Source organism: Anabaena sp. CCY 9613 (assembly GCF_963920895.1).
Classification (GTDB): Bacteria; Cyanobacteriota; Cyanobacteriia; order Cyanobacteriales; family Nostocaceae; genus Cyanocohniella.
The window spans coordinates 1-57,671 of record NZ_CAWUDE010000019.1 but is presented as its reverse complement, the minus strand read 5'-3'; the positions used below and the strand labels follow the sequence as shown (position 1 = coordinate 57,671).

The following is a 57,671-nucleotide window of genomic DNA, read 5'->3' as shown; positions in this document are numbered from 1 at the left end:
TGGTAAAACATGGCATGGGGGACGTTGGGAACATTATAGTTTCTGCCCCGCATTCTGGTAGATTTGTGCTTCGATTGAATCTTAAAAGCACCAACACGGGTTGGGGTAGATTTTTTACCGGAAGAAATAATCACCGCATATACAGGTTTTCCTCCTTCCCAAGCTATTAAGCGTTGAGTTGAGAGATTAACTTGAATCCAGCGTTGATCAGATTTTTCTAGTGTCTGGATGGTTTGTTTAATTGTCTGGTTTTGAGAAGTTGCCCAGGTTTCATTGGCAGCAGCACCAATCACACTCAAGGATAGTGCTGTACCAACGACACATATTTTTAAGTGACGCACCCAGTCAGAAGTAATTAGGCTGTTCATAGATACACTCAAATGATGAAGTTTCAGAAAATCTTCTGCTTTGTATGTATACTTTTTAGCCTAAATTTTTTCTAAGTGCGGATTTTGTATCATTTTATTTGCAAGTTGTTTAACTCTTGGATGAGTTGATTGGCTTGCCAAGCGATCGCCTGCCAATTTCCTTGTGTCACCAGCCGTTGAGGAAATAATTGACCACTCAAACCCACAGCGATCGCCCCGGCTTGAATAAATTGGTGGGCATTTTCTAAGGTGACTCCCCCAGTAGGAATCAAGGGAATCTCACCTAGTGGCCCTTGTAAACTTTTAATATAGTTGGCTCCTCCTACCGCTTGCACAGGAAATACCTTCACACAGCTAGCACCATGATGCCAAGCTGTAACAATTTCTGTGGGAGTCAATGCGCCAGGGATAATGGGTACATCTTGAGCAACTGCGGCTTGAATCATAGCGGTATCCACATGGGGAGTGAAGAGGAACTGCGCTCCACAAGCGATGGCATCTTGTAACTGCTGCACATTAAACAGCGTACCCGTACCAATGAGACAACCTGGTAACTCAGCACGTAATTGAGAAATTAATTCCCCAGCACCATCGCTATTCCAGGTAATTTCAATCAGCTGCATTCCCCCAGAAGCCACAGCTATGGCCATTTGTTGAGCCAACTTCATCTTTGAGGCGCGAATCACTGCGATCGCTCGGTGTGTTTGCAACTGTGATAACCAAACTTGATTAGGCATTTTAACTTGGACTGACAACCAAAAGCAGATTTATCCCATACACAATAGAAGAGTTACGAATTATCTCACTATTTCTTGGGGGATATCAACACATCTAGCATCATGCAACTTTAGCTAGATGGAATTAGAGTTGGAGATTCTTAATCTGAATTTAGCTTGAGTCGAAATTTTATAAGTATAAAACCGGATCAGTTAGTAATTATTTAACACTAGTAACCAACTCCAACTATGAGACAAAACATTGACCCCTTGAGAATGGGAAGCCGCCTAGCTAAAAATTGGTGGACAGTTGCATTACGGGGAGTACTTGCCATTATTTTTGGTTTAGTAGCACTATTCTGGCCAACAATTACCCTCACAGCACTAGTACTTGTGTTTGCTGCATTTGTATTAATCAGTGGTGTGTTATTAGCCATCGCCGCCTTTAAAGATGGTTTGAATCATACCCACAGTTGGCTATTGTTGCTAGAAGGTGCCATCGGCATTGTCATTGGAGTACTGGCTTTTGTCTGGCCTGGTATCACTGCATTAGTCTTACTTTACCTAATTGCCGCTTGGGCGATCGTTACTGGCGTTTTAGAAATCATTGCCGCTATTCAGATACGCAAAGAAATTGAGAATGAGTGGCTGTTAGCCATAGCTGGTATTGCGTCGGTACTGTTCGGTGTATTGCTACTTATTTGGCCTGTGGCTGGAGCATTAGCAATTTTGTGGATCATTGCTGCTTACGCCATTATTTTTGGTGTGTTGCTGTTAATTCTGGCTTTTCGCTTACGGACTTGGAGAAGCGATGGCGTCAGCGCCCACCGTAGGTGATCACCGAACAATTCGCAATTCGCAGTAGAGCCTACGGATGCCGTTAGGCTGTACGCAATTCGCAATTGCGGACATAATTGGTAATTGATTCATCCTTGGTGTCAAAGCCGCTTTCTGTGGAGGAAGTCTACAGTGTACGCTTTATTGTCTGACAACGGAACTGGGGAAATTTACCAAAGAAGGACTAATCCATAGATATAAATCTATGGTTAAAATCAGAATTAGTAAATATAAGAATTAATTAGAGTAGACATCATCGATTTAGTTTGTTAAACAATTCCTTTTTGGCGAATATAACGGTAAGCTGAAAAGAATATTAAGCAAAAATAAATTTCCCTTATCTACAATAATTAGCTAACTGGAAGCAAAGTTAAATTTGCTACTAAGTGGCTAATTTTTGCTAACAATCCAGAGGTTAATTTCATGGCTCAGTTTCTCTTAGAGACTGTTTGGCTAGTTCCTTTATATGCCTTAATAGGTGGACTTTTAGCGATTCCTTGGTCACCTGGCATCATTCGCAAAACAGGGCCTAGACCAGCAGGGTATGTCAATTTAATCATGACATTTCTGGCACTAGTTCACAGTGTCTTGGCTTTTCCATTAACTTGGAATCAACCACCCCAAGAAATATTAATACCTTGGTTATCTACCGCAGGTTTAAACCTCACCATTGCTTTAGAAATTTCTGCCATAAGTGTGGGTGCAATGGCGGTCATAACTGGCTTAAATTTTTTAGCACAAATTTATGCCATTGGTTACATGGAGATGGATTGGGGTTGGGGGCGCTTCTATTCTTTATTGGGATTATTTGAAGCGGGATTATGTGCTTTAGCATTATGCAATAATCTGTTTTTCAGCTATGTAATTTTGGAAATCCTGACCTTAGGAACTTATTTATTAGTAGGTTTATGGTTTAGTCAGCCGTTGGTAATCACTGGCGCTAGAGATGCTTTCTTAACCAAGCGGGTAGGTGACTTATTTTTGCTGATGGGAGTCTTGGGGTTATGGACTTTATCCGGAACTTGGGACTACACAGAGTTAGCGGTATGGGCTGATAATACTCAAGTTGATCAGACAATAATTACATTAGTAGGTTTAGCATTAGTTGCTGGGCCAATGGGTAAATGCGCTCAATTTCCTTTGCATTTGTGGTTAGATGAAGCAATGGAAGGCCCTATTCCCAGTACAATTTTGCGGAACTCGGTAGTAGTTGCTAGTGGTGCATGGGTACTAATTAAACTACAACCTGTATTAACTTTATCGCCTGTAGTTTCATCATTTATTGTCGCCATTGGTGCAGTGACGGCTATCGGTGGATCTTTAATTGCGATCGCCCAAATTGATGTGAAGCGCTGTTTATCTTATTCTGTAAGTGCTTACATGGGCTTAGTGTTTATTGCTGTAGGCACACAACAAGACGATGCAGCTTTATTGTTGGTACTCACTCATGCTTTAGCATCGGCATTATTAGTCATGAGTAGCGGCGGTATTATCTGGAATGGCATTACCCAAGATGTGACTCAACTTGGCGGCTTGTGGACACGTCGCCCTATATCTGGTTTGGCCTTTATAGTCGGCACATTGGGGTTAATTGCCTTTCCCCCTTTAGGTAGCTTTTGGGCTTTGCTGAAATTAGCTGATGGACTGTGGGGAACTTACCCTTGGTTAGTGGTAATTATTATTACCGTCAACGCCTTAACAGCCATAAGTTTAGTCAGAGAATTCGGCTTAATTTTCGGTGGTCAAACAAAACAAATGAGTGAGCGATCGCCTGAAGTACATTGGCCCATGATCCTACCCATGATGATTTTATTTGGCTTTGTATTGCATTTGCCTTTAGTATTACAAAGCTTATCAATATTACCTGATTGGGCTAGCTTAAATAAAGATGTGGCACTATTACTCATTTGGTCAAGTATTTTTGGTTGTAGCGTTAGCGGTGTCATTTATTTAGGCAATATTCCCAAGCCCATCCGCCTACCTTGGAAACCGTTACAAGATTTGTTGGCATACGACTTTTACACCCCCAAACTTTATCGCATGACAATTATTTTCAGCGTTGCCCAACTTTCCAAGTTTGCTGATATGATTGACCGCTTTGTAGTTGATGGCATTGTGAATTTCGTGGGTTTATTTTCACTATTAGGTGGCGAAGGTTTGAAATACAGCAACACCGGACAGACCCAATTTTATGCTTTCACCGTACTTTTAGGAGTAGGCGTTTTATGTGCCTGGGTGACTTGGCCATTCTGGAGAATACAGTTTTTAGATTTGATGTTTTAGTGCTGAAAATCAAAACACACAAGGGTTTTTTCCACTCTCTATTCCCTACTCCCCACCCAAACTAATAAACTCATACACCAAACCAGATTTATATGTTGAGTGTTCTCATTTGGATACCAATTCTCAGTGCCATAATTATCGGTTTCTTGCCCGGTAAAATGGTTCCAGCAAGCCGCATTCGCTTAGTCTCGTTAACTCTCGCAGGTATAGTTTTACTCTGGAATTTATTTATTTTGCTGAAATTCGACATCAGCAATCCAGGGATGCAATTTCCAGAATATTTGCCTTGGAACGAAACCTTAGGATTGAGTTATCAACTAGGTGTTGATGGCTTATCGATCTTAATGTTGCTTCTTAATAGCTTACTTACTTGGATTGCGATTTATACCAGTGACAAAGAAACCGAACGTCCACGACTATTTTATTCGCTCATTTTATTCATTAGTGGTGGCGTTGCCGGAGCATTCCTAGCAGAAAACCTACTGTTATTTTTCTTATTTTACGAACTAGAATTAATCCCCTTTTATTTATTAATTTGTATTTGGGGAGGAGAAAAAAGAGCTTATGCCGGCATCAAATTCTTAATTTACACTGCGGTTTCTGGTGCTTTAATTTTGGCAACCTTCTTAGGAATGGTGTTCCTCACAGGTTCTACTAGTTTTGCTTTTGATGCCATATCTACCCAAACCTTATCCGCAGGGTTGCAATTTGTTCTCCTTGTCGGAATTATCTTAGGCTTTGGTATTAAAATCCCCTTGGTTCCCTTCCATACTTGGCTACCTGATGCTTATGTGGAAGCTTCTGCACCCATTGCCATTTTGTTGGGTGGCGTGTTGGCAAAGTTGGGAACTTATGGACTGTTGCGGTTTGGTATGGGGATGTTTCCCCAAGCTTGGAGTGTGGTGGCACCAACCTTAGCTATTTGGGGGGCGATAAGTGCAATTTATGGGGCAGTAATTGCGATCGCTCAACAAGATATCAAGCGCATGGTAGCATACAGTTCTATTGGTCATATGGGTTATGTATTGCTGGCTAGCGCCTCTAGTACATCTTTAGCGTTGGTGGGTGCAGTGGCTCAAATGTTTAGCCACGGTTTGATTCTGGCAATTCTCTTTCATTTAGTCGGGGTAATAGAAGCAAAAGTTGGTACACGCGAATTAGCCAAACTCAATGGCTTAATGAGTCCGATTCGTGGTTTACCTTTTATTAGCGCCTTACTAGTTCTCAGTGGGATGGCTAGCGCCGGGATTCCCGGTTTAACGGGATTTGTGGCAGAATTTATTGTGTTTCAAGGTAGTTTCTCGGTTTTCCCCTTGCCAACATTGTTATGTGTCGCCTCTAGCGGCTTAACAGCAGTGTATTTCGTCATCCTCCTCAACCGCACCTGTTTTGGTAAGTTGGATAGTAATTTAGCTTACTACCCCAAAGTTTTCTGGTCTGAAAAAATCCCTGCTATAGTCTTGGCATTTCTGATTATCTTTTTGGGCATCCAACCTAATTGGTTAGTGCGTTGGAGTGAAACCACAACTACAGCAATGATAGCGACGATTCCCCCCACAGAAAAAACCATAGTTGCTCAAGTAGCGCTCAAGTAATTCACATCATTTAATAAACCAGATTTAAGAGGCGATCGCAATGGTACAAACCCCAGAAAAACCTACTAAATTACCTTCTTCTCAGCATGAATTTGCTGATGTAATTCATCGGCTAGAAGCTGGCGGTTCTATGTTGCCAGATACGCCAGAAAATTTAATGCAAATTATCGGCATTTACAAAGCTTACGCTGTACCGATGGATTTCTATTGGCGTAATTTGTTGTATATTGCTGAACGAGTATTTTTAAATCCCTTGCCCTTATTTAAATACTTCCTACCCCAAGAGTATTTAGAACGGCACAATCATTATGCGGGTGATGATGCCGAGTTGAGAGTTTGGCGTGGTGAAGCCACAGCCCATCCTGAACTCTTAGCATTTATGGAAAAGGGTGAAACCTTAAAAATGCCCAAAATATTACATCACTTATTCCATGATCGCATCAATATGGAATTTGCCGAAGCTTGTATGCGGGCAATGTTTTGGCATAGAGGCATGGGTGGAAAATTTGACCCTTACTTAGACAGCGAAGAATATAAAGCCAATGCTGATAAAGCCATCAAAGCTTATTTTCAAGGTAACCCAGTGATGTTGGGGCTTTACAAACTGTTCCCAGATATGTTTCTCGAACAGTGCCGCCAAATGTCTTACTACGCAAATTTGGGGCTATTTTGGGAAGTCATGGCACCTGTATTTTTTGAAATGTCAGATTTGTATGACGAAGGGAAAATTACCACTGTCCCGGAAGCAATGAATTTTCTTGTCAATGGCATTTTTGCAGTTGCCAATCGCCCAATTTATCATCATGTATATATTCGTGGTGAATGCTACGAAATAATTCCTAAATCTCAAGGTTTTGTTTGGCTGTATGAAGCTGCATTACCTTATGTAGAAGCTGTGTTTTATCGGACATCACCCTTCCGGGGGACAAAATCCTACAACGCCCAAGCTAGACAAGTACCAACAGACCAAAAAGACTTTCATTATGGCATTCTTTATGCAGATGTGTTTCCCGTCGGGACTGCGGGTATTCCCCCGACATTATTAATGCAAGATATGTTGCACTTCTTGCCAGAATATCTTGTTGATTACTACAAAAAACATTGTCGCGGCGAAGAAGACATATTGATTCAGTTGGGAATTACTTTCCAACGGTCAATGTATAATGTCACCTCTGCGGTAATTCAAGCATTACGCACTGCTTTGCATCATCCTTTAGATGACCCCAACCCTGAACATTTACAAGCTAATAGAGACTTTTTTGAAGCCCAGTTAAATCGCTTTACTCGTTCTGAATATAATATTCGGGATGCTGCCCGTTTACGTGATATTCAAAGACAAGATTATCGATAAGTTTGTAGTAAGGGCTTAAGCCCTTTTTTGTCAAGCCCTGCGGGCATAGCTGCGCTTACCGCAAAGCGTCTCTGACAGGAGATAGAGAAGAGGACTAAAGTCCTGACTACAAACTTAAGAAACTGCACCAAATCCTCCTCCTCCTGGAGTTGCAATCACAAACACATCCCCTGGTTGCATCTCTACAGTTGCAGTACTACTTAATTCCTCCTGGGTTCCGTCTTGACGTTCTACGCCATTGCGTCCTACCTCTCCTGGTTCCCCTCCATTTAACCCAAAAGGCGGAACCACACGATGACTAGAAAGAATATTTGCGGTCATCGGTTCTAAAAACTTGATACGGCGGATAACTCCATTACCACCGCTATATTTACCTTTACCTCCACTTTCAGGACGCAGACTAAAACTTTCCACCAATACAGGATAACGGGTTTCTAAAACTTCTGGATCAGTTAACAGAGAATTAGTCATGTGGGTATGCACAGCATCAGTACCGTCAAAGTCAGCCCCGGCACCAGAACCACCGCAGATAGTTTCATAATATTGATAACGTTGATTCCCAAAAGTAAAATTATTCATGGTTCCCTGCGAACCAGCCATAACACCCAACGCGCCATATAAAGTATCGACAATGGTTTGGGAAGTTTCCACGTTACCTGCTACCACTGCGGCTGGATAAGTCGGGTTCAGCATACAGCCCACAGGTACAATGATTTCTAATGGGTTCAGACATCCAGCATTTAGGGGAATATTATCATCAACCAAAGTCCGAAAGACATATAAAACTGCTGCTTGAGTTACAGCTTTGGGAGCATTAAAATTGCTATTTAATTGTCCAGATGTGCCAGTAAAATCAATAATAGCACTACGATTTTCTTTGTTAATTGTGACTTTAACTTGAATTTTTGCTCCATTATCCATTTCATAAGTAAATGAGCCATCCTTAAGCAGATTTATGGCTCGTCTCACTGACTCTTCAGCATTGACTTGGACAAAGTTCATGTAAGCTTGGACTGTTTCTAATCCATATTGAGCTACCATTTTGCAGAGTTCTTGTACTCCTCTTTCATTGGCAGCAATTTGAGCTTTAAAATCGGCAATATTTTGTTCAGGATTACGCACCGGATAAGGATGATTTAAAAGTACATTTCGTAATTGAGTTTCTTGAAAATTTCCCTGTTCAACCAAGAGAAAATTATCAAATAAAATGCCTTCCTCTTCTACTGTAGTGCTGTGGGGAGGCATGGAACCGGGTGTAATACCACCGATATCAGATTGGTGTCCACGAGAAGCAACGTAAAAAATTGGAGTGGGGGTGTTTTCTAGGAAGACGGGGGTAATAGCTGTAACATCTGGGAGGTGGGTTCCGCCGTTATAAGGATTATTTGATAGATATACGTTTCCTGGTTGGATGGTGTCGCCTTTATCGTTAATTAAGCTGCGGACACTTTCACTCATTGAGCCTAAATGTACGGGAATGTGGGGAGCGTTGGCAACTAATAATCCAGAAGTGTCAAAAATAGCGCAGGAGAAATCTAAGCGTTCTTTAATGTTTACTGATGCAGCGGTGTTTTGCAGAACTATCCCCATTTGTTCGGCAATGAATTGGTAGAGGTTTTTGAAGATTTCTAAGCGAACGGGGTCGGGTTGAGATGTGGTGTACATTGTTAAATATTTATTATTGATAACATGGTTGGTCTTTCGTAGTAAGCATTATGAGAATTGGACTCTGTACGCTTTACATAAGCTTCTGCAAATGCTTCGTAGTCATTAAAATTCATAATTTCCTACTGCTATAAATTTATAAAGTAGAAAGTGGTAATTTAGATTTTAGTATAAGCGATCGCCTAAATCTTCAACACAGATAATACAGCAGTCTTTTCCCCCCTTCCCTCGTAGGGAAGGGGGTTAGGGGGTTAGGTCTCTTTACAACAAACTTGAGATATCAACAGCAAAACCTGAGCAAGTTCCTGTTGCACTAATTCATTCTTAATTCTTAAAAAACGTAGTCCTCTAGCTGACAAAACTTTATCACGTTCTGCATCGTATTCAGCTTGTTGTTCATGAATTTTTCCATCTAATTCTATTACTAATTTAGCAGCGTGACAGTAAAAATCTGCAATAAAACCATCAATAATTTGCTGACGACGAAAGTGTAAACCATTGAGGCGATTACCGCGAAGATATTGCCAAAGAATTTTTTCTGCTGGTGTCATTTGGCGACGCAGTTCTTTCGCACGTTGCATTTTATCTGGATGTATCTTTTGTCCGATGACTATGTTGTGAGTGTTGTCTTGTGTTGGTGGCGATGGGTGCGATGGTGTGGGATTATTCATGTATGAAATATAAAGACTGGTGTTGATTCATACATTATGGCTGACCTCTCCCCCAACCCCTCTCCGACGCGGAGAGGGGAGCTAGATTTATACATTTCCCTTTGTATTCAGGGGAAATATGTTGGGTTTGTGTGTGATCTAGGAAGTGCGATAGCAATTCAATTTTAAGAAATATTGATGTATTAAATACGACTTGTTTTTATCGTATAATTATTCGTTGTACATCTAATTTATACAATAGTTATTATGAGTATTACGCCTCGTGGAATGAGTGTTACAGAAGCTTATCGGCTCTATCGTTCCGGAAGTTTATTAGTGAATAGAAAGTATCAAAGAAAGCTTGTTTGGACAGTTTCAGAAAAAGAGAAATTAATTGGCAGTATTTTAAAAGGATATCCTATACCATTGATTCTACTAGCAGAACGCCCTCAGATATACGGTAGTAGCAAATATGAAATTATTGATGGAATGCAACGTCTTAATGCAATTTTTAGTTTTATTGAAAATTCTTTTAGTTTTGATGATAAATATTTTGATATTGATGAATTTTCTTATGCTAAACAATTGGCAATTGATGGTATTCTTAAAACTGAAAATAAAACAATAGATAATAAAAAGCTACAGACTAGTTGGCTCTCAGGTAAAGAATGTGCTGATGTTTTAGATTATCAACTTGCAGTGACAATATATACTGCAATGGCAGAAGAAGATATCACAGAAGTCTTTGGTCGTATTAATTCTAGTGGTAAACACTTAAGCAGCCAAGAAAGAAGACAAGCAGGTGTAACAACTGCATTTGCAGAATTAGTAAGAACCATCTCTATGGAGTTACGTGGAGATGTTTCAGATAAAGTATTACGTCTTACTGATATGCCAGAAATAAGTATTGACTCACAAAAAAGTAATCAAGGTTATAAAATTAAAGCTGAAGACACAATATGGTGTAAGCAAGGAGGCTTAACTGTAAAACAGCTTCGTGAAAGCGAAGACGAACAAATGATAGCTGATATTCTAGCTTCTATTTTGCTCAATGAACCTTTACCAGTAAGCACTGAACGTTTAGATAGTTTATATGATTTGAGTAGTAAATCTTCTCAATTTTTAGATAGTGCTTTAGCAACATATGGCTTTAAAAAATTAACCCAGGATATAATTACAACATTTGCAGTAATGAGAGAGACAATAGAAGCCTATAGCTCAGAACCTAAGTGTTTACTGCGTGTTGTCAATCCAAAAAGTAATAATCCTATCAGAACAGCATTTTACACTATTTTTATGGCTTTTTTCGAGCTAATTATTCGTAGAGAACTTTCTCCTGTTGATCCCGAAGGTATAATGAATGGTCTACGAGGACTTCAAAAAAAATTAGATTTGAGCAGTCACTATACAACAACAGAAGAGCGTAAGAGTAATATTAAGCAAACTATAGGTTTAATTCAAGATTGTTTCGCTAAAAAAGAACCATCTGCTTTAGGACATGGCGTTGAACTTGTACTTGATCTTGAAAACTCTTTGCGTCGTTCTCGCATAGAAACTTCTAGGTATGAATGTAAACAGGGGTTACTCGATTTATCCCCAAAAAGAAAACCCAATAAAAATTTACTAGAAAGAATTGTTGAAACTATCTGTGGTATTGCAAACTTAGGCTCAGACACCGATGGATATATTCACATTGGTATTACAGACTGTGAAACAGATGCTCAAAAAATAGAGGCGTTGGACAACATAAAACCCATTGAGATTAATGGAAGATATGTTGTAGGAATTGATAGAGAAGCAAGGCTACAAAATCAGACTGTAGAGCAATATGTGAGAGTATTAACTAATGCGATCCACAATTCTTCGCTAACTGACCCTTTAAAAACACAAGTATTAACAAAGTTTGATACAATATCATATAAGGGATTTTCTGTAATTAGAATTACCATCCCAATTCAAACTGATGTTTCATTTCTTGGGGAAAAAGTTTTCTCTAGAAAAGATTCCTCTACCATAGAAGTAAAGGGACGTGAGTTACTAGCTATTTCTAAGCTTTTTCAAAAATGAAAATTTGAAAAGGTGGGCATTGCCCACCCTACTATTATCTACTTCGCCGCTGTAGGCATACCCAAAATATCTTCAATTCTGGGCATATCTTCTAAAGCAATCACTCGCCCTTCATCCTCAAAACCGGCAATTTGATTAAAGTTCAAATACCGATATAAATCATCAGCAAAAGGATGAATTTTCTGCGCCACAATATCCATATATTCTTGGACTGTGGGTATGCGTCCTAGTAAAGCGCAAACTGCGGCTAATTCGGCGGAACCAAGATATACTCGCGCATCTTTACCCATGCGATTGTTGAAGTTACGGGTTGAGGTAGAAAACACAGTTGTGCCGTCAGCAACTCGCGCTTGATTTCCCATGCACAAACTACATCCAGGCATTTCTGTGCGCGCATTTGCAGCTTCAAAAATGTGATATATACCTTCTTCTTTGAGTTGGTGTTCATCCATGCGGGTGGGGGGACAAATCCACAGACGAGTTTTGACTTCACCTGCACCTTCTAATACTTTACCAGTTGCCCGATAATGACCGATATTGGTCATACAAGAACCTACAAATACTTCTTGTACTGGGTCATTGGCAACTTCCGATAATAATTTTATATTATCAGGATCGTTAGGTGCAGCCACAATTGGTTCTGTGATTTCGTTCAAATCAATTTCAATGATTTCTGCATATTCCGCATCTGCGTCGGCTGACATTAACACGGGATTTGCTAACCATTCTTCCATTTTGGCTACCCGGCGCATGATGGTACGCTCATCGTGGTAGCCCCTTGCTACCATGTTCTTTAACAGCGATACATTGGAACGCAGATATTCGGCAACTGTCTCGACACTCAGTTTAATTGTACAACCTGCACAAGAACGTTCAGCGGAAGCATCAGTGAGTTCAAAGGCTTGTTCTACTTTTAAATCTGGTAAGCCTTCCATTTCCAGAATCTTGCCAGAGAAGATGTTTTTCTTGTTTTGCTTCTCGACTGTCAGCAAACCTTTCTGAATGGCGACGTAAGGAATGGCGTTGACGATATCCCGCAAAGTAATACCGGGTTGTAATTCACCTTTGAAGCGTACCAAAACTGATTCTGGCATATCCAAGGGCATGACACCCAATGCACCAGCAAAGGCGACTAACCCAGAACCTGCGGGGAAAGAAATTCCCAAGGGAAAACGAGTATGGGAGTCACCACCTGTTCCTACGGTGTCGGGTAACAACATCCGGTTTAACCAAGAGTGAATAATCCCATCACCAGGACGTAAGGCGACACCACCCCGTTGGGCAAAGAAATCTGGTAGTTCTTGGTGAGTTTTGATGTCTACTGGTTTGGGATATGCTGCTGTGTGACAGAAACTCTGCATTACTAAGTCTGCACTGAAACCTAAACAAGCGAGTTCTTTTAATTCGTCGCGGGTCATGGGGCCTGTGGTATCCTGAGAACCAACGGTAGTCATAATGGGTTCGCAAGATGTCCCCGGACGCACACCAGGTAAACCACAAGCTTTACCCACCATTTTCTGAGCCAGGGTGTAGCCTTTACCTGTATCATTGGGCTGGTGAGGACGAATAAATACGGTACTTGGTGCTAAATTTAGGGCTTCGCGGGTTTTGTCGGTGAGGGTACGTCCAATGAGTAGGGGGATGCGTCCCCCAGCGCGGACTTCATCAAAGATGGTTTCGGGTTTGAGGGTGAAGGTGGAAATAACTTCGCCGGCTTCGTTTGTGATTTCGCCTTTGTAGGGATGAATGGTAATCACCATACCAGTTTCTAAGTTGGTGACATCGCATTCAATAGGCAAAGCACCGGCATCTTCAGCTGTGTTGAAAAAGATGGGAGCGATCGCACTACCTAAAATATACCCCCCAGCGCGTTTGTTGGGTACATAAGGGATGTCATCTCCTAAATGCCACAATACTGAGTTGATGGCAGATTTCCGCGAGGAACCAGTACCCACAACATCGCCTACATAAGCTACGGGATATCCTTTTTGCTTTAACTCGGCAATGGTTTCTAAGCTTCCTGGTTGCCGTGACTCTAGCATAGCTAAAGCATGTAAAGGAATATCCGGGCGTGTAGTGGCGTGGGTGGCGGGGGATAAATCATCGGTGTTGGTTTCCCCAGGGACTTTAAACACGGTGACGGTGACAGCTTCTGGTAATGTGGGACGACTGGTAAACCATTCTGCTTTTGCCCACGAGTCAATTACCTGCTTGGCAAAAAGATTAGTTTGGGATAATTCCAAAACATCATGAAAGGCATCATACACCAAGAGAATTTTACTCAAGGCTTCAGCAGCATGAGCCGCGATGGGTTCTCTACCTTCCCCCCGCATGACTAAACCTGCTTCCTCTGATTCACCGGAGGAAAATTGTAACAAGTCAATTAAAGACTGCACATTGTAACCGCCTACCATTGTTCCCAGCAATTCTACGGCGGCGATGGGAGAAACTAAAGGACTAGAAATTTCGCCTTTAGCAATCGCAGTCAGGAATCCAGCTTTGACATAAGCTGCTTCATCTACACCAGGGGGTATGCGTTCACAAAGTGTGGGCAAAGCCCAATCGCGCAATAAATGTAATAATGTATCTTCTTCACCCTCTGGTGGATTCTTCAGTAATTCACATAATTCTGAGGTTTGCTTCGCATCCAATGGTAAGGGGGGAATACCGAGTTGGGCGCGTTCCGCAACATGCTGACGGTATTGTTCTAGCATTTTTGTGTTCTCCATTGGGATGTTCTCCCTTTAATTATGAAATATTTTTAGGCAAGACTTGGCTATAAAAGTTTACCTGATTTTTATATCTGGAAGCCTCATGAGTAATTGGTTATTAGCAATTTGGTTTTATACTTCAAGTATAGTTTTCGTCAACCAAATATTTTGCAATTTTTTATGGTGGGGATAAAAGCACTCAAGATAAAGATATTGCTAAAGCCAAGGAATATTGGAAAGACTATAGGAGTAGAGAGGATGCCTAGAAGTACAAGCTATCACGAAAAACTGATACAAGACTTAAAAAATCCACTAGAAGCAGCATCTTATATCGAAGTTGTTTTAGAAGAAGGCAACCCAAAAATGTTAACTAAAGCACTCCAAAATGTCATAGAAGCACAGGGGAGAATTAATCAATCTTCTGCACAAGTCAAGGAACTCTACAATAAACTTGACCAAATGCTATTAGAGAAAGGCGAAATTGAGTTTTACAGTCTAAATTCTTTGTTAGATGCTTTAGGGTTACATTTGGCAGTAACAGTAAAACTATAATTCTAGTGTTTATATTATTGAGTAACAAAGATTGCTTTCTTGCTTTACCAATTGGCATTTGATTGCATTTAACATCTGTGATTGTGATATATTAAGACCATATACTGCCCATATTTTCATCAGTATGACAGCTACAACAAACTCTCGTTATGTCACTCGACAACCGGAAATTTTATCAGGTGAACCGATTATTCAAGGAACTAGAACACCTGTGAGAGCGATTGTTGAAAATTGGCGTTTAGGAATTAGACCAGAGGAAATACCATTACATTTACCTCATTTAACTTTAGCTCAAGTCTTTGATGCTTTGAGTTTTTACTTAGATAATCAATCAGAAATTAATGAATATATTGAATGCAATCATGTCCCTGATGAATTAGTTCATCCTGCTATTAAAGCTAGATTGAATCAACAATGACAATTTTTGCAATGGGTGGGTTGGGAAGCCACAGCCGTGGACGGGTTTCCCGGCTTGGGGCGAGTGGCGTTTGACGTAAAAAAACCCAACACCAATATCTATTTACAAGTCTCGATGCGAGAGAAGAGAGTGGTTTCAAACGACCCCACGAACCCCAAAACCCCACCCCCAAACCAGAAATAAGGGAGGTGTCCCGTTGGGGAAGAGGTATCAAAAGTAACTAATGAGTAATCGATCCAACTACTTTCCACTCTCCATCCTACGCGATCGCCAAACTTTAACCAGGCTTCTTTGTAATACGTGCCGTCAGCTTTACCGTTAAAGTCCAAGTAAATTTTCTTCTGGACGCTCAAGCCAAAGTGTCCATTGCTATATTTTTCCCATAAGCGGTCAATTGTGCGTAAGTCAGTGCAAGGAAAATTTAAGAGTTCGTCTGGGGTGAACCAGTCGCCAGCTTTTTTACCTACAGCCTGAATCATCACCTGATAGGTTTCTTGGTCGGCTTCTTTCCAGTTTTGTGCTTTTAGGAGGTCGTCCAGCGTGGTATAGTCAATGCCTTTCTCTGATTCAAGTGGGTTGCGTTTTCCCTGCTGCTCCCTTGGAGAAATGCTGTTAGTAGGCTTTGTTTCTGGTGTTGTAGTCTGAGATGCTTCAGTCTTTGTAGGTTCATTTTTTGTTACAACGGGCTGATCTCCTCGTTGACTCCAAATCCCTCCACCCACGACTGACGTTGTTACTAAGCCTAGGCTTCCCCAACCCACCCATTGCAAAAATTGTTTTCTGTTTAATAATTGTATTACTTTTGGTACTCGAACGGGTGGATGTTCTGGACTTTCCCCTCTTATACCATGCTCTAACAGGGACAACGCGTGTTCATCAGCTATTCCATTAGTAAAGCTCACCCAATGATGCTGTGCAAGAAAAAGCAAATCTTGTGGTATTTTGTCAACACCTGGTAACAGTACAGGAATTACAATAGTGATATTCTTTGCTTGCACAAATTGACCGTAGAGTGCTGGTAACTCTTTTTCTTGCCATCTACCTAAGCCTTTTTTACCAATAAAAATAACGGCAGTTTTACTATTTTGAATTGCCTTTTGAATCTCAACTTGAAATATTTGTCCAGGACGAATTTGCTCCTCATCTAACCACGGCTTGAGATTTCGCAGCTTGAGTTCTTGAGCAATTTTTCTAACTTGAGGTTTATCCTCAGTATTGTGAGCAAGAAACACATCAAACATAGGGTATTGCATTTATCACTCCTCCACGCCGGCAATTTTTGCCAACGCCTTCGCGTAATCTTCCAACCCACCGCGCAAAGTCTCTAACTCTCGTCGCGCCGTCGCTTCCTCAGACCAACTCTGCTCATGTTCCTTGGGACTCACCCCCACAGGTCGCCTTGCTTCCCATGCTTGCAATAACGGATGCCATTTCGATAAAAACGGTCTTAACCCATTATTTAATACAGCAATGGCAATTCCCCCCACTGAATCACGCGCAGCGCCCACATCAGGCCCGGCGGCTTTGAGAATTTCGCGGGTTGTACCAAATAAACTATAAAGAGAGTTCAATGCTTCCCTGACTAAACCCTGGTCAACCGCCAATGGTTGTACAGCAATGCGCGTTACCAATTCTACATACAGCGACCAAGTGGCTTTCCGTTCTGTGGGGTCAGTGTTCCAGGTCATGGAACCAATGCCAAAAGGCAGGCTGACAGATACAGTTTTTAAGACGACGCGATCGCGCATGATTATAATTACGCAAATTTAACTAATTTCTTTGTGTTTATTATAGAACTCTGCTGTTATCCCTTGAATAATATTGATTTGTCTCGCGCAAAGGCAAGCCAGTGCGTTGGGCGGGTTCCCCGACTTGTAGCAACTGGCGCGCAAAGGCGCAAAGATACAAAGAATATTTTAGGTTATGGGGTAGTTGCGATCGCTCCCTCATGGAAAGTCAAAAGTTAAAGGTTTATTGAATATTTGCAATATTTTCAGCTAATTCAGATATGATAATAAATTTGTCTGTTGCATCCGGCTTTTTAGTATTATGTCTAAGACTTACACCGTTGAAATTAACCACCAAGGTAAAATTCATACTTTGCAAGTTCCTGAAAATGAAACGATATTATCGGTGGCTGATGCTGCTGGTCTAGATTTACCGAGTTCTTGTCATGCAGGTGTTTGTACAACTTGTGCTGGTCAAATTACTGAGGGAACTGTAGACCAAGCTGATGGGATGGGGGTTAGTTTAGAACTGCAACAACAAGGTTATGCTTTGCTGTGTGTTGCTTATCCCCGTTCTGATTTGAAGGTGGAAACGGAAAAGGAAGAAATTGTTTATCAGTTGCAATTTGGTAAAGACCAGTAATCCGTGAACAGCCGCGACTTCTAGTTGCCCTAACTTTTCATGGTATCTGGAAAACCTCTCTCTAAATCTCTCTCCTACAAGGAGAGAGACTTTAAATTCCTGATTTGGAAGTGAGATTTTCCACATGAAGTGAAAAGTCAGCTAGTCGCCAGGACTAAAAATAAATGAGAGTTTACAAACATTCTCTTGGCGAATGACTATATTAAGATATTCTAGAAACTGGTAAGCAAAAGGATTTACGGCGATGACAACTCATTTTATTACCGCAGAAGTTGATTTACAAGAAACTCCTTCTGAGTTGCAACAGGTGATTGAAGCGGAATTGCAAAAACAAGGTGAACCTCTGCGTTGGGCAATTACTTCTGTGGATGAAGCACAAGAAAAAGCTACTGTGGAAGCTGTTGTGACTTTGGCATCTTCTGTAGCTGAGTGAATCAACGTCCGTACACTGCGATTTTAATTGTACCTACTGGTGTAGGGGCAGCCATTGGCGGTTATGCTGGTGATGCTTTGCCAGTAGCAAGAGTTATATCACAGGTTTGCGATCGCCTGATTACTCACCCCAATGTCCTCAATGGTGCAAGTTTGTACTGGAATATCCCTAACGCTTTATATGTGGAGGGTTACGGGTTGGACAAGTTTGCAGCTGGATGCTGGGGTTTACGTCCGGTGCGTTGTAATAAAATAGGTTTGCTTTTAGACCAGGGTATTGAACCAGAATTGCGGCTACGACACCTCCAAGCAGCGGATGCAGCCAGAGCTACCCTCGGTTTAACTTTGACAGATTATGTAATTACTGATGCACCTTTAAATGTAGAATTACGTACCTCGGCATCAGGGGCGAGTTGGGGGACAATTGGCAACCTTGATAGTTTACTGAGGGCTGCTGAAATATTAATTAACAAAGGTGGGGCAGAAGCGATCGCAGTTGTGGCCCGCTTCCCTGATGATATGGATGAGGAAGCAGTACAAAACTATCGATATGGCCAAGGTGTAGACCCTCTAGCGGGTGCAGAAGCGGTAATTAGTCATTTAATCGTGCGAACCTTCCAAATACCCTGCGCCCATTCTCCCGCTTTAGCCACTGCACCCCCAGACCCGAATTTATCGCCCCGGTCGGCAGCCGAAGAATTAGGTTATACTTTTTTACCGTGTGTACTTGTGGGTTTAAGCCGCGCTCCCCAATTTATTATAGAAAGAGACTATATTACAGCTTTACCAGATGATATTTGGGCAGATCAAGTAGATGCTGCGATCGCACCTGCAAATGCTTGTGGTAGTAGTGCCTTACTCAGCTTAAGTCAAGGACGATGCCAAATCATTACCGTAGAGGAAAATCAAACCCTCATCCAAGTCCCCCCCAAACCTTTAGGCATCAAATCCATACAAGTAAACTCATACTTAGAAGCAATAGGCACACTAGCAGCCCACAAAGCAGGTATAAATCCCGCCGCCCTCCGTCCCCAAATATCCCCCTTACAACCAATTCATAATTCCCCACTCCCTAAATAACCGTGGTTGAACAACAAAATCCAGAACCCGAAATTCCCTATTTGACACGCACCCAAGTATTAGTAGCTATGGGAGTAACTGCGATCCTGTTGTGGATAGTCGCCAGAGTATGGTTAAACTATGGCAACTTTTACTTATTTAGGTGGTACTGGTCAGCACAAGATGTACTCTGGGGCGTGGGCTTAGGGTTAATCATTACAGCCTTGAGTGGTTTAGCTTATCGCCTATGCCCTCCTTACCGTACAAGTGCAGACTATTATTTAGAAATAGTACTCAAGCCTTTAGTTTTACCAGACTTGATTTGGTTAGGTTTGTTACCAGCATTAAGTGAAGAACTGTTATTTAGGGGTGTGATGCTACCAGCCTTGGGCTTAGATTCTGTCGCTGTCATAGTATCTAGTTTGGCATTTGGTGTATTGCATCTCAGCGGCCCTCAACAATGGCCTTATGTGATTTGGGCAACTATCATTGGTTTAATCCTGGGATTTAGTGCTTTAATCAGTGGTAACTTACTAGTACCCATTGTTGCCCACATGATCACAAATTGGATTTCTAGCTTTTTCTGGAAGTGGCGACAGGTGTAATTAGAAAGTTTTTAACATTGCTATAAAACTTAGCTTCTCCATACCTTGTATAAATCCATAATTTTAAATTTTTCCTCAAAAATCAATTGAAAGAATGTGGTTTTAACTACGTTATGACATTGAATGAGTAAGATAAACTTGCCGTATGCATGTCATCAAAATACTTACTTTCAATTAGTAACAAAATAGGAGAAGCCATGAGTAGAGAAGTAGGCAAAGTAATATTATGGGAAGAAAAGCAAAAAGATTATTTAAAAAAGTTATATGACCTACAATTTATTCCCAGAATAGGCGAAGAAATTTATATAAATAAAGAAAATTGGAGAGTCACCAGAATTGAACATGATGTAGAAGTTAATGAAGTTAATGTCTATATGGAATTAATCAAAAAAGTGAAGTTGGAGAAATTATCTAATTCTTGATAATCCCCTCACTCAGCCATACTTCATATGGGAATTGTTGTTTCAGCAAACCCTATTATATTGCTCAAAAATAAGGCGTTATATCTTTGATTTTCGCCTGGGCTAGTCTGGAATTGCTATGTGTTTTTGGTGGGATTTATAGCCAGTTGTAGTGAAGCGGTGACCTGGCGCTGTAGCTACATATCTGAACTATGTAGGGGCGTTCTACAGCACTCAGTCAACAACTGGCAATTGAGTGGGATTTCTGAGACTAGAGGTAATCTGTACCTCAGACAACGAAGGTGATTGTCTCAGTGACCCAGCTGATATCTCAATTAAAACTGCAACAGATAAATTTTGGCTGCCAAATTGCCACAATGTTAGATGATGTCAACTCTAGTAGGCGTAGTTTAGCCTTGCATTCTTTGTAAGACCTGCCTAATAGTATCTGAGGGTACTTCATCTGTCACCGTCACTACACCAATTTGTGTTGGCAAAACAAACCTCACCTTACCGGCTTTGACTTTCTTATCTAGTTGTAGTGCCTCAATAATCGCCTCAATATCAACGCCTGCTGGTAACTTTGTTGGTAAACCAGCTTTTTGAATTAAAGCATCTTGACGATCGCTATCTTCTTTTTGCCACATTCCCAGTTCTACAGCTATTTGTCCAGCCGCTACCATCCCAATAGCCACTCCTTCACCATGTGTCAGTAAACGATAACCAGTCAGGCTTTCCACTGCATGACCAATGGTGTGTCCATAATTAAGAATCGCCCGTAGTCCGGCTTCTTTCTCATCCTTGCTGACTACTTCAGCTTTAGCTTGACAAGAGTGCGTTAATATGTAGTCAATTAGTTCGGGTTTAATATAACGAAGTTGATTGAGATGTTTACTCGCTTCCATTTGGGCAAATAATTCAGCATCCCAATTCACACCATACTTAATTACTTCTGCCATACCTGCGCGAAATTCCCGTATGGGTAGGGTTTTCAAAACCTCTGGGTCAATTAACACCAAACGCGGCTGATGGAAGGCACCAATGAGATTTTTCCCGTGGGGATGATTCACACCAGTTTTGCCGCCAATTGCCGAATCTACCATTGCTAACAGAGTGGTAGGAACTTGCACAACATTAATCCCCCGTAGCCAGGTAGCAGCAGCAAAGCCAGTCATATCACCAATCACACCTCCCCCCAACGCCACCATTGTCGCAGAACGTTCTAGGCGGTTTTCTAAGGCAATATCGTAGAGTTTCTGGATAGAGTTGAGAGTTTTATAGCGTTCCCCAGCCGGTAGACAATAGCTAGCGACAACAAATCCCGCCGATTCCAGCGATACGATCGCTCTTTCTCCATAATGCTTAAAAATAGTGGGGTTAGAAACCACCAATACCTTCTTACCCAGCTGCAAACCAGCCATCTTTTGACCGAGTTGATCTAAATTGCCAGGTGCGATCGCAATCTCATAGGACTGCTGCGGTAGATTTACATTAATTACAGAAGTCATATCCCAAACCCCAACAAGCGCCGTGGGTCGTATTCTATCGCAATCTAGGCAGTGGGAGTTGGGAGTTGGGAGTTGGGTGAAGTTATTTTCTCAATGACTAATTACTAATGACCATGATTCAATATATGTAGTGAAGTATGGAGAACAATCAATGTTCGGAGTAATAGCTTATATTGGCTTCTTGGGTTTGTTTATGGGTGTTGCTGTAGGTCTGCTGTTCGGTCTACGTGCTGTTAAGCTGATTTAATTAGCTTTCTTTGGCTTTCTCAGTTCTGTTTTAAGTAGGGGTGCAAAATATTACACCCCTATCTAACTACTAGCTAGTCTTTTAAGCAACAGTATATTCAATTAATACCTGATCATCAGAAAAATTTCTTTTATTGAGAAATTCTACACTCCCTACTCCCCACTCCCTAACTTTGAGCAAAAGTCTAGAATTTGGATGGTAGCGTCCGCAATTGATCTGTGTAACACTAGGAAGCTACCTCAAGCTATTTTTTCACGGGAGGTCAGGCAATGGCTATCGCCAGTATTAATCCTGCCACTGGGGAGACGCTCAAAATTTTTGAGCCACTTAATGATTCAGAAATTGCGGCTAAACTTGATTTGGCAGGTCGGGTTTTTCCAAATTACCGCAAGACCAGTTTTTCGGAGCGATCGCAATGGCTAAAACAAGCTGCGACTATTTTACAGCAAGAAAAAGCGGACTTTGCTAAGATAATGACCCTAGAAATGGGTAAGCCTTACAAAGCTGCCATAGCCGAAGTCGAAAAATGCGCCTTAGTTTGTAACTACTACGCTGAATACGCACCTAGTTTTTTGGCTGATGTCGATGTAAAAACCGATGCCAGCCATAGTTTTGTGCGCTACCAGCCTTTGGGGGCAATTCTCGCGGTGATGCCGTGGAATTTTCCTTTCTGGCAAGTTTTTCGGTTCGCTGCACCTGCACTCATGGCGGGAAATGTGGGTTTACTCAAACATGCATCTAATGTGCCGCAGTGTGCTTTGGCAATTGAAGATATTCTGCATCGTGCAGGCTTTCCCCAAGGTGCATTTCAAACTCTGTTAATTGGTGCAGCTAAAGTTGCTGATTTAATGGCCGATGACCGAATAAAAGCCGCTACCTTGACTGGAAGCGAACCCGCCGGTGCTTCTCTAGCCGCCGCCGCCGGTAAACAACTCAAAAAAACCGTTTTGGAATTGGGAGGAAGTGACCCGTTTATTGTGTTACCAAGTGCTGATATAGAGACGGCAGTTGTCACTGCTACTACAGCGCGGATGTTAAATAACGGGCAATCATGTATAGCAGCGAAACGCTTTATTATTGCTGAGGCGATCGCAGACAAATTTGAAAAATTGCTTTTAGATAAATTTTTGGCGCTGAAAGTCGGCGATCCTATGCAACCAGACATTGATTTAGGGCCACTGGCAACCTCTGATATTTTGCAAGATTTACACCAACAAGTGCAAACCGCCGTTAATAGTGGCGGTAAAGTTCTCACGGGTGGAAAACCTTTAAGTGATGGCCCAGGAAACTTTTATCCACCGACAATCATCACAGATATACCCTTAGACAAACCAATCGCCCAAGAAGAATTTTTTGGCCCAGTAGCATTATTATTCCGCGTACCGGATATTGATGCAGCTATTGAACTGGCCAATGCTACACCATTTGGTTTAGGTGCTAGTGCTTGGACAACAAATAACCAAGAATGCGATCGCCTAACAACAGAAATCGAAGCCGGTGCTGTATTTATCAACAGCATGGTTAAATCTGACCCCCGCCTACCCTTTGGTGGCATCAAACGTTCTGGATACGGCAGAGAACTGAGTATTCAAGGCATACATGAGTTTGTCAACGTCAAAACTGTTTGGGTGAAGTAATGAATGAGGGAGTGGGGAACTCGGGGCCCCCTCTGGGGATAAGGGGTAATGGGGAGTAGGGAGTAGGGAGATGAAAAACAAAGATGTTGGTAATCACCAAAAGTCTTTCCCTCCTTGCACTTTACCCCCTGCCCCTCTGCCTCTTCAGTCCCCAATATCCATAACAAATGAGGAAATCAAATGAATACTGCTGAATTATTGGTGCAATGCCTAGAAAATGAAGGAGTGCAATATGTTTTTGGTCTTCCTGGTGAGGAGAATTTACACGTTTTAGAAGCCCTTAAACATTCTTCCATTAAATTTATTACTACTCGTCATGAACAAGGTGCGGCATTCATGGCCGATGTCTACGGACGGTTGACGGGAAAAGCTGGGGTATGTCTTTCTACTTTGGGGCCTGGGGCAACTAATTTAATGACTGGGGTGGCAGATGCTAACCTCGATGGTGCGCCTTTAGTGGCCATTACAGGTCAAGTGGGAACCGATAGAATGCATATCGAATCTCATCAATATCTGGATTTGGTGGCGATGTTTGCACCTGTAACCAAGTGGAATAAACAAATAGTGCGACCGAGTATTACACCAGAAGTAGTACGGAAAGCATTCAAGCGATCGCAAACTGAAAAACCGGGTGCCGTTCACATTGATTTGCCAGAAAATATTGCGGCGATGCCAGTGGAAGGCAAACCTTTGAGAAAGGATAATATTGAAAAAACCTATGCTTCTTTTGCTAGTATTCGGGCCGCAGCGGCGGCTATTTCTCAAGCAGTTAATCCCATTATCTTAGTCGGAAATGGAGCAATTCGCGCTCAAGCTAGTGATGCTGTGACGCAATTCGCTACCCAGATGAATATTCCTGTTGTGAATACTTTTATGGGTAAAGGTGTAATTCCTTATACTCATCCTTTGGCTTTGTGGTCGGTAGGATTACAACAGCGAGATTTCATTACCTGTGGTTTTGATAATACAGATTTAGTCATTGCTATTGGCTATGATTTAATCGAATTTTCCCCGAAAAAATGGAATCCTCACGGTGAAATTCCCATTATTCATATTGCCACCACATCTGCGGAAATTGACAGTAGTTATATTCCCCACGTGGAAGTAATAGGAGATATTTCTGATTCTGTTAATGAAATTTTAAAATTGGCAGATAGACAAAGTAAACCCAATCCCTATGCCATTAGTTTACGGGAAAATATTCGTGCTGATTACGAACAGTATGCTAATGATGATGGTTTTCCCATTAAACCGCAAAAACTAATTTACGATTTGCGGCAGGTAATGGGGCCAGATGATATTGTCATCTCTGATGTGGGCGCACATAAAATGTGGATTGCTCGCCATTATCATTGTCATACTCCCAATACTTGCCTGATTTCCAACGGCTTTGCGGCCATGGGTATAGCTATTCCTGGTGCTTTAGCAGCAAAACTAGTTTCTCCTAACCGTAAAGTTGTCGCGGCTACTGGCGATGGCGGTTTTATGATGAATTGTCAGGAATTAGAAACCGCCTTGCGCGTGGGTACTCCTTTTGTCACCTTAATCTTTAATGATGGTGGCTATGGGTTAATTGAATGGAAGCAAGAAAATCAATTTGGCAAAGGTAATTCATCTTTTGTGCATTTTGGTAATCCTGATTTTGTCAAGTTAGCTGAAAGCATGGGTTTAAAAGGTTACAGAGTTGAATCTGCAACTGATTTTATACCTATACTCAAAGAAGCCTTGGCGCAAGATGTACCAGCCGTGATCGATTGTCCTGTAGACTACCGAGAAAATCACCGCTTTAGCCAGAAATCTGGTGAGTTAAATTGTCTAGCTTAAATTGACTCGCGGTTATTTTTATCTGGTAGTGGACATGGTGTGATAGATATAACTCTTGTCGTACAGGCGTCTTACCTGCACCGGACGGGCGAGACGCCCATCCTACAAGATAAATTTAATGCAACATTTTAGCTGAGACAGTCCACTACTAGACTGATACGCTCATTGAGAGTGAGTTTCTCTAACTCACAACCGCAGAAGTTGCCAATTTTTCCGGTCTTTGGTGCGGCGGACGCATTTCTAAACCCAGCAAATTCAGCATTTCTTTGTCAGCGTCATAATCTGGACAGGGAGTAGTCACTGTCAGCATTTGATTATCATCGCTGGAGAAGATGGAATTTGCTCCGGCCATAAAGCATAGCGCTTGTTCCACCTGAGAAAGTCTAGCCCGACCAGCGCTGAGACGCACATCAGAAGCCGGCATAACAATTCTCGCTGTGGCTATCATGCGGACTATTTCCCAAATGGGGACATCTGGTTGGTTTTCTAAAGGTGTCCCAGGGACTTGGGAAAGAATATTAATCGGTACAGATTCTGGGTGAGGATGTAAATTGGCGAGAGTCTCTAACATCCCTACTCGGTCATCAATGCTTTCGCCTAAACCGAGGATGCCGCCAGAACATACAGTCACATTTGTTTGTCGCACATGATCAATTGTATTCAGGCGATCGCCATAAGTTCTGGTGGTAATAATCGTACTATAATAATCTGCCGAAGTATCTAAGTTGTGGTTATAGGCATATAGTCCTGCCGTTTCTAAGCGCTTGGCTTGATCTGTAGTCAGCATTCCTAGAGTGCAGCACACTTCTAAACCCATATCGGTCACTTCCTTGACCATTTCCAAGACCGTCTCGAATTGGGAATTATCTCGGACTTCTCGCCAAGCTGCACCCATACAAACGCGACTCACGCCAGTTGCTTTGGCTTTTTGGGCAATGCTTAAGACTGTTTCCTTTTCTAGCAGTGCTTGGGGCTTGACTTCGGTTTTATAGCGAGAAGATTGGGCACAGTAGCTACAATCTTCTGGGCAAGCCCCTGTTTTAATAGAGATGAGCTTGCAAACTTGTATTTTTGTTGGGTCATGATATTGGCGATGCACGCTAGCAGCTTGATAAATCAGCTCTAGGAATGGCGTGTTGTATATCGCCTGAATCTCTGCTTTTTGCCAATCGTAGCGTATTCCCACCGACATCACTATCCTTCTTACAAACTGGATTGGTCAAGAGCCATTTTTTTGTTGGATCTCTAAAAATACAACCTTTGGATGCAACGAACGAGTTTACATTTAAGTGTTGTAGATATTAGAAATCAGCTTATCAAGATTTTGAAGATGTGGCAGATGCACTGTCAAAATAGTCACTAACTTCACATATCCCAAAAGCTGAAACTTCTCAAGTAGTACGATGATACAGCAAGAATATTTGCTCTTAGATATCAAAAGTGTGGGTAATACTCAATTAAATTCTGTCAAATTTGTCACTTTTTACCTTAAGTTTTGCCAAAAGAATGGATACACAGCATCACGATATCGTTAAATTACCGGAAACTACTACACCGACAAAATCGACTATCTTGAATAGCTACTTTGTACGAACGATAGAAATCTTAAAATCAATTATTATTTCTATTGAAATTCCCCGCGATGCCGTCAAACTGATCATGGGGACTTGTATGGCGATCGCAATTATATTTTTCTTATTTAATTGGGGAAATACGCCTCATGGATTAAACCCATATCGATACCAACTACGCAGACTTGCCGACAATATCGAATTAACTGCTAATGATCGCAGTCAAGCTATCCTTGCTGATTACCAAGAAGCGGAGGGGTAGGGCTTGCTCCCCCTGCTCCCTTGCCTCTTTTGACGAGATGCAGACTTAAAGAGGACAAATCTGATCAATGCTCATCTGACTCACTCTTGTTATAACGACTTCACTATTTTTGATAAAAAAATTAAACCCCATGAGTTAGGTATGAGAGAGATGAAAAATTCTCAAATCTGTGATTAAAATTTATCAAGTAAACTAACTGTTATATGAGATCAGAACTGCCACTCATCACAAGCGATCGCTTGACATTAAGAATTGCGATTAAAAAAGATATACCACAAATCCTCAAGTATTTTCATGAAAATAAAACTTATCTAACTCCCTTCTATCCTCATTGGTTTGATAATTTCTTTACTGAGGAGTATTGGCAATATCAAATTGAAAATAACGTCTTAGAGTTCATCCATGACCAATCTTTAAAGTTGTTTATTTTTCCTAATAAAAAATCCACAAAAGTTATTGGTACTATCAATTTTAGTAATTTTATCCGGGGAGCCGCTCATTTTTGTTACGTAGGCTATAGTCTTGCAGAAGCCGAGCAAGGTAAAGGATACATGACAGAAGGTTTAAGAGCCGCGACTAATTATGTATTTGAAGAATTGAATTTTCACAGGATTATGGCTAATTATATGCCCCATAATCGGCGTAGTGGCAATGTCTTAAAAAAATTAGGTTTTTTAGTTGAAGGATATGCTAGAGACTATTTATTAATTAACGGGAAATGGGAAGATCATATACTCACTAGTTTAGTTAATCCTCACTGGAAACCAGAGAAGTAATTTTCATGCAGTTTTGCTTAGAGAGGAGTGCGATCGCACACTTTGTATTTTTCCAATTATTCAAGTGCGATCGCCAAAAAATGTTGGCTCTTAGTCAGGACTTCAGTCCTGTCTTCAGGGACTGTAGAAGCGTAGAAGCTTCTCGCACAGTAGCCACCATTACAAACTGTAATTTGCATCTTTAACGCAAGGATTCTACGATAATTGTTGTTGTCATGAAACACAACAGTAGAATTCCCAACCTACTAAATACATGTCCTAACAAAGGCAGCAAACTAATCATCATATTCACAGCCCCAAAACTCATTGACAGAATGTAGGCGATAGCCACCCCAAATATTGCCAATAAGAAATATTTGAGGAATTTACCAGCCAATTTCAAAAGATTACTGTACTTATTTGGATTCATCGATTTCAACTCCAATATGAATTTTAGGCAACTTAAATTGTCTTAGTTTGACAAAAACTCAATGGTAAAATTGGAAGATACTTTCTGCTCATCTGGCAGTTGCTGGTCAATTATGCACCCAGGAAAATTACGGTTAACTTGCACTCTTAAGCCTAGCTCTATAATTTGCACAGTAATAGTTCCATCAAAATTTGCTCCTACAGCTAAAAGGGTAATCAGCAAAGTTAATTGAGCAAGATAGTTCAGGTAATTCTTATTTAGTAGATTCATTTTTTGCTCTCCCAGTGATTAATTTGTGCTGTTGGTCATGAGAAACAAAAAACGGATGCGTGAAGCCGAAACTTCAGCAGCATCCGTTGTGGTGATTCCCATCCATGAGCTGTTAGCAGAGATTAATTAAATTATTCCGAATTAGTTCTCACACCAGGTAAAATTCATCTCGAAAAAGTATGAGGTGGAGCTAGCTGTGCTGTCATCACCTCTAAGATTAACTGAGTTTAACTCCGTGGACTAGCGATGGACGAAACTGAAATTCATATTGATTATTCTTTCCACAATGGTAAATTATAATACTTGCATAACCTTGATATTGATGAACAGTTTCAAACAATGCGCTGTTAAGCATTGTCAGAACTTGGGCTTCAGTTTCTAAGTGTTTTCGCAGTTTAGGTAACGAAAATGTCTTCCAGTCAGCTAAGTCTTTTGGTGCAATTAGGAAATTTTGAAAATATCCATATTTGCACTCGATTTTATACTGACCTTGAATCAGGCGAGAGTGGATTTCTATCAATCCAGTCGTATTAGATTGCTGAAGTTTAGCTAAGTGTTGCTTACAAGGGTCAAGGATTAGCTCAAAGGGAAGGTATGAATTATCCATACAGTGTAACTGCCTTATACATGTAAACATTATAAAGATTTATTTAAGTAATTTTGTATTTTAAGATACAAAATTACTTTTTTTGTTGATAAAAACTAATTTATAAGCAAAAAATATTTACATGTAAACAAGGTAGACATAATTAATAAAAATGAAAAACATAAAAAAATTGCAGAAAGTCAAATTTTCCCAAAATTACCAGAAAAAAGAGGATAAAAGTCGCATTTCCAGGTTTGCAAAATAATGTATAAGTAAAATTTTGTATTAAAAACCACAAAAAAATAATCACTATGCCCTTTTACTGTAAAAGTAATTTACAATTGCACTGTCGAGATGCGAAAAATAAAGGCTATGAGTAACGAAAGCACTGAAGACCAAGAAGAACTACGGGAAATGCTCCTCTTCTATCTGGACAAAATGGGAGCAACCCAGGTGGAATTGTCAGCAGGGATGGGTGTTAGCCGACCAGTTGTCATTAATTTTTTGAATAAGGACAAGAAGCAACGGTTACCCGTTGACCGGACAAGCCTGATCAAACTGTGTGAGAGTCTGCAAAAAGGTAAGGCTTCTAAGAAGAAATCAAAAACAGTACCTGACAACAGCTCACCAGAAATTGAATCTCATCCTGACGAATTACGAGAGTTATTAGGAAAGGTTGGAGTGGACGAGCTACTGGAGTCTGCTGGTTTTGTACCAGAAAAAACCAGGATGATTCGGGTAACTCCAGAAAAGTATTTTGAAATTGCTAAAGTAATTGCATTGCTTGAGTTTTTGGAGCTTGAAGATTTACTATCGACAACCCAGGAGTTCTTGGCGATCGCCAGTAACAAAATAGAAACTGCTCTTGAACGACGTTGCAAGTATCAGGCTAATGACTACTTACAATATCTCATTGAGCATCCTGAACTTTACCCCACACTAGGTTTAAAACTCAGACTAGAAGTAATTGACAAGTTACAGCGAACCTGGAGAAGACTCAAAGCAGGAGGGAAGACAAACTTTACCCAGCAAGAAGCAATTAGACTGTTTATGAGCATTGCCATTAAAGAGCAAATGCCTAAAAATGAATCTAACCTTCATATTAGAGTTCAAAAAACAGAATTTCAAACTTTATCTCGGTATATTAATTTAGAAGATAATTATAAAGATTTATACCATAAATTTATTGAGATTGGTTATGAGGCAGAATGTGAACTGAAAACTCCGGGTTCATGCTCAACAATGCAAATCGAGGCCAAGTATCTTGCTTTACTCAATCCAGTGATTATGGCGATAGTGACTTGTAGTTTTAGTCATAATGGCGAATCTCATGAATTGATTGAATGGATTTATACTTCTGGCAATACAATTTTAGAGAATGCTATCGGTGCTTGTAGCTTACACTTGGGCTTACCAAAGGATATAGCTAACATGAACATATCCACAAAAACCTTAGATAGCAGCATTGATTCCTTAGTCGAAACAACTGTAATTCTCGGAAAACAGCAAAAGTATCAGGGAATTTGGGTAGATCGGGACTCAATGATTACCATGCTACAAGCGATTGTTTATGCTACTAAACAATGGGTGGTAGATCAAAATACAAATGGCACACTCGATATAGAAATCTACACCTCAGCGTGCAAAGCTCTTGCTGAGTTGAGGAAGCAATTAACTAGAGTCAGGAAAGCTTTTCAGAATTTTCAGTTCCTTGATCATGAGTGTAAGTCTGGTGAAATTAAGCAAATTGCTGATGTAGCGAGAACTGAATTGAATAAAATTCCCAAAGAAGAGATTTACTTTTCATATCGGCTCAACTTTTATCGCTGTTATTTCTTTGCAAAACGTCTAGAGCTAAGACTAGCTAACACTCAAGGTAATATCAGTAACCTAGAACCACTCATTAAAGAAATTCAACAAGTACTTGAGGAAGATCCGGAAATTAAACAAGAGTTAGTTCCTATACAAGCTCTAATTCAGTCAGAAATTTATTTATATGAACTTTCTTGCGGACATGAACCAAATTTATTTGACTCTAATAAAAGGAACAAGTGGCTGGAATTAAAAGAGTGGGACAATAAAATTAAAGGTGCAATTAAACCAGAATCTTGCTACAAAGACCCAGGCTTGGACATTTATAAAGCCTTGTCTGAAATTTATGGGAATGCTGCGCGAATAGATTTTTACCTTTGCGATGATAAACAGACACTCGAAAAAGCCGCAGAACATTTTCTCAGAGCCGCCCACTACGCATTACGTATTGGTTCAACTCAGCGAGTGACTAGATGGTTAGCTTTAGCAGGACGAGTCTGGGTAAGACTGGGAAAGGGTAATTTGTCAATACAGGCATTTAATTGTGCTGAGAAACTTGCTAATGCTGATTTAACAACTGGTCACAGTGAAAATTTTCGCCAAGCTGTGCTGTCAGCAATTTCTTTGCTACATGGAGAACATTTGCTATTAATTCAAAATGACCCCACCAAGGCTTTAACGTGTTTTTTAAAAGCACTGAAAGGATCTATATATTTAGGATTAAATCGTCGCATTTGTGATGCACTCTTCGATATTTATAGATGTTCTAAAAAGCTGGGCAACGTTAGCACTAGGGAGGGACTTAAGGTCTTTAGGGGAGAGGATCAGTCAACTGAATTAGATAAAAGCGAATTAAATCCCACAAATAACCGCACCTCAGAAAAAGTTTTAGATTTGCTCTGTAATATCGGGAGTAGAGAAGATAATCCTACCTGGTTCCAAGTACGAAATGAGTTTTCTCAACTAGCTGCGGACACTTGGCAAGGATGGCATAGTGATACATCTGAGCCGGAAACTACAACGAAACATCCTATCGCCGAAAAGATTGAAAACGACTCTTGGCTTTGTCAAGTTAAATAAGCTATGTCGTCAAATCTTCTCTGGCTAACAAAGGATTTAACTCTTGAATACCAGGAACTTTAAAGTGAAACGGTATTACCCCAGCATCTCTTTTTGCTGTTGATACATCTTTTTAAACAAAGCTTGTTGCACTTTATGATCCACAATTGGTTCAGGATAGTCAGTACCATGACGCTCCAATGGGGGAATTTTACCGGTTATTAAATATTCTGTATCCATAGACCGCAATTCAGATACCCACCGCCGGATATATTCGCCGTCAGGGTCAAATTTTTGCGCTTGACTAGCTGGGTTGAAAATCCGTAGGGGTTTGGGGTCCATACCACTCGAAGCACTCCATTGCCAGCCACCATTGTTAGCAGATAAATCACCGTCAATGAGTTTCTGCATGAAGTATTTTTCTCCCCATTGGGGATTAATTACTAAGTCTTTGGTTAAGAAACTAGCAACAATCATTCGACAACGATTATGCATCCAACCGATTTCATTTAATTGGCGCATGGCTGCATCAACAATGGGATAACCTGTTTTTCCTTCGCACCAAGCTTGAAAATGTTCTGTATTATTTTGCCAAGGAAAGTTTTTGAAGTTGTCGCGGTAAGCACCCTCGGCTAATTCAGGAAAATGATACATGGCGTGTTGATAAAACTCCCGCCAAGCTAGTTCTTGTTGCCATGTGCGAATACCTGCTTGTGCTTCGTCACTGCGGGTATTTTCTTGGGCTTCTATGGTGGTTTGCCACACGGTACGAATGCCAATGACACCAAATTTTAAAGCTGCGCTTAGTTGTGATGTGCCATCAACGGCGGGAAAGTTACGTTGTTCTTGATATTCTGTAATGGCATTAGCGCTAAATTCTTCTAATCTGGATAATGCGGCTGCTTCTCCTGGTGGCAAAATCAAATCTCCATCCCAAACAAACCCTAAGTCTTTGGCTGAAGGTAAAGTTACAACTCCGGCTTGCTGGGCAATTTCTTGTTCTTTTGCGGTTAAACCCTCAGCATTTGCTAGAGTTTCGGCTGGTTCGGCTTTTGGTTTACCACTCCAGTTTTTCCAAAAGGGGGTGTAAACAGTGTAAGGACTATTGGCACCTGAACGAATTTCATCTGGGGAGTGGAGAATCTGATCCCAATTTTGGTTAAGAAACTCAATGCCTTTTTCTTTTAAAGCATCGATGACATTGCGATCGCGTATTTGAGAATATGGTTCTACATCCCAATTCCAGAATACAGCTTTGGCGTTTAGGGCTGCCGCTAAATTGGGTATGGCTACCACGGGATTGTCATGAAGTATTAACAATTGACTGCCTACTTCGGCATATCGCTGTTGTAGTAACTGTAAGCAGCCAATCATGTATGTGACTCTCGCCGGCGCTACATCATCTCGTTCTAAAATTTGAGGGTCAAGGCAAAATACGCCTACTACTTTTGCTGTTTGCTTTCTCGCTTCTACTAGTCCTGTATTATCAGCAATACGTAAATCACGACGATGCCAAAACAAAATTAAGTCAGACATTCCACACCTAAGTTAGTTCGCTTGTACTAGATTAAAGCCTTGTGGTTCTTTTGAGCATCATTCTGCCGACAAATTTCTGATTGCAGATGGTACAATCGCTTGGTTATTTAAATCTAGTCACTAAAAACAAACTCCGGTATCTCTATAGGGAATAGTGACTTTTGAGTTAAAGTTAAATATAGTATTTTCAATTCACGGTACTGAAGTTAGTCATTTTGTCATGCCCATCCTATTACGAGACGACGGGACAATTGAGAGTAATTTAGATGAAATAATTCGGGAACTCGCCCCTCTCGGTATTTTTCTCAAACACTATGATCCAGGAACATCGCTACTGTTCCCCCATCTGCTAGCACAGGATATGTTGACGGATGCTGAGAAAAACCAAATTGTCGAAACGCACAATAGCGTCTTGGAGTTTCTTCAGCAAGAAAATGGCTATCTGTGGTGTGATTTGCTGAATTTACATCCAGGTTCACCCAATCTCCAGAGTTTAATGGCTACTTACGGCCGTTACCATACTCATACTGCACCTGAACCTCTCTACATATTGGCAGGGGAGATGATTTTTGGCTTTGTTAAACCTGACGGTGGACAGTTACAGCTTTTAGTTCAGTCTCAAGATTATATTTACATTCCCCCATGTTTAGAGCATTGGTGTAGTTTGACTGCTGCTTTACATGTGAAGGCTGTACGCTATTTCACGACTGTAGAAGGGTGGGTTCCTAATTATACGGGAACTTCTATGAGTGATTTTGTGTAAGCAGGATAAAGGAACAACCGCAAAAGACGCAGCAGAATTTAGCGAAAAAAATATACAAAAATACTTGCTAGTTTTCTAGATGCAGAAATTATACTGAATAGGCTGCTAAAAATAAAGCGATCGCTTTAGCTATCTATGATTGTACTGGAAGGGTATAAAGTCCTTAAAGAACTGTACGTTAGCCCCAATTCTCATGTATATCAAGGTTATCGAGAGTCTGATCAGCAACCAGTAGTTTTAAAGTTTTTGCGGGAAGAGTATCCTTCCCCAGAGGCGATCGCTCGGTTTAAACTAGAGTATGATTTGACACACCGTTGTCAAGTACCAGGAATTATCCAAGCTTACAATTTGGAAAGGTATAACAATACTTTGGTGTTGGTGTTGGAGGATTTTGGCGGAAAACCTCTACGTGATTTACTACATCAACCGCCTCTACCGCTACAAACTTTTTTACACCTGGCGATACAAATCGCATCTGCTTTAGGTGCAATTCATCAACAAAATATTATCCATAAAGATATTAATCCGGTGAATATTCTGTTTAATTCTGTGACTCAACAGGTGAAGATTATTGATTTTGGTATTGCGACTTTGTTATCACAAGAAAATGCCACATCACGTCATCTGAATGTCTTAGAAGGAACTTTAACTTATATTTCGCCGGAACAAACCGGTAGAATGAATCGGGTTATCGATTACCGCACGGATTTTTATTCTTTGGGTGTGACTTTTTATGAATTACTCACCCAACAGTTACCGTTTATGAGTGATGATCCGGTAGAGTTAGTCCACTGTCACATTGCTAAACAACCAATTCCCCCACATCAACTGTGTAGCCAAATTCCGTTGCTGCTTTCGCAGTTGGTGATGAAGTTACTAGAAAAGACGGCGGAAACACGCTATCAAAGTGCTTTTGGATTACAAACAGATTTACAACAATGTTTTGATAATTTAACTGATACTGGAGAAATACCAACTTTTTCATTAGGGTTACAAGATAACTCTGGTAAATTTCAAATTCCCCAAAAACTATACGGTAGGGAAACAGAAGTAGCCAATTTACTGTCAGCTTTTGAACGCGCTAGTCAAGGTAAAAGTGAAGTCTTATTGATTGCTGGTTATTCGGGTATTGGTAAATCAGCTTTAGTTCAAGAAATTTATCAACCAATTACCCGACAACGGGGATATTTTATTTCTGGTAAGTTTGATCAACTGCAACGAAATATTCCTTATAGTTCTTTAATTCAAGCATTTAAGGCTTTAATTCGCCAACTTTTAACTAGTAGTGAAACAGAAATTACTATTTGGCGAGATAAATTAATTCATGCCTTGGGTAGTAACGCTCAAGTAATTATTGATGTCATTGCCGAAGTAGAATTAATTATTGGTAAACAGCCACCAGTTGTAGAATTACCATCCCAAGAAGCACAAAACAGATTTAATTTAGTATTCCAAAATTTTATTAATGTTTTTACCCAAAAGCAGCATCCTTTGGTGATTTTTTTGGATGATTTGCAATGGGCTGATAGTGCATCTTTACAGATGTTGGAGTTATTAACCAGTCAACAAGACAGTCAATATTTGTTACTGATTGGGGCTTATAGAGATAACGAAGTTGATGCAACTCATCCTTTACGCAGTGCGATCGCATCTTTAGCCCAAGCAGGGGTGACAATTAATGAACTCATATTAACACCTTTAGCATTGCCACAAATTCAACAACTCCTCGGCGATACCTTCAAAACAAATGATTTAGCGAAAATTACACCGTTAGCGCAATTGTTACAACAAAAAACTAACGGTAATCCGTTTTTCATGAATGAATTTTTAAAATCGTTGTATACAGAAGGATTACTACAATTTGATTTTTTAGCACGACAATGGCAATGGCAATTAGCACAAATTCAAGCATCCCAGATTACTGATAATGTAGTCGAATTGATGGCGTTGAAAATTCAAAAACTACCAGAAACAACCCAACAAGCTTTAAAATTAGCATCTTGTATTGGTAGTCAATTTGATTTAAAAACTTTAGCGATCGTGCAAAAACAAGCTTTACCGGAAGTCGCTACAGAATTATGGGAAGCTGTAAAAACCGGGTTAATTTTACCCCAAGGAAATGATTACCAACTATTACAAGTTGCTGATGAAGAAGTTAAATCTAATCTGACAAATTTAGATATCGTCTACAAATTCTTACACGATCGCGTCCAGCAAGCAGCTTACTTACTCATTCCCGATGACGAAAAACAAACAGTGCATTTGCAAATTGGGCAACTATTATTGCAGAGTATCACCCCAAAGGAGCAAGACGAGAAAATTTTTGATATTGTGCATCACTTGAATGTTGGCTATGAATTGATTACAGACACCCTACAACGACAGCAATTAGCCCAATTAAATTTAACCGCAGGGAACAAAGCCAAAGCCTCTACAGCTTATGATCCTGCTTTAAAGTATCTCATAATGGGGATTAATTGCTTAGAAGCAGCTAGTTGGCAACAGCAATATACTTTGACGTTGGATTTACACACAGCCGCAGTGGAAGCTGCTTATTTGTCTGGGGATTTTACCCGGATGGATGAATTAATTGAAGTGGTACTTAGTCAAACTCAGATTATTATTGATCAAGTACCAGTTTATAGCATCAAAATTCAATCATTACTAGCCCGCGATCAACTTTTAGCAGCCTCACAACTAGGTTTACAAGTTCTCAAACTGCTGAAATTTCCCCTACCCGCCAAACCAGGACAACTACAAATCCTTGTGGGATTATTAACCACAAAACTGGCTATGGCTGGGAGACAAGTACAAACCTTAGCAGAACTACCCCAACTCGCTCAACCCAACAAATTAGCGGCGATTCGTATTCTCTCTAGCATTGCTTCCGCCACTTATTTAGCAGCCCCTAATGTATTTCCCTTGACGGTATTTAAACAAGTAGAAATCTCAGCTAAATATGGCAATGCTGCGGAATCAGCCTTTGCTTACGCCACTTATGGTTTAATTCTTTGTGGTGTCGTGGGGGATTTACAAAAGGGATATGAGTTTGGCGAATTGGCATTACAACTCATAGAACGTTTGAATGCCAAAAACTTAGCAGCCAGAACTTTATTTGTAGTTAATTCCTTTGTGCGTCACTGGCGGGAACCGCTGCAAAATACCATACCCGCCTTACAAACAGCATTTCAAATTGGGCGTGATACAGGTGATACTGAATATGCGTCTTTTTCGGCAAATACATGTTCAATGCACTGCTACTTTAGTGGTGAGGAATTAACAAAATTAGATAGCCTTTTAGAGGTTTACGGCGAAGCAGTTCAACAGTTCCAAAAACAGCCCATTTGGATCTTAATTCAAATGTATCGTCAAGCAGTGGCTAACTTGCGAGGCAATAATACTAATCCCTGCCAATTATTAGGGGAATTTTATGATGTTAATGTGATATTACCGCAGCATCTAGAAAGTAATTATCGCACAGCTATTTTTTATGTGTATGCCCACCAGACAACGCTGAATTATTTATTTGAAGATTACACACAATCTGTGCAGAATGCTGATTTGGCAATTCCTTATTTAGATGCTGTTGTGGCTTTATTTATTGTGGGGTGGTTTTATTTTTATGATTCTTTAGCACGACTGGCGGTGGTTGATCAATTGACTGGTGCGGAACGTCAAGCTCAACTACGCAAAGTAGCGATAAATCAGAAAAAAATCCAAAAATGGTTCCAATATGCACCTAGTAATTACAGTCATAAATTAGCCTTAATAGAAGCAGAATTATATCGAATACAAGGAGATACAGCCCAGGCGATCGCTTGTTATGATAAGGCCATTAATTTAGCACAAAAGCACCAGTATCTGAATGAATTAGCTTTAGCCAATGAATTAACTGCCAAATTTTATTTAGGGCAAAATCAACTAAAAGTAGCACAAGCATATATGCAAGACGCTCGCTATTTTTATTTGCAGTGGGGCGCAATGGCAAAAGTGAAATTTCTGGAAAATAAATACCCCCACCTTTTAGCTTATAAATCAGACACAAACTTTAAATCTCATCTATTAACGACCAAATCGCAATCCAACAGCACTACAAGCAGTAGTGGTTCTGATTCACTGGATCTGATGACAGTTATGAAAGCTTCTCAAGCCTTGTCAGGAAAAATCCAGTTAGATCAATTGTTGGCTAACTTAATGCAGTTATTGATAGAAAATGCCGGGGCCCAACGTGGCTATTTATTATTAGAAACCAAAGGTAAATTTTTAATCGAAGCTCAAGGAACAGTAGAGCAAAATAACATTCAGGTATTGGAATCTTTAACAATAGAAAATAGTCAAATACTTTCTGTAGCCATTGTTAATTATGTGATTCGTACCAAAACTAGTGTAGTACTCAACGATGCTACTCACGAAGGGGAATTTATGCAAGACCCCTATATTCGTCAATTCCAACCGCGATCGCTTTTATGTGCGCCCTTAATTAACCAGGGAAAATTAGCCGGGATTGTGTATTTAGAAAATAACTTGACAACAGGAGCATTTACCCCTGGCCGTTTAGAATTACTCAATTTACTTTCAGCACAAGCAGCAATTTCTATTGAAAATGCCCGATTATATACAGATTTAGCTGCACTCAACCAAGCCTACGAACGTTTTGTACCCCGTCAATTTCTGCAATTTCTCAACAAAGACAGTATTGTAGATGTGCAACTAGGCGACCAAGTACAGCGAGAAATGTCAGTGTTATTTACTGATATTCGTTCCTTTACTACCATTTCAGAAAGCTTAACCCCGGCGGAAAATTTCCAGTTTATTAATTCTTACCTCAGCCGCATGGAACCAATCATTATTGATAACAATGGTTTCATTGACAAATATATTGGTGATGCCATTATGGCCTTATTTACGGGAGATGCTGACGATGCAGTACAAGCCGGAATAGCCATGTTACAAACCTTGATAACTTACAACCAAGACTTGCAAACCCAAGGTTTATTACCAATTCAAATCGGTATAGGGATTAACACCGGGTCATTAATTTTAGGGACAGTCGGCGGTGTCAATCGCATGGATAGCACAGTAATTAGTGATGCAGTCAACTTGGCTTCCCGCATTGAAGGCTTAACCAAAACATTTAATACGCCTTTACTAATTACCGACCAAACATATCAACGTTTACAAAATGGCGATCGCTTTGATATTCGAGTTGTGGGACAAGTGAAAGTTAAAGGTAAAATAACTGCTGTCACTGTGCATGAAGTGTTTACAGCTGATCCTGCGGTTGTGCGTGAGGGTAAATTAATAACAAAAGAATTATTTGCCGAAGCTTTGAAACTTTATGAACAACAACAATTTACTGCTGCGGCTGAAGTTTTCCAAGATTGTTTGCAGCAAAATCCTTTAGATCAAGTCGCGCAGATATACCTGGATAGGTGTCATCCCCAGCAAGAAAATTCTGCAATTTTGACAGAGGGAGTTAAGTTGTAAGTAGAAAGATTTGAAAAAAATAAACTATGTGAAGTAATGTAAAAAAATTGCGCTTTAAGTTTGTATATAAAATTTATAAATTTTCTCAAAGTAGATTTTAGAAATCAAATATATACTTCATACTTTAAGACAGTAATCCTACGTAAAATTTAAGGAAGGGATGGCAATGACATCTCTATTACAGCGACTAAGTGCAGAACGAAATCGCAAATTCGTGGGACGTGAGCGGGAAGTGGAGCTATTTCTAGATGCGATCGCATCTAGAGAATTACCTTTTCACATTTTGCACGTCTTTGGCCCTGGCGGTGTGGGCAAGACAACCCTCATGCAGCAGTTTTTGCGCTTTTGTGAACAGTCAAAAATATCAACTATCTACGTAGAAGGACGTAATATAGAAGCTGCGCCCGAATCCTTTATTAGCACGTTGCGTTCGTTGATGGGATTGAATGAATCAGATTCTCCTTTGGATGTGCTAGCCCAAAGACAAGAACGTAATGTAATTTTAATTGACACTTATGAAGCTATTACCCAACTAGATGAATGGTTGCGGGAAGGATTCTTACCCCATTTATCTGTTGATACCTTAATTGTAATTGCTGGACGCAATCCCCCCTCATCTTCTTGGTGTAGCGATCCAGGTTGGCAAGCTTTGATGCACACCTTGCCCCTACGCAACCTTACCCCAGAAGAAAGTCAAACTTATCTCACCACACGAGATATTCCCACCACACAACACCAGGCGATTCTAGAATTTACCCACGGACATCCTCTAGCATTATCTTTGGTTGCTGAGGTGTTTGCTCAGGGAAAAGAAATCTCTTTTCAAGCAGAATCTGCTCCCAATGTTGTTAAAACACTGTTGTCAAGATTCATAAAAGAAGTACCAACGCCCCTACACCGTATGGCTTTAGAAGCTTGTGCGGTGATCCGTCTGACTACCGAAGCCGCACTAAATCAAATATTGGCTGTGCCTGAAAATAATTTGGCTGGTGAGGCTCACTCTTTAGGGGAAATACTTGATGTTCACGATTTATTTGAGTGGTTGCGCGGACTGTCGTTTATCGAATCAGGGCAATTCGGTTTATTTCCCCACGATTTAGCACGCGAAGTTTTAATTACTGACTTGCGTTGGCGTAATTCGGAATTTTACACGGAATTACACCACCGAGCGCGTCAATATTATACTAAACGACTAGGACAAACCCAAGGGCAAGAAAAGCATCGAGTCCTACTTGATTATATTTTTTTGCATCGGGATAACTCGGCGATTCGATCCTGTTTCACCTGGGGTGAGCAAAGTAGTTTATTGACTGACTCACTACGGGAAACTGACAAAACCGCACTGCTGGGGATGGTGGCAGAATACGAAGGCGAAGAATCAGCAAAAATAGCAGATCACTGGTTGCAGCGCCAACCGCAGAATGTAGTAGTATTTCGTGACTTGCACTCCGAACCTGCGGGATTTGCGATGATGGTGGCATTGCACACAGCAAGTGTTGAAGATTTGAATGCAGATCCTGGCGCTCTGGCATCTTGGCAATATCTCCAAACCCATGCGCCATTACGCCCCAGTGAAGGCGCAACTATTTTCCGCTTCTGGATGGCGCGGGACACTTATCAAGCTGTTTCCCCCACCCAAAGTATAATTTTCATTAATTTTGTGCAGTATTTTCAGAACACACCGGGGTTAGCATACACCTTTCTACCTTGTGCCCAAGCAGATAGTTGGACAGCAATGTTAAACTACTTCGACTTGACACGACTTGCTGAAACTGATTTTACAGTTGGGGGAAGACACTATGGTGTTTATTGCCATGACTGGCGAATTGTCTCACCTACCGCATGGAAGGAAATTTTAGCCCGAAAAGAGGTGACAACTGCCGGAGAATCTGTAGATAATACTCCAGTCGGTGAACCTCTGTTAGTTCTTAGTCAGCCAGAATTTGTGGAAGCGGTGCAGAATGCGTTACGTAACTTTAGTTGTCCTGATGTATTACAGAATAATCCATTAGTGCGTTCGCGCAGCGTGTACGAAGTACTCTCGCGCAGCGTGTCAGAAGAAGTTACCACAAAAGCAAGTATGAGCAACAGTCCAAAAGACACGCAAATCTCCGATAATTCGTCCTCCGAGCATCTACGCAAACGCATTAACGTTTTACAAAATCTGCTCAAACAAGCAGTTGAATCTTTACAATCATCCCCACGTGATGAAAAACTCTACCGCGCTATTTATCGAACTTATTTAAATCCCGCTCCCACGCAAGAACAAGCAGCTGAATTACTAGATTTGCCTTTCAGTACCTATCGTCGTCATCTGAAAGCTGGGGTGACGAGAGTTACAGATATTTTATGGCAAAGAGAAATTACCTAATCAGTGAAAATTATGAGGGCGGAGTGGGAAATGATTTTGCGAGGGAGGATTTCAAAGACTCAAATTCAGCCAAAAAAGTTTTTCAGCCTGTGACAAGCTAATTTCAAAGTAGCCTATTATGCACAAAGCAGTTATTAAAGAAATGAAGATAAATCGTTTCATGTTTTCCTCAAAATAAGATTTTCTGACAAACTCATTCAATACGGTTCAGTTAAGGCTAAAAATCTTGTTTTTCACGTAGACGCATTCGCGGAGCGTCTGTCTGCGACACGCTGCGCGAACGTAGAGAACAGGCTACCACAGAGGCGCAGAGAACACAGAGAAAAGAGATAAAGAGAAGGAATAAAGGCTTAACTGAAATCTGTTGACATATAACTAGCAATGGTTAGTTGACAGATTTTAGCTTTTTTAGTTTGCGCTTTAGTATTAAGGTGCTACCAAGAATCCCAAAGACTACTGTACTGCCAGTTGAAGAAGGTTCGGGGACAAGTGTAATATTGCCAGGGCCTTTGATGGTATTAGTAAAACTACCAAAACTGTTATTGCTATTGTCAAATCCAGTAGTGACTAAAAAGTATTGACTATTGGCAGTTAAGCTCAAGCCGCTAAAACCAGATGTGCCTTCATCTGGAAAAGGATCATTTCCACTAAGTAAATTAACTAATGGGGTAGTTGGGTTGAAGCTGTTTTGGTACAAGAACTGGATGCCCAGGAAAGCTTGAGAACCTACAATATCATAAGAGCCTGTAGTATCAACTAAGAAAGGCTGGCTGTAATAAGGGACAGCAGTACCATTACTAGAGAGTGATGTGGGTGGGTTAGTACCACCTTCAAATCCTTCCGTTTGCGGACGGTTAAAAGTTGGTGCATTTGTTGTATCACCAGAATATGATATGGTGGATGCCTGAGATGGCAAGATAAAACTTACAGATAGAGCGATCGCTACGCCCAACCCAGGCATCGCGCCATAGGCAATAGGGATTGAACGTCTTAGCGATTTTTGCCAAAAATTAAATGAACTGTTTTCCGAGACGATGGATTCTTTAATTGCTTGTGACATATAGTTGTTCTAGGTTATTTATTACAAAACTGAGTGCTTTTATCTAGTTCCAGGGATGAGCGAGCAAAGCCTGTGAAGTAATACCTAAGCCAATTAGGGTAATACAGAAGGCGCTTGCCACTGGTAACATTTTTATCCTGGGTATTTGGAGTGGCAAATGCTCAAACCGATTTTTGGCGTAGACTAGCATTAAGCCGATACCAGTTAGTACGGCTGCTAGACCTAAGCTAAAGGCAGACACCAGCGCTAGTCCAAAGCCAACTCGTCCCATTGCGATCGCACTCAGCAACACTACTAAGGCTGAAGGACAAGGTAACAAGCCGCCGGAAATTCCCAACGCTAGTAGACTAGACCACTTCATGGAAGCGCCGTGAGGCGGTAAATGTGAATGCTCATGATGTGCATGGTCATGGTGATGATGCAAGCCGTGGCTGTGTTCATGGCTATGTACATGGTCATGTGAATGAGCAACCTGAGTCCCTTGCAATCGACTGATAAACAAATTCAGACCAATTACAGTTACCAGTACACCAGAGACTACGCTTAACCAAGGGTACAATTGCTCTGTCAAAATAAACTGGGATGTGCCAAGAGTGACCAGCCCCAGAGCAAATATGCCAGCAGTATGGGTAATCGTCATAATTAGCCCCAGGAATAAGGCATGTTGGGCATTACTACGGGAACCCACCAAATAAGCACCGACTATCGTTTTCCCATGACCAGGAGAGAGGGCGTGTAAACCACCCCATAAAAAGGCGATCGCTAGAGCTATTACAATAGTCAGGAAATTATGATTTTCCTGGGTAATTAGGCTAGTAAATACATCGTTGCTTCTTCCTGTCAAAGCATTATCTAAGCGGCTGGATGATTTAACAGATGGCGGAGGTGCTTGTTCACTCGATGTCAGAGACGGATTCAGTTTAAAGTCAATCCGACGCTGGTCGAGAGGGCTACTAAGTAACTCAGTGGGGTAATCTCTCAAACGGTTGGTAATACTCAAAGATGTGAAATTACCTTGAATAGGAACGCCATTTGCAGCCACAGTAATTTCACGCCAGCCCAAACGCTGTGGATAAAACCGATCTTCAAACTCGATTAATTGATTCGCGCCGACTAACTCCGTTGTCCCCTGAAAGTTACAACTTAGCCGCAGTGTAGATAATCCTCCGACACCTGGAGGGAATTCGACTGTTGATTTGATCAAAGACAGTGCTAAAGGCTGTTTATCGATCAACAGTTCCAGGTTTGAGTTGACTTCCTGGCATTTTTGATCTGGGTATTGAACTGTCTCTACAGGGTCAGCTTTGCGATCGCGATTAGTATCTAAATGATTAATCTCTTGAAAAGCCGGAATCTCTGCCATGTCTAGAACATAATCAATCCCCACACCATCGGTTGCTACCTGCACTCCTGCGTAGTGATTGATGGTAAAATTCCCTAGAGGATGGGCATCCGCCTCCGGCATCCAAAATAAACATATTGCGATGATTGCAATATTCCAAGCCAAGGAATGTAGCAGCTTTTTCATAAAGAACTCCCTATAGTTTTAGGAGTAGGAAAAGAGACAGAGGGTACTAAGTTAGCCAAGACTTGACGCGCTTGATCAGCATATTTGTGATGAAATTGAGGATTGAGGCTAACGGCTTGAGTTAATCGCTTGATTGCTTCCTCCCGCTTACCTAAGTGAAACGCAATCATCCCAGCATGGAATTGCAGCAAAGCATCCTCTGTTCCGAAGCGAGTTGCCCGTTGTGCTGCCTTTTGCGCTTCTTGCCATTCCCCATTAGCCGCAGCTGCCCAAGCCAAAGTATCCTCTGCATATACATCGTCTCGTACTGCTACTTCACTACGGGCAATTTGTAGCGCCTCTGGTAAGTGGATTTCATGTTCAGTGTAGTAAACTGCTAAAGCGCGATCGTAGATTCCTTTAACCTTGCTCAGGTAAGCTACTACCCCGATTAAATCTTCAGTTTCAGCTGCGCCTTCCCGATCTCCCAGAGCTATTTGAGCATCTGCTTTATACCCCAGCGTTTCTACCAACGGCATCAGTTCTATACCCTGGTTGGCGATATTTAGAGCATCCTGCCAGCGATGCTGTGCCGCATAGAGGCGGGCTAGTCCTGTAAACGCAGCTATATGCCGTGGAAACAGGTCAAAAGCTTCCCGATATCGCTGCTCAGATAAGGCAAAATCTCCGGCTGCAAAAGCCAGATCCCCAGTCCGCACATGAAACCAAGCACGAGTTTCGGCACTCGTTGTATAGAAAGAATCCATCTCCTGCATAGCCTCATCTAGCAGTTGCCGTGCGGAGGCTAGATTGCCAGTTAACTCTAAGTAACGAGCTAAAACCGCGTTATGACCAGAGTTCGATTCTTCCTGTGCAAGGTTCTGCAATAGTTGATGAGTTGCTTCATAATCACCCAACTCCATCTGAATGGATGCCTTGAGCGAGACAATATTGGGATTGTCAACAGATGAATTATTTAACACATCTAAAGCTGACCGAAACTGGTGTTGAGATAGTAAAGCTGATGCTAGGAGCATAGAAGAAATCTCATTATGGAGCGGCTGTAGCGCCAGGGATCTACGTGCCGCTTGTTCTGCTCGTAACACATCGTCTATATCTCCAATTTCTCGAAAGCGCCTCAAATATTGATCGGCTAACAGACGTAAAAATATTGAAGAATCGGGAGATTGGGCAACTTTCTGCTCATAGACGCTGATAATATGCGATCGCTCTAAATAATCGGGGAAGACTAAATCTGACTGCTTTCCTGGTAATATCTGCCTGGAATTTACAGTCAGCAGTTGCACAGCAGAGGAATATGTGCCTAACTTACCATTGGTGTAGCCTAAACTTAGCGCTTGTGTATCACAGGGTCTTAGTAAAACCAGTAGGCTAGTCAGCACTAACACCCATAGTATTTTTAGATGCATAAACCTTACAAAGGATTACCTAAATAAGGGAACTCAGAAAGAAAGTTAGCATTATTAGGCGCAACATTATCGCTAGTCAGCCCCGGAATTTGGCCTGTAGAAATACCTGTAACTGCATTACCAAAGACAACAGATGCTGTGACATCAATTACGTCATCTTTTGGTCTTCTACCACCAAAGTTGTTGGCTAACTGAGTCCCAAAATAACTACCGCTAGGTTTAGAAAGGTCAGCTTGGATCACATCAGGAATCGCCACTGAGATCACTGCATCGGCTATACCTTGAGGTCTACCGATCGCTTTGACAAAGGCTTGAATGAATTGGGATTGATTGCTAGCGTCTTTAGTTGGTGTCTGAAGATTACTATTATTATGAGCCTTAAAGTCCATAAAAAGTTCATTCAGGGCTGGAACTGCTAACCGCTCAATCTGAGCAAAATTCCCGTTTCTGAGTCTAGGAGTTTTAACACTAGTTGTCATCCAAGCACCAATCTTGCCTTTACCAAGCAGTTTCCTGGGTAGCTCGACAATAATTGAGTGGACATTGAATGGGGTAAAGAAGTCTTGTGCTTGTCCAGGTGGTCTGAAGGAAAGGACTTGGAACGGAGGACTTGGGTTAGGCTGTAAAAGATAATTGCGATCCGGGATGATTTTGAAGAACTGTTCCAAATCGAAAAAGAACGGGTCTTTGCGTGTCCCAACAAAGAACTTCATGCCATTATATGTGGCGAATGTTTGGTTGAGTTGCCCTGTCCAACTGACTGGAAGCAAAGCTGACTCTGTTCCTACTGTGGTTGGACGACATGGGCCGCGGACTGTGACAGTTTGCTGTGAGCCTTGACCATTTATATTGAATTGGAGTACGACATCTTCAATACTGTCGCCAGTGTTATCAATCTTGAATTGATAAAGAACATTTGGATCGAATGGTCTTTTTTCACCAGAAACGATCAGAGGGTCGAAATCCATCACTAAGACAACATTTTTGGGGTCTGTGGGACTCTCAAACACAAACAAATCTGTGAGATCCGCAGCAGTCAGCTTAGTGGCAAGAAAAGTTGTATCCTGGTGGTCTGAAGCCAAAGCTGTAGGGGTTGCATAGGTTAGGATTACGAGCAAAATAGCGACAAATGCCACTATGGGACGAAAAAAATGAGTCGCTTTAGTCCAATATAGCGATCGCTTGATGGAAAGAAATACCATATTTTGGACTGCTTTATCTATAAGTAACCTGCTTTCACTTGGTATAAAAGAGGTGATACTCCGAGCATTTATTCTCATGGTTGCCCTTCTTGAGGTGTTTAGCCTCTACTGTTGGTGTGGAAATAGCAAGTTGATTTGGATTTCAAAAAAGACTGCGGATATTACCGAAGCGCTTCACAGCTTATTTGCTCTTACTACTCACTTTCCAGACCAAAACTTGCTCATTTCTTGTTCACCCTTGTCTATATTGATTTTCAGCTAAGGAATAAAAATTCCTTTAACGGGTGACAAGGTGGCTCAAGAGTTCAAATGCAATTGCTGTGCTGCTCGATAATTTCGCGGCGTTTGTTTTGTCCATCGTTTGAAGGCACGATGAAAAGCGCTAGGTTCAGAAAAGCCAAGGAGAAATGCTACATCGTGAATCGATGTTTCCTGTTTCCGTAAGTACCGTAATGCAAGCTCTCTACGGGTTGTGTCTAGAAGTTGTTGGTAGGATGTATTCTCATTCTGCAATTCTCTTTGGAGTTGTCTCACACTCACCATCAAGCTACGAGCGATCGCCTCTATGGTGGGTACTTCTGCGTTTAATTGCTGAGTGATGGCTAATATGACTTTTTGAGGATAACTCTGCAACTGGTTTTGTGCATTCAGCATCGCTGTTGCGTGGCTTTCCAAGACAGAGAGCAGATGAGGATTTGCCGAGCGCACCGACCAGTTCAAACAGTTGGCATCGAAAATAATTCGATTCGTCGGTTGGGAAAACCGCACCGTTGTCTGAAAAATTCGCTCATGCTCAGAACAGTCTTCTGGACTGTTATGCTGAAACCAAACAGCAGTGGCTTCTAGGGGTTTTCCAGTGAGTTGCTGCGTGGCCGTCACCAGAGCTGCAAATGTACTTTCAATTGGCTGTCGCGGCTCATTGATGAGATAGTTTTTTAAGTTTTCCACAATTTCACAATCACAATGCACCCAAGGGTCTGAGACAGTATGGTGAATCGCCACTCCCTGACTAAAAAGACGGGTGTACTGGGAGAGTTTTTGCAAAACTTGCCCATAGGTTTGGCAATTCAGCAAGACGTAGCCAACAATACCAATGGCAGAAAGGTCGAAGGATTCCCCAATGTGCAAGCCCAAATGGCGATCGCCTGTTTGCTTGACCGCCTCTATCCATAAAGATTTAAGTACTTCTCCAGCAACTTGACGATCCGGGTTATCTAGCCAAGTTGGATCGATGTTAGCGGCGGTGTATAAGCGATTTATCTCGAATCCTTGCGCCGCCACATACTGCACAATGTCTCGCACAAGTGCAACTGAAAATCTAGCGTCCTGCATAAATTGGCATAACTAGTCAATTTTTTGGCATGGCGGGTCAATCCATACTTTAGCAGAAAGCCTTAACTTTGGACTATCAGCAATTGCATGAAACATAGCCACCGCAGATATTTATGATGACAAACCCAAATTTCTTAGCACAGCCAGAACTGATCGTGAATCCGGTGACTGGCGATCGCATGACCATCCTACAGCCATCACATCAAAATCATGGATCTGACGCCAAAATTTGCTTTGACTTACCTCCTGGAGCTAAAGGCAGCCCACTCCACTACCACACTGTCATGAATGAAACTTTTACTGTACTTCAGGGGTGTCTGGAAATGGAGGTGGGGCAAAAAGGCCATCGGCGCAGTCTGCAAGCAGGAGAAAGTTTAATAGTTCCGGCTCTGATGCACCATAGCTTTTGCAATACCTCCAATGATTGGGTCACATTTACTACAGAAAACCGACCCGCAGCAGGCTTTGAACGGTTTATTCGGGGGCTGTATGGGTTGGCGATTGATGGCAAAGTTAACGCTGAAGGAATGCCAAGCAATTTACTGCAATTGGCGATTTTATTAAAGCATTCAGACACCGTTCCAGTGGGTATATCGCCAATCCTATTTAACTCAGTCATTAACACATTGGTTTGGGTTGCTGGGGTGTTAAAAGTTGAGCGATCGCTTGCCAAGTATTGGCACAACAACACCTGATTATCGGCACAGGACTATTGTTAATTGCATTCATACCCTAAGGAGGAAACTTTAATGAGCCGCTTACAACTCATTCGCACCACCGGCATTCTCTTAATTTTTCTAGTGGTGCTGTCGAATATCCCTTACATCCTGCTAATTCAAACCTTTGAGTATGACGATATTCTCCGTCAGCCAGTTGATTATGTGTTGAATCAGTTTCACGCAGGCGGAGCAAGGCTAATTCTCACCTGGTTTACCTTTGGGTTAGCGGCTTTGTTGTTTCTCCCTGCTAGTCTTCTACTGCACAAAGTCCTTGAATGCGAAGATGCGCCCTATCTCACCACTGCAACATTTATGGGTGCTATTTCCGGTATCCTTCAGGCGGTGGGGTTAATGCGTTGGGTTTTTGTCGTTCCTCTGTTGGCAAACCTTTACACAGACACAACCGCCAGCACAGCTACACGCGAAGCACTAAGTGTGGTCTATCAGGCAGTACATCAGTACGGGGGTGTCGTGATAGGTGAATATTTGGGACAGACTTTACTAATTGGCTGGACTGTAGGAGTTGGCATGGCAATGCGATTCTCGCCACTGTTCAAATCTTGGGTTCCCTGGTGGGGTTTACTCACCACGCCACTTTTGCTGTTGGGGCAAAGTGAACTACTGGCAACGGTAATTCCCTCGATGCCTGTAGTAGAAGCTACTCCTGTAGGGTTCATCTTGTGGGAAATCTGGTTGCTAATAGTTGGGATCTCACTGCTACGAGTACCTCAAAAACGACTGGTTATTTTTAGCGACAATTTTTAATGCTTTTTTCGGTTTTCCAGACAAAAAAGCCACTGTAATCGCAAATTTCAGTGTTATACCTGAAGGCGATGCAATGGTATCAAAATGACAAGTCAAATTAATCACCCCAAATTCCCCCAGGCAGCCATGTCTGCCAGTAGACAAGAATTATCAGATTTACCCCTGAATGTCATTTCTGGAAAAATACCAGAAGATTTATATGGACATGTCTTTATTATTGCTCCCGTAGGCACAGTTGCTTCTGGTGGTTTACCGAACCCCAAAGGTACACACATTTTTAATGGTGATGGGATGATTTATCGCTTGGACTTGCAACCAGGACAAGTGACAGCGAAGACAAAATTAGCTCGTACCCCCTGCTACTACGCGGATCAGGCTACATTTGCTCATCCCGCCTATAGTGCTTATCAATTTCAGGATCATGGTTTACTGCGTTTCTCCTCTACCTTGGGTTTGCGAGATGAGGTAGATATTGCTTTTCTTTCTTTTCAAGCCCAAGATGAACAGCAAAGTCGGTTAATGATTACCTATGATGCCGGTCGTCCCTACGAAATTGATACCGCCAGTTTAGAAATCATCACTCCAGTAGGTGCAAATACTGAATGGCAACCGTTTCTGCCATTTTCTTATCCTTTTTCCCCAATTTTGAGTACCTCTCACCCAACTTTTGATGGTTACACCAACGAAGTCTTTTTAGTTAATTATGGGCGATCGCTCGTTAATTTCTTAGAAAGTGTACGTTTGATTAATGGGTTAGAGCAACTATCGTCAGAAATGGAAGCTTTACTTCAGGCGATCGCTCAACTCTTCCAGACACCCTGGGGATTAATTTACAAGTTTTCCCAAAGCCTCTGGCCAAAATTATTTGGTTGGATGGAACAGTGTTTAGGCATTTCCATGCCAGATTTTGTCTATCTGGTGCGGTGGGATGGAAAGGGTAAACTCCAGCGTTGGAAATTGCTACTACCAGATAATTCCCCAGTGCGAATTGAACAAAGTATGCACCAACTAGCAGTCACCCAAGACTACGTAGTTTTGATGGATACTTCTTTAAAAATTGGCCCCGAACAAATTCTCAATAACCCCATTCCTGACAGTCCCGAAACTGAACGTTTATTGCGAGTATTACTGACGCGATCGCAGTTGCCCAACTCCCCCATTTATATAGTACGTCGGGCTGACCTCCTAGCTACTACTGATACCGTTGTTGTTCGCCCCGCAGTCATTCCCCTAGAAACAGTACATTTCTTGACCGATTACGAAAACCCCGACGGTCAGATTACCTTACACGCAGCACATCTATGCGCCACAGATATTGGTGAATGGATTCGCCAATATGATGTCTGTAAATTCAACCCTAAAGAAGCCCCACCTCCATATCTGCGAGGAATGTTAGCCAATGGACAAATGGATATAGGTCGTTTAGGTCGCTATCGCATCAATGGTGAAACAGGGCAAATATTAGACTCTCAAATTATTTATGACATTCATCGTCATTGGGGAATAGGATTTTACGCCTACCAAGAACAACTTCCCTCTGGACTACCACCAAAAAAAATTGACAACATTTATTGGCAATCTCTAGGTTTCTGGCCAGAATTACTCACCGAATTTATCTATAACTTATATGCAGATTACCCGTATAGAGCCGTCACCCTCACAGAATTACTAGAAACATTACATCATCGCCCCTCTTCCTTATTCCGCATAGACACCATCAAAATGGAAGTAGCAGACGCTTACGATGCACCCCCTGGACACTTTATTAGTTCACCACAATTCGTCCCGCGTCTCAATAGTCATGGTAGCTCCACAGATGGTTATATAGTCTGCACAGTATTTTCCGGTAACAGCAACGAAATATGGGTCTTTTATGCCGACAACCTAGCCAAAGGCCCCATATGCAAACTAGGACATCCAGACCTCAACTTTGGCTTTACCATGCACACCGCCTGGTTACCTGCGATCGCCCCGCGCACCTCAAATTACCACATCCCCATAAAACAAGACTATCAACCCCTCATCACTCAAACCACCATACAACGCCTATTTGAAGAAGCCATTTATCCACACTTTCCAGAAACTAGGGAGTAAAACTACTTATCTCTTTATTCTTTCTTATTCTTTCTTTGTGCCTTTGCGCCTTTGCGCGAAAAAATTCACTATCTCAATCAACAACGCCAAAAAACATATGCCAAACACCCGTATTTGCATCATCGGAGCCGGAGCAGCAGGACTTTCCACAGCCTACTTCCTCAAAAAACAAGGTTATCAAAACGTCACCCTCCTAGAAAAAGCCGGCAGAGTCGGAGGACTGTGCTGTTCCATCACCCATAACTCCCGCTCCTTCGACTTAGGAGCCAACTACCTCACCCCCGCTTACAAACAAGTCCTGAAAATAGCCGAAGAAGTAGGCGCTAAATTATACAGCGAAGGGCCAGGACAAGTTTATAATCCTTTTAAATCCACACCAGGAAACCCTTATTACACCTCCATCCTGAAAGCCGTAACCGCCGGAACTGACCCAGTAACATTTTTGGCAGCCGTAGCGCGTTTTTGGTGGGAACGTCTTCATTTAGAACCAATTCTATCAATACCCGGATTTGCCGGCATCAGCCTGCATCCAGAACTAACTCAACCTTTTAGCAACTGGTTAGCACAGAAAGATTTAACTTGTTTAGAAACCTTGTTTGAACTTCCCATTACCAATTTTGGCTATGGCCCTTTGCAGGAAATTCCTACCGCCTACGCCCTAAAATACATCACCCCAGAAACCTTTGGCACTCTCATTAGTTATGGTGCAGACATGGGCTGTGGTTGGCCCAAACGATTTGTTGATGGCTTTCAACGTTTTTGGGAAAGAGTCGCTTGGGGGCTAAATGTGCGATTGAATATTGACATTCAGCAAATCCAACGTGGGGCTACCATACAGGTAACTTTTACAGAACAAGAACAAATTATTGACGAAATTAAGCCTCGAGAAGAAGTATTGGAATTTGATTATTTGGTGTTAGCTTGTCCCCTGACTCTAGATGTTCTCAACAAATTTTTAGATTTATCAACAACCGAAAAAGGCCTATTTGAGCAAATAATCCTCAACCCCTACAGTTTAACTACATACTTAATTCCCGATTTGCAAATGCCAACCCCTGTAACGAATGTGATTCCCGTAAATGCAGAGGGTAACCCTTGGTTTATTTCTCAACAATTTCTAGACAATGACCTCATTGCTTTCTACACCCGTCTTGACCGTGAAGGAAAACTCACCAAAAAAGACGTTATCCAAGGGATTCAAAAGACCCTAGAAAATTTGGGGGTGCAAGTAGATGATCATTATTACACCTATGATCAATGGCCTTACTTCCCCCATGTTTCATCTGAAGTGATGCAAGCAGGATTTTACGATCGCCTGGAGGCTTTACAAGGTCAACGCCAAACTTTTTACGTAGGTGGTTTGTTGAATTTTGAACTAGTAGAGACGATTGTGGAGTACTCCCAACATTTAGTCAAGAAAAACTTTTAGTCAGGTCTGAGTGCTGCTTAGGTAGTGTCCACCTGAATAAATTGGCAATCAAGCGACCAGTTCAATATGTCAGATATTCAGGGTGCAACGCAGGGGAAACGCACCTTATTTTCTAACAAAAACTAATAAGGATTTCAAAATCATTTATATAAGTGCAAAACTTGACAAAAAGATAAACAGAACAAATCAATTCTTTTGCTAAACAGTCAGGAAAAAGCGTTCTGCCGCGTAGGCGCAACCCGCCACAGGCATCGCTATGCAGAAAAATTTTTTGGTTTACTGTAAATAACACAACTCTTTTATTGGTTCGTGAGTCAGGCAAATTATGAAACTACATCAATTCGACAACATTCAGGAGTTCTGGCACTCCACTCAGGCTTACTTACTCCAGCATCAGGTAGAAAATAATGTTTTGCTCAGTATTTCGCATACCTTGTTGCATAACCCAGAACGTTATCTAGGCAAGCCTTATTTAGCAATTGTCCAAACAAGTGGTGAGATTGTGGCTGTTGCCATCCGCACCCCACCCCAAAAATTGATCCTATCCAAAGCCCAAAATATGGATGCCTTGCGGTTGATTGCTCAAGATTTGCGTCAAGAGCAACTGCCAGGAAGTATGGGACTGGCTTTTGAGGCAGAAATATTCTCGCAGACTTGGCAAGCCCTGACAGGACAATTCTATCAACGGTCGGTGGTAATGAAAATTTACCAATTAACGACAGTGCAAAGAGTCTCAACGGCCAGAGGATATCTTAGACTGGCAACTGAAGACGATCGCCCTGTTTTGATTAAGTGGCTTTCTGCATTTTTATCTGAGATAGATGAGGCGGTGAGCGAAGATGTCGAACACCAGGTAGATAATCGGTTGAAACAGCAGAATACTTATTTTTGGGTTGATAGCACTCCAGTTTCAGTTGCGTCTAGTAAACAAGTGTTACCTACAATTGGTCGGATCAATTTAGCTTATACACCACCAGAGTATCGTCGTAAAGGATATGCCACTGCCTGTGTTGCTGCATTAAGCCAAAAACTGCTAGACCAGGGATGCCGCCATTGTTTTCTGATAGCAGATTTAGCCAATCCCACAGCCAATCATATTTATCAAGCGATTGGGTATCGCCCCCAGGGCGATTGGCACGAATACTCATTCACCTCTAAGCAGTAAGCATAATAAAGCGATCACTTCCAGGCTTGGGAAATAAATCAAACCAGAAATATTAATTTTTTCATTAGCTATTAATCTTATTTGCCATTGAGAGTACTTTAGATGCGTTCGCCCTGGGGTGCAACACCTTGCACCCCTACTAAATTAATCTTGAGGAAACGTAATTCTGTTACCTTCTGGAGAGCTGGTTACCTTTCCTCCCAAGGCTTCAATTTCACTAATTGCTCGTTTACGAGTCCTTTCATCCACTTGATTATTTAAAACCATGACCCAGGCGGATATTTGCGTACTTCTCGTACTAGGATTTTGGCTTAAAAATCTCGCAGTTCCTTGGGAAGACTCAGCAACTAATTGACTTTCTTCATCTGAGAAATTACTAGCCCAATCAGATGCAGTAGTGAAAGATTGTTGGGCAGATTCAGTATTGGATGCAAATAATAACTCGTCAATTCCTTTATAACGCCACACATAATAAGACCTTTTGGGAACCCAGGGAGACAATGACTTTAAACCCTTTTCCATTAATCCTATTGAGCGTTCTGGCATCCCAGCATATATGGCAGTACTGCTAGAAAGACTCAAATAAGCAGCTAAAAATCTGGGGTCACGTTCTAGAATGACTTCAAAATACTCTGGACTCAGGCTATACCCTGTTTTTCCTCTAACTTCATCATCACCAAAGTACTGCAAATAACTCAAATAAACCCAATTGGCTATTAAGTTACCATACCCAAAACTGGGCATTTTCTTGAGCAAATTTAGGCGTAGACTTTCCGAGTGTAATTCTCTTTCGATAATCTCTAAGGACGGAGCTTGTTTGCTTCTTAGCAGGATTTGTAGTTGAGGAAATTGAATCAAGCTTACTCCCAACAGACAGAAACAGGCTACCAAAGGAGCCGCAACAGCTTGACGAGATAACAACATATTTAGCTAAATATTCTGATGTAAAGTCACCTCATTGTATTCAATATTACTTTTATTTAGTGGCAATTTTTGCCAAATTTAAAGCGCCGAAGGCTAGATAAAAATAGCGCCCAGGGCGCTGCTGACTCCAAAATATTTTGTTACTCAGGACTCAGCATCAGCGCGAGAAGTTGCCTGGAGGGCAACCCTCCTCGCCAACTTTAGTGACTCTGTACTATTTAAGCGCTACCTGTAAAGGCAACTTCGGGAAACTTCAACTGAGCTTCTGCCATCGGGCGTCTTCTGCCTTCTTCTTGCCAGTAGTTGATGACTTCTGTGGCTTTATTCAGCAATTCGACGCGATCTAGGTCAGTAATCCAATGTTTGGATTCGAGTTCTTTTTTTAACTCTTCCCAGGCATCATTTCTGGGCCAGAAAAAGTACTTAGTCAAAGGACTTGTGCCTTTGCCGACAACTTGATCAACTGCTAGGGCGACGTTTTCGTCTAACCACAGGATTTTCAGAATAAATTGGGTCAATCACACCTCCAGGGAGTGTTAAGGCATTACTTACTTAAGTTGAGCGAACTGACTTGTCAGTGCTGGTGCGATCGCATGAGTGGAAATTAAGTCCACTGTACGTGCTTTGCGATCGCTTATTTTAACGCAATACCTCACCCAATGACCAAAGAATTGGGATACTAATACTATCAATGCGGCTAACATGCCCAATATTCCGCATGTAAAATCCTCAGCTTTCTTGGTTGGGGAGGGGTCAACAAATAATAAAATAGAAGTTAAACTGCCTCATTCCTATGACTCAACAACTTACAACACCGGCCATCGTCGTGTTCGATATTGATGGCGTTGTCCGCGATGTCGGTGGTTCCTATCGTCGAGCGCTGGCAGATACAGTCGAGTATTTTACCAACAAAGCCTACCGTCCCACATCGCCAGACATTGACCAGTTAAAGTCTGAAGGCATCTGGAATAATGATTGGGAAGCTTCCCAGGAATTAATTTACCGCTACTTTCAATCTCAAGGAATATCCCGCGAAGAATTGCAATTAGATTACAGCACTATTGTTGCCTTTTTTCAATCTCGTTACCGAGGCCTAGACCCAAACAATTGGACAGGGTATATCTGTAATGAACCTTTATTATTACAACCTAGCTATTTAGAAAAACTGACACAGGCTGGAATTTCCTGGGGATTTTTCAGTGGTGCTACTCGTGGTTCTGCTACCTATGTTTTGCAAACACGTCTAGGCTTGCAGTCGCCAGTATTAATTGCCATGGAAGATGCGCCAGGTAAACCAGACCCCACAGGACTTTTTGATACCGTGGGTCTATTAGAAGATGGACTAGATAACACACCAGCAGTTATCTATGTGGGAGATACTGTGGCTGATATGTACACCGTCGTTAAAGCGCGAGAAATTAATCCTCAACGCACTTGGATTGGTGTAGGAGTGTTACCACCTCATGTCCAAGAAACAACAGCCCGTAGTGATGCTTATGGCGAATCGCTCATGAAAGCAGGAGCAGCAGTAGTTTTAAATAATGTCGAACAATTAAATCCAGCCAAAATACAGGAATTGTTGTGAGGAGTGAGGAAAAGGGAACTGACCAAATTTTTCCTGTTGCTAATAAAGCCAAGATTTAAATAGACGACTCACCCAAGGCATGACTATATAAGTCAACAATCCCACCATGATCGCAGAAAAGATTAATGAAATCAGCAAAGGAGGTAAGCCGCGAAGCATGGGGGTTAAAAACGTATTCAACAAATTAATCAATACATATACCACGCCCGAATGGCACTAAGAAAAGCGGAAAGGTATGCAGGATAAGGACTACAGCTTTTA

At 41.4% G+C, this 57,671-nt stretch carries 49 protein-coding genes and 1 pseudogene (1 of these 50 running past the window's edge); 28 read left to right on the top strand and 22 right to left on the bottom strand.

Annotation, left to right across the window (positions count from 1 at the left end):
* Together ACM0OT_RS19815 and ACM0OT_RS19810 are read right to left on the bottom strand one after the other, a co-directional pair.
* Window positions 1–368 carry the 5' portion of a L,D-transpeptidase gene (locus ACM0OT_RS19815; RefSeq protein WP_414566116.1) on the bottom strand. The gene continues 145 nt to the left of window position 1, outside the view, so 368 of the gene's 513 nt are visible here — the first part of the coding sequence; it begins with the start codon at window positions 366–368; its stop codon lies off the left edge, out of view.
* Window positions 369–457: 89 nt separating this feature from the next.
* Window positions 458–1,105 carry a bifunctional 4-hydroxy-2-oxoglutarate aldolase/2-dehydro-3-deoxy-phosphogluconate aldolase gene (locus tag ACM0OT_RS19810; RefSeq protein WP_414566115.1) on the bottom strand — a complete coding sequence of 216 codons (648 nt, stop codon included), beginning with the start codon at window positions 1,103–1,105 and terminating at the stop codon, window positions 458–460.
* Window positions 1,106–1,333: 228 nt separating this feature from the next.
* On the opposite strand from ACM0OT_RS19810, the gene ACM0OT_RS19805 reads away from it, so the two are divergent.
* The 4 genes from ACM0OT_RS19805 (at window position 1,334) to ACM0OT_RS19790 (ending at window position 7,150) form a co-directional block, all read left to right on the top strand.
* Window positions 1,334–1,921 carry an HdeD family acid-resistance protein gene (locus ACM0OT_RS19805; RefSeq protein WP_414566114.1) on the top strand — a complete coding sequence of 196 codons (588 nt, stop codon included), beginning with the start codon at window positions 1,334–1,336 and terminating at the stop codon, window positions 1,919–1,921.
* 423 nt (window positions 1,922–2,344) lie between these two features.
* Window positions 2,345–4,204: an NAD(P)H-quinone oxidoreductase subunit F gene (locus ACM0OT_RS19800; protein ID WP_414566113.1), complete on the top strand. Its 1,860-nt coding sequence runs from the start codon at window positions 2,345–2,347 to the stop codon at window positions 4,202–4,204.
* A 92-nt stretch (window positions 4,205–4,296) separates the two neighbouring features.
* Window positions 4,297–5,799, top strand: a complete 1,503-nt coding sequence (locus ACM0OT_RS19795) for an NADH-quinone oxidoreductase subunit M (RefSeq protein ID WP_414566112.1) — start codon at window positions 4,297–4,299, stop codon at window positions 5,797–5,799.
* A gap of 40 nt (window positions 5,800–5,839) precedes the next feature.
* Window positions 5,840–7,150, top strand: coding sequence for a CO2 hydration protein (locus tag ACM0OT_RS19790; protein WP_414566111.1), 1,311 nt, complete (start codon window positions 5,840–5,842; stop codon window positions 7,148–7,150).
* 114 nt (window positions 7,151–7,264) lie between these two features.
* Here the strand turns inward: ACM0OT_RS19790 and ACM0OT_RS19785 are convergent, their stop codons facing one another.
* Both ACM0OT_RS19785 and ACM0OT_RS19780 read right to left on the bottom strand, forming a co-directional pair.
* The gene (locus tag ACM0OT_RS19785; RefSeq protein WP_414566110.1) at window positions 7,265–8,815 is read right to left on the bottom strand and encodes a hydantoinase B/oxoprolinase family protein; all 1,551 of its coding nucleotides are present in this window, start codon (window positions 8,813–8,815) and stop codon (window positions 7,265–7,267) included.
* 251 nt (window positions 8,816–9,066) lie between these two features.
* Window positions 9,067–9,486, bottom strand: a complete 420-nt coding sequence (locus ACM0OT_RS19780) for an endonuclease domain-containing protein (RefSeq protein WP_414566109.1) — start codon at window positions 9,484–9,486, stop codon at window positions 9,067–9,069.
* Window positions 9,487–9,753: 267 nt separating this feature from the next.
* Between ACM0OT_RS19780 and ACM0OT_RS19775 the strand changes: the two genes are divergently transcribed.
* On the top strand, window positions 9,754–11,532 hold the full coding sequence (locus tag ACM0OT_RS19775) for a GmrSD restriction endonuclease domain-containing protein (protein ID WP_414566108.1): 1,779 nt from the start codon (window positions 9,754–9,756) through the stop codon (window positions 11,530–11,532).
* 38 nt (window positions 11,533–11,570) lie between these two features.
* Here the strand turns inward: ACM0OT_RS19775 and acnB are convergent, their stop codons facing one another.
* Window positions 11,571–14,246: a bifunctional aconitate hydratase 2/2-methylisocitrate dehydratase gene (acnB, locus tag ACM0OT_RS19770; RefSeq protein ID WP_414566159.1), complete on the bottom strand. Its 2,676-nt coding sequence runs from the start codon at window positions 14,244–14,246 to the stop codon at window positions 11,571–11,573.
* A gap of 255 nt (window positions 14,247–14,501) precedes the next feature.
* Between acnB and ACM0OT_RS19765 the strand changes: the two genes are divergently transcribed.
* Both ACM0OT_RS19765 and ACM0OT_RS19760 read left to right on the top strand, forming a co-directional pair.
* Window positions 14,502–14,795 (top strand): DNA-binding protein, encoded by a 294-nt coding sequence (locus tag ACM0OT_RS19765; RefSeq protein ID WP_414566107.1) that lies wholly within the window; start codon window positions 14,502–14,504, stop codon window positions 14,793–14,795.
* 124 nt (window positions 14,796–14,919) lie between these two features.
* Window positions 14,920–15,213: a DUF433 domain-containing protein gene (locus tag ACM0OT_RS19760; RefSeq protein ID WP_414566106.1), complete on the top strand. Its 294-nt coding sequence runs from the start codon at window positions 14,920–14,922 to the stop codon at window positions 15,211–15,213.
* 98 nt (window positions 15,214–15,311) lie between these two features.
* Here the strand turns inward: ACM0OT_RS19760 and ACM0OT_RS19755 are convergent, their stop codons facing one another.
* Together ACM0OT_RS19755 and ACM0OT_RS19750 are read right to left on the bottom strand one after the other, a co-directional pair.
* Window positions 15,312–16,466, bottom strand: coding sequence for a GUN4 domain-containing protein (locus ACM0OT_RS19755; protein ID WP_414566105.1), 1,155 nt, complete (start codon window positions 16,464–16,466; stop codon window positions 15,312–15,314).
* 3 nt (window positions 16,467–16,469) lie between these two features.
* Window positions 16,470–16,961, bottom strand: coding sequence for a hypothetical protein (locus tag ACM0OT_RS19750; protein ID WP_414566104.1), 492 nt, complete (start codon window positions 16,959–16,961; stop codon window positions 16,470–16,472).
* A gap of 63 nt (window positions 16,962–17,024) precedes the next feature.
* Between ACM0OT_RS19750 and ACM0OT_RS19745 the strand changes: the two genes are divergently transcribed.
* The 6 genes from ACM0OT_RS19745 (at window position 17,025) to ACM0OT_RS19720 (ending at window position 20,101) form a co-directional block, all read left to right on the top strand.
* Window positions 17,025–17,180 (top strand): hypothetical protein, encoded by a 156-nt coding sequence (locus ACM0OT_RS19745; protein ID WP_414566103.1) that lies wholly within the window; start codon window positions 17,025–17,027, stop codon window positions 17,178–17,180.
* A gap of 82 nt (window positions 17,181–17,262) precedes the next feature.
* Complete coding sequence (locus tag ACM0OT_RS19740; RefSeq protein ID WP_414543875.1) at window positions 17,263–17,583, top strand: 2Fe-2S iron-sulfur cluster-binding protein; 321 nt, start codon at window positions 17,263–17,265, stop codon at window positions 17,581–17,583.
* Window positions 17,584–17,827: 244 nt separating this feature from the next.
* Window positions 17,828–18,016, top strand: coding sequence for a hypothetical protein (locus ACM0OT_RS19735; protein ID WP_414566102.1), 189 nt, complete (start codon window positions 17,828–17,830; stop codon window positions 18,014–18,016).
* Entirely contained in the window at window positions 18,013–19,095 is a 1,083-nt protein-coding gene (locus ACM0OT_RS19730; protein ID WP_414566101.1) for a DUF3326 domain-containing protein, read from the top strand. The genes ACM0OT_RS19735 and ACM0OT_RS19730 overlap by 4 nt, the downstream gene beginning before the upstream one ends.
* A gap of 2 nt (window positions 19,096–19,097) precedes the next feature.
* Window positions 19,098–19,679, top strand: coding sequence for a lysostaphin resistance A-like protein (locus tag ACM0OT_RS19725; protein ID WP_414566100.1), 582 nt, complete (start codon window positions 19,098–19,100; stop codon window positions 19,677–19,679).
* A gap of 197 nt (window positions 19,680–19,876) precedes the next feature.
* Window positions 19,877–20,101 (top strand): hypothetical protein, encoded by a 225-nt coding sequence (locus ACM0OT_RS19720; RefSeq protein WP_414566099.1) that lies wholly within the window; start codon window positions 19,877–19,879, stop codon window positions 20,099–20,101.
* 389 nt (window positions 20,102–20,490) lie between these two features.
* Here ACM0OT_RS19720 and aroB read toward each other — a convergent pair whose 3' ends face one another.
* Window positions 20,491–21,588, bottom strand: a complete 1,098-nt coding sequence (gene aroB / locus ACM0OT_RS19715; RefSeq protein ID WP_414566098.1) for a 3-dehydroquinate synthase — start codon at window positions 21,586–21,588, stop codon at window positions 20,491–20,493.
* Between the two features lie 151 nt (window positions 21,589–21,739).
* On the opposite strand from aroB, the gene petL reads away from it, so the two are divergent.
* The 3 genes from petL (at window position 21,740) to ACM0OT_RS19700 (ending at window position 25,296) form a co-directional block, all read left to right on the top strand.
* Window positions 21,740–21,835 (top strand): cytochrome b6-f complex subunit PetL, encoded by a 96-nt coding sequence (gene petL / locus ACM0OT_RS19710; RefSeq protein ID WP_414543345.1) that lies wholly within the window; start codon window positions 21,740–21,742, stop codon window positions 21,833–21,835.
* 269 nt (window positions 21,836–22,104) lie between these two features.
* Entirely contained in the window at window positions 22,105–23,472 is a 1,368-nt protein-coding gene (locus tag ACM0OT_RS19705) for an NAD-dependent succinate-semialdehyde dehydrogenase (RefSeq protein ID WP_414566097.1), read from the top strand.
* A gap of 180 nt (window positions 23,473–23,652) precedes the next feature.
* Window positions 23,653–25,296 (top strand): acetolactate synthase large subunit, encoded by a 1,644-nt coding sequence (locus ACM0OT_RS19700; protein WP_414566096.1) that lies wholly within the window; start codon window positions 23,653–23,655, stop codon window positions 25,294–25,296.
* Window positions 25,297–25,477: 181 nt separating this feature from the next.
* On the opposite strand, the gene bioB is transcribed toward ACM0OT_RS19700, so the two are convergent.
* Window positions 25,478–26,488, bottom strand: coding sequence for a biotin synthase BioB (gene bioB / locus ACM0OT_RS19695; protein WP_414566095.1), 1,011 nt, complete (start codon window positions 26,486–26,488; stop codon window positions 25,478–25,480).
* A gap of 314 nt (window positions 26,489–26,802) precedes the next feature.
* Here bioB and ACM0OT_RS19690 point away from each other — a divergent pair, with 314 nt between their 5' ends.
* Both ACM0OT_RS19690 and ACM0OT_RS19685 read left to right on the top strand, forming a co-directional pair.
* On the top strand, window positions 26,803–27,129 hold the full coding sequence (locus ACM0OT_RS19690) for a hypothetical protein (RefSeq protein ID WP_414566094.1): 327 nt from the start codon (window positions 26,803–26,805) through the stop codon (window positions 27,127–27,129).
* 203 nt (window positions 27,130–27,332) lie between these two features.
* Window positions 27,333–27,905: a GNAT family N-acetyltransferase gene (locus ACM0OT_RS19685; RefSeq protein ID WP_414566093.1), complete on the top strand. Its 573-nt coding sequence runs from the start codon at window positions 27,333–27,335 to the stop codon at window positions 27,903–27,905.
* Between the two features lie 56 nt (window positions 27,906–27,961).
* Here the strand turns inward: ACM0OT_RS19685 and ACM0OT_RS19680 are convergent, their stop codons facing one another.
* From ACM0OT_RS19680 to ACM0OT_RS19670, 3 genes are all read right to left on the bottom strand, one after another.
* Entirely contained in the window at window positions 27,962–28,084 is a 123-nt protein-coding gene (locus ACM0OT_RS19680; RefSeq protein WP_414566092.1) for a hypothetical protein, read from the bottom strand.
* 272 nt (window positions 28,085–28,356) lie between these two features.
* Entirely contained in the window at window positions 28,357–28,584 is a 228-nt protein-coding gene (locus ACM0OT_RS19675; protein WP_414566091.1) for a hypothetical protein, read from the bottom strand.
* A 217-nt stretch (window positions 28,585–28,801) separates the two neighbouring features.
* Window positions 28,802–29,191, bottom strand: a complete 390-nt coding sequence (locus ACM0OT_RS19670) for a hypothetical protein (protein WP_414566090.1) — start codon at window positions 29,189–29,191, stop codon at window positions 28,802–28,804.
* A gap of 351 nt (window positions 29,192–29,542) precedes the next feature.
* Here ACM0OT_RS19670 and ACM0OT_RS19665 point away from each other — a divergent pair, with 351 nt between their 5' ends.
* The gene (locus ACM0OT_RS19665) at window positions 29,543–32,062 is read left to right on the top strand and encodes a hypothetical protein (RefSeq protein ID WP_414566089.1); all 2,520 of its coding nucleotides are present in this window, start codon (window positions 29,543–29,545) and stop codon (window positions 32,060–32,062) included.
* Window positions 32,063–32,137: 75 nt separating this feature from the next.
* Here the strand turns inward: ACM0OT_RS19665 and ACM0OT_RS19660 are convergent, their stop codons facing one another.
* The gene (locus tag ACM0OT_RS19660; protein ID WP_414566088.1) at window positions 32,138–33,577 is read right to left on the bottom strand and encodes an FAD-binding domain-containing protein; all 1,440 of its coding nucleotides are present in this window, start codon (window positions 33,575–33,577) and stop codon (window positions 32,138–32,140) included.
* Window positions 33,578–33,797: 220 nt separating this feature from the next.
* Here ACM0OT_RS19660 and ACM0OT_RS19655 point away from each other — a divergent pair, with 220 nt between their 5' ends.
* The 3 genes from ACM0OT_RS19655 to ACM0OT_RS19645 all read left to right on the top strand — a co-directional run bounded on the left by ACM0OT_RS19655 (window position 33,798) and on the right by ACM0OT_RS19645 (window position 42,198).
* The gene (locus tag ACM0OT_RS19655) at window positions 33,798–34,340 is read left to right on the top strand and encodes a 1,2-dihydroxy-3-keto-5-methylthiopentene dioxygenase (protein ID WP_414566158.1); all 543 of its coding nucleotides are present in this window, start codon (window positions 33,798–33,800) and stop codon (window positions 34,338–34,340) included.
* Between the two features lie 135 nt (window positions 34,341–34,475).
* Window positions 34,476–39,827, top strand: a complete 5,352-nt coding sequence (locus ACM0OT_RS19650) for an AAA family ATPase (RefSeq protein WP_414566087.1) — start codon at window positions 34,476–34,478, stop codon at window positions 39,825–39,827.
* Between the two features lie 166 nt (window positions 39,828–39,993).
* Window positions 39,994–42,198, top strand: a complete 2,205-nt coding sequence (locus ACM0OT_RS19645; protein WP_414566086.1) for an AAA family ATPase — start codon at window positions 39,994–39,996, stop codon at window positions 42,196–42,198.
* A 385-nt stretch (window positions 42,199–42,583) separates the two neighbouring features.
* Here ACM0OT_RS19645 and ACM0OT_RS19640 read toward each other — a convergent pair whose 3' ends face one another.
* From ACM0OT_RS19640 to ACM0OT_RS19620, 5 genes are all read right to left on the bottom strand, one after another.
* Entirely contained in the window at window positions 42,584–43,258 is a 675-nt protein-coding gene (locus ACM0OT_RS19640) for a hypothetical protein (RefSeq protein WP_414566085.1), read from the bottom strand.
* 43 nt (window positions 43,259–43,301) lie between these two features.
* Window positions 43,302–44,786 carry a nickel/cobalt transporter gene (locus ACM0OT_RS19635; RefSeq protein WP_414566084.1) on the bottom strand — a complete coding sequence of 495 codons (1,485 nt, stop codon included), beginning with the start codon at window positions 44,784–44,786 and terminating at the stop codon, window positions 43,302–43,304.
* Window positions 44,783–46,195 carry a tetratricopeptide repeat protein gene (locus ACM0OT_RS19630; RefSeq protein WP_414566083.1) on the bottom strand — a complete coding sequence of 471 codons (1,413 nt, stop codon included), beginning with the start codon at window positions 46,193–46,195 and terminating at the stop codon, window positions 44,783–44,785. Before ACM0OT_RS19630 ends, ACM0OT_RS19635 begins: the two co-directional genes overlap by 4 nt.
* 5 nt (window positions 46,196–46,200) lie before the next feature.
* Complete coding sequence (locus tag ACM0OT_RS19625; RefSeq protein WP_414566082.1) at window positions 46,201–47,397, bottom strand: DUF4331 domain-containing protein; 1,197 nt, start codon at window positions 47,395–47,397, stop codon at window positions 46,201–46,203.
* A gap of 297 nt (window positions 47,398–47,694) precedes the next feature.
* Complete coding sequence (locus ACM0OT_RS19620; protein WP_414566081.1) at window positions 47,695–48,729, bottom strand: AraC family transcriptional regulator; 1,035 nt, start codon at window positions 48,727–48,729, stop codon at window positions 47,695–47,697.
* A gap of 113 nt (window positions 48,730–48,842) precedes the next feature.
* Between ACM0OT_RS19620 and ACM0OT_RS19615 the strand changes: the two genes are divergently transcribed.
* The 5 genes from ACM0OT_RS19615 (at window position 48,843) to ACM0OT_RS19595 (ending at window position 54,901) form a co-directional block, all read left to right on the top strand.
* On the top strand, window positions 48,843–49,424 hold the full coding sequence (locus ACM0OT_RS19615) for a cupin domain-containing protein (RefSeq protein WP_414566080.1): 582 nt from the start codon (window positions 48,843–48,845) through the stop codon (window positions 49,422–49,424).
* A 54-nt stretch (window positions 49,425–49,478) separates the two neighbouring features.
* On the top strand, window positions 49,479–50,213 hold the full coding sequence (locus tag ACM0OT_RS19610) for a DUF4386 domain-containing protein (RefSeq protein WP_414566079.1): 735 nt from the start codon (window positions 49,479–49,481) through the stop codon (window positions 50,211–50,213).
* Window positions 50,214–50,297: 84 nt separating this feature from the next.
* Window positions 50,298–52,307 (top strand): carotenoid oxygenase family protein, encoded by a 2,010-nt coding sequence (locus ACM0OT_RS19605; protein ID WP_414566078.1) that lies wholly within the window; start codon window positions 50,298–50,300, stop codon window positions 52,305–52,307.
* 97 nt (window positions 52,308–52,404) lie between these two features.
* Window positions 52,405–53,736, top strand: a complete 1,332-nt coding sequence (locus ACM0OT_RS19600) for an FAD-dependent oxidoreductase (RefSeq protein WP_414566077.1) — start codon at window positions 52,405–52,407, stop codon at window positions 53,734–53,736.
* A gap of 325 nt (window positions 53,737–54,061) precedes the next feature.
* On the top strand, window positions 54,062–54,901 hold the full coding sequence (locus ACM0OT_RS19595) for a GNAT family N-acetyltransferase (RefSeq protein ID WP_414566076.1): 840 nt from the start codon (window positions 54,062–54,064) through the stop codon (window positions 54,899–54,901).
* A 144-nt stretch (window positions 54,902–55,045) separates the two neighbouring features.
* Here ACM0OT_RS19595 and ACM0OT_RS19590 read toward each other — a convergent pair whose 3' ends face one another.
* From ACM0OT_RS19590 to ACM0OT_RS19580, 3 genes are all read right to left on the bottom strand, one after another.
* The gene (locus tag ACM0OT_RS19590) at window positions 55,046–55,825 is read right to left on the bottom strand and encodes a hypothetical protein (RefSeq protein WP_414566075.1); all 780 of its coding nucleotides are present in this window, start codon (window positions 55,823–55,825) and stop codon (window positions 55,046–55,048) included.
* A 218-nt stretch (window positions 55,826–56,043) separates the two neighbouring features.
* Window positions 56,044–56,343, bottom strand: a complete 300-nt coding sequence (locus tag ACM0OT_RS19585; RefSeq protein ID WP_006198089.1) for a 30S ribosomal protein PSRP-3 — start codon at window positions 56,341–56,343, stop codon at window positions 56,044–56,046.
* Window positions 56,344–56,373: 30 nt separating this feature from the next.
* Window positions 56,374–56,529, bottom strand: coding sequence for a hypothetical protein (locus tag ACM0OT_RS19580; protein WP_414566074.1), 156 nt, complete (start codon window positions 56,527–56,529; stop codon window positions 56,374–56,376).
* Window positions 56,530–56,618: 89 nt separating this feature from the next.
* On the opposite strand from ACM0OT_RS19580, the gene ACM0OT_RS19575 reads away from it, so the two are divergent.
* The gene (locus ACM0OT_RS19575) at window positions 56,619–57,410 is read left to right on the top strand and encodes a TIGR01548 family HAD-type hydrolase (RefSeq protein WP_414566073.1); all 792 of its coding nucleotides are present in this window, start codon (window positions 56,619–56,621) and stop codon (window positions 57,408–57,410) included.
* 39 nt (window positions 57,411–57,449) lie between these two features.
* On the opposite strand, the pseudogene ACM0OT_RS19570 reads toward ACM0OT_RS19575, so the two are convergent.
* A pseudogene (locus tag ACM0OT_RS19570) lies at window positions 57,450–57,614 on the bottom strand (antibiotic biosynthesis monooxygenase); the annotation flags it as partial.
* Window positions 57,615–57,671: the final 57 nt, after the last annotated feature.

Excerpts from the sequence above, each read along its gene's own strand:
- ACM0OT_RS19810 (WP_414566115.1), bottom strand. The coding sequence starts at position 1,105 with ATGCCTAATCAAGTTTGGTTATCACAGTTGCAAACACACCGAGCGATC.
- ACM0OT_RS19805 (WP_414566114.1), top strand. The coding sequence starts at position 1,334 with ATGAGACAAAACATTGACCCCTTGAGAATGGGAAGCCGCCTAGCTAAA.
- ACM0OT_RS19800 (WP_414566113.1), top strand. The coding sequence starts at position 2,345 with ATGGCTCAGTTTCTCTTAGAGACTGTTTGGCTAGTTCCTTTATATGCC.
- ACM0OT_RS19795 (WP_414566112.1), top strand. The coding sequence starts at position 4,297 with ATGTTGAGTGTTCTCATTTGGATACCAATTCTCAGTGCCATAATTATC.
- ACM0OT_RS19790 (WP_414566111.1), top strand. The coding sequence starts at position 5,840 with ATGGTACAAACCCCAGAAAAACCTACTAAATTACCTTCTTCTCAGCAT.
- ACM0OT_RS19785 (WP_414566110.1), bottom strand. The coding sequence starts at position 8,815 with ATGTACACCACATCTCAACCCGACCCCGTTCGCTTAGAAATCTTCAAA.
- ACM0OT_RS19780 (WP_414566109.1), bottom strand. The coding sequence starts at position 9,486 with ATGAATAATCCCACACCATCGCACCCATCGCCACCAACACAAGACAAC.
- ACM0OT_RS19775 (WP_414566108.1), top strand. The coding sequence starts at position 9,754 with ATGAGTGTTACAGAAGCTTATCGGCTCTATCGTTCCGGAAGTTTATTA.
- acnB (WP_414566159.1), bottom strand. The coding sequence starts at position 14,246 with ATGCTAGAACAATACCGTCAGCATGTTGCGGAACGCGCCCAACTCGGT.
- ACM0OT_RS19765 (WP_414566107.1), top strand. The coding sequence starts at position 14,502 with ATGCCTAGAAGTACAAGCTATCACGAAAAACTGATACAAGACTTAAAA.
- ACM0OT_RS19760 (WP_414566106.1), top strand. The coding sequence starts at position 14,920 with ATGACAGCTACAACAAACTCTCGTTATGTCACTCGACAACCGGAAATT.
- ACM0OT_RS19755 (WP_414566105.1), bottom strand. The coding sequence starts at position 16,466 with ATGCAATACCCTATGTTTGATGTGTTTCTTGCTCACAATACTGAGGAT.
- ACM0OT_RS19750 (WP_414566104.1), bottom strand. The coding sequence starts at position 16,961 with ATGCGCGATCGCGTCGTCTTAAAAACTGTATCTGTCAGCCTGCCTTTT.
- ACM0OT_RS19740 (WP_414543875.1), top strand. The coding sequence starts at position 17,263 with ATGTCTAAGACTTACACCGTTGAAATTAACCACCAAGGTAAAATTCAT.
- ACM0OT_RS19735 (WP_414566102.1), top strand. The coding sequence starts at position 17,828 with ATGACAACTCATTTTATTACCGCAGAAGTTGATTTACAAGAAACTCCT.
- ACM0OT_RS19720 (WP_414566099.1), top strand. The coding sequence starts at position 19,877 with ATGAGTAGAGAAGTAGGCAAAGTAATATTATGGGAAGAAAAGCAAAAA.
- aroB (WP_414566098.1), bottom strand. The coding sequence starts at position 21,588 with ATGACTTCTGTAATTAATGTAAATCTACCGCAGCAGTCCTATGAGATT.
- petL (WP_414543345.1), top strand. The coding sequence starts at position 21,740 with ATGTTCGGAGTAATAGCTTATATTGGCTTCTTGGGTTTGTTTATGGGT.
- ACM0OT_RS19705 (WP_414566097.1), top strand. The coding sequence starts at position 22,105 with ATGGCTATCGCCAGTATTAATCCTGCCACTGGGGAGACGCTCAAAATT.
- ACM0OT_RS19700 (WP_414566096.1), top strand. The coding sequence starts at position 23,653 with ATGAATACTGCTGAATTATTGGTGCAATGCCTAGAAAATGAAGGAGTG.
- bioB (WP_414566095.1), bottom strand. The coding sequence starts at position 26,488 with ATGTCGGTGGGAATACGCTACGATTGGCAAAAAGCAGAGATTCAGGCG.
- ACM0OT_RS19690 (WP_414566094.1), top strand. The coding sequence starts at position 26,803 with ATGGATACACAGCATCACGATATCGTTAAATTACCGGAAACTACTACA.
- ACM0OT_RS19685 (WP_414566093.1), top strand. The coding sequence starts at position 27,333 with ATGAGATCAGAACTGCCACTCATCACAAGCGATCGCTTGACATTAAGA.
- ACM0OT_RS19680 (WP_414566092.1), bottom strand. The coding sequence starts at position 28,084 with ATGCAAATTACAGTTTGTAATGGTGGCTACTGTGCGAGAAGCTTCTAC.
- ACM0OT_RS19675 (WP_414566091.1), bottom strand. The coding sequence starts at position 28,584 with ATGAATCTACTAAATAAGAATTACCTGAACTATCTTGCTCAATTAACT.
- ACM0OT_RS19670 (WP_414566090.1), bottom strand. The coding sequence starts at position 29,191 with ATGGATAATTCATACCTTCCCTTTGAGCTAATCCTTGACCCTTGTAAG.
- ACM0OT_RS19665 (WP_414566089.1), top strand. The coding sequence starts at position 29,543 with ATGAGTAACGAAAGCACTGAAGACCAAGAAGAACTACGGGAAATGCTC.
- ACM0OT_RS19660 (WP_414566088.1), bottom strand. The coding sequence starts at position 33,577 with ATGTCTGACTTAATTTTGTTTTGGCATCGTCGTGATTTACGTATTGCT.
- ACM0OT_RS19655 (WP_414566158.1), top strand. The coding sequence starts at position 33,798 with ATGCCCATCCTATTACGAGACGACGGGACAATTGAGAGTAATTTAGAT.
- ACM0OT_RS19650 (WP_414566087.1), top strand. The coding sequence starts at position 34,476 with ATGATTGTACTGGAAGGGTATAAAGTCCTTAAAGAACTGTACGTTAGC.
- ACM0OT_RS19645 (WP_414566086.1), top strand. The coding sequence starts at position 39,994 with ATGACATCTCTATTACAGCGACTAAGTGCAGAACGAAATCGCAAATTC.
- ACM0OT_RS19640 (WP_414566085.1), bottom strand. The coding sequence starts at position 43,258 with ATGTCACAAGCAATTAAAGAATCCATCGTCTCGGAAAACAGTTCATTT.
- ACM0OT_RS19635 (WP_414566084.1), bottom strand. The coding sequence starts at position 44,786 with ATGAAAAAGCTGCTACATTCCTTGGCTTGGAATATTGCAATCATCGCA.
- ACM0OT_RS19630 (WP_414566083.1), bottom strand. The coding sequence starts at position 46,195 with ATGCATCTAAAAATACTATGGGTGTTAGTGCTGACTAGCCTACTGGTT.
- ACM0OT_RS19625 (WP_414566082.1), bottom strand. The coding sequence starts at position 47,397 with ATGGTATTTCTTTCCATCAAGCGATCGCTATATTGGACTAAAGCGACT.
- ACM0OT_RS19620 (WP_414566081.1), bottom strand. The coding sequence starts at position 48,729 with ATGCAGGACGCTAGATTTTCAGTTGCACTTGTGCGAGACATTGTGCAG.
- ACM0OT_RS19615 (WP_414566080.1), top strand. The coding sequence starts at position 48,843 with ATGATGACAAACCCAAATTTCTTAGCACAGCCAGAACTGATCGTGAAT.
- ACM0OT_RS19610 (WP_414566079.1), top strand. The coding sequence starts at position 49,479 with ATGAGCCGCTTACAACTCATTCGCACCACCGGCATTCTCTTAATTTTT.
- ACM0OT_RS19605 (WP_414566078.1), top strand. The coding sequence starts at position 50,298 with ATGACAAGTCAAATTAATCACCCCAAATTCCCCCAGGCAGCCATGTCT.
- ACM0OT_RS19600 (WP_414566077.1), top strand. The coding sequence starts at position 52,405 with ATGCCAAACACCCGTATTTGCATCATCGGAGCCGGAGCAGCAGGACTT.
- ACM0OT_RS19595 (WP_414566076.1), top strand. The coding sequence starts at position 54,062 with ATGAAACTACATCAATTCGACAACATTCAGGAGTTCTGGCACTCCACT.
- ACM0OT_RS19590 (WP_414566075.1), bottom strand. The coding sequence starts at position 55,825 with ATGTTGTTATCTCGTCAAGCTGTTGCGGCTCCTTTGGTAGCCTGTTTC.
- ACM0OT_RS19580 (WP_414566074.1), bottom strand. The coding sequence starts at position 56,529 with ATGTTAGCCGCATTGATAGTATTAGTATCCCAATTCTTTGGTCATTGG.
- ACM0OT_RS19575 (WP_414566073.1), top strand. The coding sequence starts at position 56,619 with ATGACTCAACAACTTACAACACCGGCCATCGTCGTGTTCGATATTGAT.